Origin of the sequence: Helicobacter pylori (assembly GCF_006439795.1) — a bacterium.
Lineage (GTDB): Bacteria > Campylobacterota > Campylobacteria > Campylobacterales > Helicobacteraceae > Helicobacter > Helicobacter pylori_CR.
This window is the reverse complement of sequence record NZ_VEYL01000003.1, coordinates 57,672-115,342: the sequence shown is the minus strand read 5'-3', so window position 1 is coordinate 115,342 and position 57,671 is coordinate 57,672. Positions and strand designations below refer to the sequence as shown.

Sequence of the window (57,671 nt, the reverse complement as noted above, 5' to 3'; positions counted from 1 at the left end):
TTTGTCAAGGTGTCGTTGGGCTTCTTTTAAAGAGCATTTTAAAATATCGCGCACCAAAAACAAGGCTTTGGTGGGTTTTAAAATTTCAAATTCTTCTTCAACAAAAGGCACTACAACAAACTTTTAACAAACATTTTAGGCTCATTAGAACACTCATCTAATTCCACGCTAAAAAGCACGCTCACCTTTTCGCCCGCTTTCAAAAACCGCTCAGCATTAAAATAAATAGCCTCTTTAACGCATTCTTTATCCTTAAAACGCAGAATTTGGTGGCTTTCTTTAATGATTTTTTCTTCTATGACTTCTAAATTTTGCGCTTGGAATAAAGGCTTAGGGTTTTCTTGCCCATAAGGTTCGCCCGCTTCTATAATCTCTAAAAGCTCTCTGTCAATGTCTTTTAATTTGAGCGTTAAAGGGGGTTCTTTTTCATAAAAAGGCAAGACTTTAAAATCAAAATTTTCTAAAGTTTCAAAGAGCGAGACGATATTGTTTTTTCCAACGCTCAACCCGCAAGCTTGCCTATGCCCCCCATAGCCGAGCAACAAAGAAGAAACCCCATTCAAAGCGTCAATCAAATCAATATTTGGAGAGCTACGCCCGCTCCCTTTATACACCCCTTCTTTAAAGGTAAAAACCAGGCTTGGCTTTTGAGTGGCTTCCACTAATTTTGAAGCCACAATCCCAAGCACGCCCTCATGCCAATTATCCTTAAAAGCGACGATAATTTTTTCTCCAACCATCGCATGCTTAAAAGCCTCTTCAAAAACCTGCTGTTGGATCATTTTACGCTTCATATTGCATGCTTTCAAGCGTTCATACAAAGAATAGCCATCTTGAAAATTATTCGCGCTTAAAAAATCTAAAGCCATTTTCGCGTCTTGCATGCGTCCTGCGGAGTTGATTAAGGGGGCGATACTAAAAGAAATGTCGCTCGCTTTTAAAGAGCGTTTTCTAAAAACTTCTCTTTGGCACAAAAACCCCATTGCCCCTAAAGATTCTTTTTGCAAAAAATACAAGGCTTTAGAAACTAAAAAGCGGTTAAAAAAAGTCAAAGGCATCATGTCAGCAATAGTCGCCACGCCCGCTAAGCACAACAACTCACTAGAATGGCTTTTTTCTTTCCCTAAAAGCTGGTGGATGCCATAGCACAAATAAAACGCCACCAACGCCCCGCACACTTCCTTTTGGATAAAATCACAATCCGGTTGCTTGGGGTTGATCACCGCATAAGCGTCTGGGACTTCATCATTATTTAAGCAATGGTGATCGGTGATGATAAGGGTGTAGTTTTTTTCTTTGCAAAATCGCGCGGCTTCAAAGGCACTAATCCCGTTATCCACCGTGATGATTAAAGGGGCGTGGTGTTTTTCTAAAAATTTTTTAGAAATCCCATAGCCATCCATGAAGCGATTAGGGATTGCAATGCGGACATGCTTGTAGTTTAGGCTTTCAAAAAATTTTGCCATGATAGCAGAGCTAATCACGCCGTCAGCGTCATAATCGCCCACCACTAAAATTTCTGTGTTTGCACGCATGGCTTCTATGATTTTGAGCGCGGCTTTTTTCAAGTCTTTAAATAAAAAGGGGCTAGGAAACCCTTTTTCATTATAAGCGATAGAGACCACTCGCTCTTTGATTTGAGCTTTAAGCTTTTGTTTCATTGTTTAGATTAGGATTTATGAAGAGCGCTCTTAATGAAATCTAAAATAATAGGGTTAGGGCTTTGCAACCTGGAGGTGAATTCCGGATGGAATTGCACCCCCACAAAGAACGGGTGATATTCTAATTCAACCGCTTCAATCAAATAATTTGCCCCAAAACCCACCACTTTCAAGCCCTTATTTTCCCACTCTTGGCGGTATTTGGGGTTGATTTCATAACGATGGCGGTGTCTTTCTTTAATGCTAGGCTTTTTATAAGCTTTTTCTAACAAGCTATTTGGCAATATTTCGCATTCATATTCCCCTAATCGCATGGTGCCTCCTAAAGGCGAATTATAGGTGCGCACCTGTTTTTGGTGGTTTTGATCTATAAAATCTTCAATCAAATACACCACAGGGTGTTCGCAGCGTTGGTTAAACTCCGTAGAGTTAGCCCCTTTTAAACCCAAAACATTGCGGCAAAATTCAACGATCGCTAATTGCATGCCCAAACAAATCCCTAAAAAGGGGAGTTTTTCTAACCTTGCTCTTTGAATGGCACAAATTTTGCCCTCAATCCCCCTTTCTCCAAAGCCCCCAGGCACTAAAACCGCATCAACGCCCTCTAAATCAGTTTTTTCATTAAAATTCTCGCTATCTAGCCATTCAATATTGACTTGCGTATCCAAATGCGCGCCCGCATGGATTAAGGCTTCAATCAAGGATTTATAAGATTCTTTTAAACTTAAATACTTGCCTACAAAACCAATCCTAATTTTGTGTTTAGGAGCGATAATCTTTTCTACTAAAGTGTTCCAAGCCGCCATTTTGGGGTGTAGTTTATTCAAATTAAAGCGTCTGGCGATGGGGGTTAAAATGCCTTCTTGCAAGAAAAGAATGGGGCATGCGTAAATGCTTTTAGTGTCTGTGGCCACAATCACGCTGTCTTGCTCCACATCGCAACTCAAAGCGATTTTATTTTTCAATTCTTTATCCAAAGGCTTAGGCGATCGCGCCAAAATGATTTGAGGGGTTACGCCAAGGCGCCTTAATTCTTGGACGGAATGTTGCGTGGGTTTGGTTTTTAATTCGTTAGTGGTTTGGATATAAGGGATCAAGGTTACATGCACATTGATGACTTTCTCATTCCCTAATTCCAATTTAAGCTGGCGGATCGCTTCCAAATAAAACATGCCCTCCATATCGCCCACGGTTCCGCCCACTTCCACGATTAAAAAATCCAACCCCTTAGCCGCACTTTTAATGCGCCTTTTGATTTCATCGGTTACATGGGGGACGATTTGAATGGTTTTGCCTAAATATTCCCCTTTCCTTTCATTTTCTATCACGCTTGAAAAAATCTGCCCGGTAGTGAAATTATTCAACCTTGTTAAATTCCTGTTCAAAAAGCGTTCATAATGCCCTATGTCTAAATCCGTTTCAGCGCCATCGCTAGTTACAAACACTTCTCCATGCTCTAAAGGGCTCATGGTGCCTGGATCAATATTGATATAAGGGTCAATCTTCAAAATAGAAACCTGATAATTGCAATGCTGTAAAAGCGTAGCGATTGAAGAAGATGAAATCCCTTTCCCTAGAGAGCTTAACACGCCCCCTGTAACGAATATAAATTTGGCTCTATCCATAAGTTATTGCGTTCCTTTAATTTTTGCTTCTTAAATTGTAGTCTAAAAAGGGTTAAAAAGCTTTAAAAAAGGGCAAAAATTAAAGCGATTTCAAAAAAAAAAAAAAAAAAACAATTTCAGTTTCTTATTAACTAGGTTTGATTAAAATAAAAAGCTTTTATGTGCTTAAACTTCATTGTCTTAAAACTTTTAAGAGCAATTTTAAAGTTCGTTGGCGTATAATATAAGTTTTGAATTAACTACTAGTAAGGGTTTTAAATAATGGCTGAAAATTCTTTCAAAAATGTTTCTGCACAACCCAAAGCATTTTTCTTATTACCAGTTAAAACCCTGTTTCTTTTAGGGGGTATTTTTAGCGCGTTTTTTATCCTTATTGCTGGCTTGGTTTTTTTTGATTATGCTCATTTAATGGACAATGCCATTTTTAATTTCGTGCGTTCAACCCCCTTTAATTCTAGCCCTATTTTAACTCTAATCCTCCAAAGTATCGCTAAGTTAGGTTCTTCTCAGTTCGTGCTGCCTTTGAGCTTGTTGGTGGGGGTGTTTTTAAGCCTGTATCGCAGAAACTTAGCGCTTGGGGTGTGGTTTGTGTTAAGCGTGATCCTGTTTGAAGCCCTTTTAGAATCTTTAAAACACCTTTTTGCATATTCCATTCAGTGGCTTTCGCACAGCGCTAATTTCCCTAACGCTTCTGCGCTTTCTTTAACGCTATTTTATGGGTTGCTTGTTTTATTAATACCCCATTTGATCACGCATCAAACGCTTAAAAATATTCTTTTTTATAGCTTATTTGGTTTGATTTTTTTAATAGGGTTGGTGCTGATTGTTTTAGGGGTTTCTTTCAGTAGTGTTTTAGGAGGGTTTTGTTTAGGGGCGTTAGGGGCTTGTTTTTCCATAGGGATTTATTTGAGCGTGTTCCAAAAGATCTAAGCGAACGGCTTAAAAGAATGAAAATTTTATCAAGGTTTTAATATTGGATTTAAAGGTATTATTGCAACGGATTGTTGATTTTTTCATCAAACTCAATAAAAAGCAAAAAATCGCCCTGATCGCAGCGGGGGTTTTAATCACCGCCTTGCTTGTGTTTTTGTTGCTCTATCCTTTTAAAGAAAAAGACTACGCGCAAGGGGGCTATGGGGTTTTATTTGAAGGATTAGACTCTAGCGATAACGCTTTAATCTTACAGCATCTCCAGCAAAACCAAATCCCTTATAAAGTCTCAAAAGATGACACCATTCTTATCCCTAAAGATAAAGTGTATGAAGAAAGGATCACTCTGGCTTCTCAAGGGATCCCTAAAACGAGTAAAGTGGGCTTTGAAATCTTTGACACTAAAGACTTTGGAGCGACTGATTTTGATCAAAATATCAAACTCATTCGCGCCATTGAGGGGGAATTGTCGCGCACGATTGAAAGTTTAAACCCCATTCTTAAAGCCAATGTGCATATTGCAATCCCTAAAGACAGCGTGTTTGTGGCTAAAGAAGTCCCTCCTAGCGCTTCGGTGATGCTCAAACTCAAGCCTGACATGAAGCTTTCACCCACTCAAATTTTAGGGATTAAAAATTTAATCGCTGCAGCTGTGCCTAAACTCACGATAGAAAATGTGAAAATCGTGAATGAAAATGGTGAATCAATAGGCGAGGGCGATATACTAGAAAACTCCAAAGAATTAGCCCTAGAGCAATTGCATTACAAACAAAATTTTGAAAACATTTTAGAAAATAAGATTGTCAATATCTTAGCCCCTATTGTGGGGGGTAAAAACAAGGTGGTCGCAAGGGTCAATGCGGAGTTTGATTTCAGCCAAAAGAAAAGCACTAAAGAGACTTTTGATCCCAATAATGTTGTAAGGAGCGAGCAAAATTTAGAAGAAAAAAAAGAAGGCACTCCTAAAAAACAAGTCGGCGGCGTGCCTGGGGTTGTGAGCAATATCGGCCCTGTGCAAGGATTGAAAGACAATAAAGAGCCAGAAAAATACGAAAAGTCTCAAAACACGACCAATTATGAAGTGGGTAAAACCATTAGCGAGATTAAGGGCGAGTTTGGCACTTTAGTGCGTTTGAATGCGGCGGTTGTGGTGGATGGCAAGTATAAAATCGCACTTAAAGATGGGGCAAACACTTTAGAATACGAGCCTTTGAGCGATGAATCGCTTAAAAAAATCAACGCTCTAGTGAAACAGGCCATTGGCTATAACCAAAATAGAGGCGATGATGTGGCGGTGAGTAATTTTGAGTTTAACCCTATGGCGCCCATGATTGACAACGCCACTTTGAGCGAAAAAATCATGCACAAAACTCAAAAAATCTTAGGCTCATTCACGCCTTTAATCAAGTATGTTTTGGTGTTTATAGTGCTATTTATTTTCTATAAAAAAGTGATTGTGCCTTTCAGCGAACGCATGCTGGAAGTGGTGCCTGATGAAGATAAGGAAGTGAAATCCATGTTTGAAGAAATGGATGAAGAAGAAGATGAATTGAACAAACTCGGCGATTTGAGAAAAAAAGTAGAAGATCAATTAGGGCTTAATGCAACCTTTAGCGAAGAAGAAGTAAGATACGAAATTATCTTAGAAAAGATTAGAGGGACCCTTAAAGAGCGCCCTGATGAAATCGCTACGCTCTTTAAACTCCTGATCAAAGATGAAATCTCTTCAGACAGCGCGAAAGGTTAAAAAAGGTTAAAAATGGCAACCAAGCTTACCCCCAAACAAAAGGCTCAATTAGACGAACTTTCCATGAGTGAAAAAATCGCTATTTTACTCATTCAAGTGGGCGAAGACACCACAGGCGAGATTTTAAGGCATTTAGACATTGACTCCATTACAGAGATTTCTAAGCAAATCGTGCAATTAAACGGCACAGACAAGCAAATCGGCGCGGCGGTTTTAGAGGAATTTTTTGCGATTTTCCAATCTAACCAATACATCAATACCGGCGGTTTGGAATACGCTAGAGAGCTTTTAACCAGGACTTTAGGGAGCGAAGAAGCCAAAAAAGTGATGGACAAACTCACTAAAAGCTTGCAAACGCAAAAAAATTTCGCTTATTTAGGCAAAATCAAGCCCCAACAACTCGCTGATTTCATCATTAACGAACACCCTCAAACCATTGCCTTGATTTTAGCCCACATGGAAGCCCCTAATGCGGCTGAGACTTTGAGCTATTTCCCTGATGAAATGAAAGCCGAGATTTCTATTAGAATGGCGAATTTAGGCGAAATATCGCCCCAAGTGGTTAAAAGGGTTTCCACGGTGTTAGAAAACAAACTAGAATCGCTCACCAGCTATAAAATTGAAGTGGGCGGTTTGAGAGCGGTGGCTGAAATCTTTAACCGCCTAGGTCAAAAGAGCGCTAAAACCACGCTCGCTCGCATTGAAAGCGTGGATAACAAGCTCGCCGGCGCGATTAAAGAGATGATGTTCACTTTTGAAGACATAGCCAAACTAGACAATTTCGCCATCAGAGAGATTTTGAAAGTAGCGGATAAAAAAGACTTGTCTTTGGCGTTAAAAACTTCCACGAAAGATTTAACCGATAAATTTTTAAACAACATGAGCAGTAGGGCTGCAGAGCAATTTGTAGAAGAAATGCAATATTTAGGGGCGGTTAAAATCAAAGATGTGGATGTGGCCCAAAGAAAGATCATTGAAATCGTGCAGAGTTTGCAAGAAAAAGGCGTGATCCAAACCGGTGAAGAGGAAGATGTCATTGAATAGCCGTAAAAACTTGATCCAAAAAGACCATCTAAATAAGCATGACATTCAAAAATACGAATTTAAGAGCATGGCCAATTTACCCCCCAAAACTAATCCTAATGGCGCGTCTTTAGAAACGCCTAACCCACAAGAGCCTTTGGAAAAAAAAGCGATAGAAAACGATTTGATTGATTGCTTGTTGAAAAAAACCGATGAGCTTTCAAGCCATTTAGTGAAATTGCAAATGCAGTTTGAAAAAGCCCAAGAAGAGAGCAAAGCTTTGATTGAAAACGCTAAAAACGATGGCTATAAAATCGGCTTTAAAGAGGGCGAAGAAAAAATGCGTAACGAGCTCACTCACAGCGTGAATGAAGAAAAAAACCAGCTTTTGCATGCGATCACGGCTTTAGATGAAAAAATGAAAAAATCACAAGATCATTTAATGGCTTTAGAAAAGGAACTGAGCGCGATTGCGATAGATATAGCTAAAGAAGTGATCCTTAAAGAAGTGGAAGACAACAGCCAAAAAGTAGCCCTTGCTTTAGCTGAAGAACTTTTAAAAAACGTTTTAGACGCAACGGATATTCATTTAAAAGTCAATCCCTTGGATTACCCTTATTTAAACGAGCGTTTGCAAAACGCTTCCAAAATCAAATTAGAGAGCAATGAGGCTATTTCTAAAGGAGGCGTTATGATCACTAGCTCTAATGGGAGCCTTGATGGGAATTTAATGGAGCGCTTTAAAACGCTCAAAGAAAGCGTGTTGGAAAATTTTAAGGTGTGATTTTGCAAAATAAAACTTTTGATTTAAACCCTAATGATATTGCAGGCTTGGAGTTGGTGTGCCAAACGCTACGGAATCGTATTTTAGAAGTGGTGAGCGCTAATGGGGGGCATTTAAGCTCTTCTTTAGGGGCTGTGGAGCTGATTGTGGGCATGCATGCCTTATTTGATTGCCAAAAAAACCCTTTTATTTTTGACACTTCGCACCAAGCTTACGCTCACAAGCTCTTAACCGGGCGCTTTGAAAGCTTTAGCACTCTAAGGCAGTTTCAAGGTTTGAGCGGCTTTACTAAACCCAGCGAGAGCGCATACGATTATTTCATTGCCGGGCATAGCTCCACTTCGGTGTCTATAGGCGTGGGGGTGGCTAAAGCTTTTTGTTTGAAACAAGTGCTAGGCATGCCTATAGCTTTATTAGGCGATGGGAGCATTAGCGCAGGGATTTTTTATGAAGCCTTAAACGAACTGGGCGATAGGAAATACCCCATGATCATGATTTTGAACGATAATGAAATGAGTATCAGCACGCCTATTGGAGCCTTATCCAAAGCCCTTAGCCAGCTGATGAAAGGCCCGTTTTATCAGTCTTTCCGCTCTAAAGTCAAAAAAATCTTAAGCACCCTACCTGAAAGCGTGAATTACTTAGCGAGCCGTTTTGAAGAATCTTTCAAGCTCATCACCCCGGGCGTGTTTTTTGAAGAATTAGGCATTAACTATATAGGGCCTATTAACGGGCATGATTTGAGCGCGATTATTGAAACCTTAAAATTAGCCAAAGAGCTTAAAGAGCCGGTGCTAATCCATGCGCAAACCTTAAAAGGCAAAGGCTATAAAATCGCTGAAGGGCGCTATGAAAAATGGCATGGGGTGGGGCCTTTTGATTTGGATACCGGCTTGTCTAAAAAATCCAAAAGCGCGATTTTATCGCCCACTGAAGCGTATTCTAACACCCTTTTAGAATTAGCCAAGAAAGATGAAAAAATCGTAGGCGTAACTGCGGCGATGCCTAGCGGCACAGGATTAGACAAACTCATTGACGCTTACCCTTTGCGCTTTTTTGATGTCGCTATCGCTGAGCAACACGCTTTAACTTCCAGTAGTGCTATGGCTAAAGAGGGGTTTAAACCTTTTGTGAGTATTTATTCTACTTTTTTGCAGAGGGCTTATGACTCTATCGTGCATGACGCTTGTATTTCTAGCTTACCGATTAAATTAGCCATTGATAGGGCCGGGATTGTGGGCGAAGATGGCGAAACGCATCAAGGGCTTTTAGACGTGTCGTATTTGCGCTCTATCCCTAACATGGTCATTTTTGCCCCACGAGACAACGAGACTTTAAAAAACGCCGTGCATTTTGCCAACGAACACGATTCAAGCCCTTGCGCGTTCCGCTACCCTAGGGGGTCGTTTGCACTAAAAGAGGGGGTTTTTGAGCCTAGCGGTTTTGTTTTAGGGCGAAGCGAATTGTTGAAAAAAGAGGGCGAAATTTTACTCATAGGCTATGGTAATGGCGTGGGGCGGGCGCATTTAGTCCAACTGGCTTTAAAAGAAAAAAACATAGAGTGCGCGCTTTTGGATCTCAGGTTTTTAAAGCCCTTAGATCCAAATTTAAGCGCGATCATTGCCCCTTATCAAAAGCTCTATGTTTTTAGCGATAATTACAAGCTTGGGGGGGTGGCTAGCGCGATTTTAGAGTTTCTGAGCGAACAAAATATTTTAAAGCCTGTTAAAAGCTTTGAAATCATTGATGAATTTATCATGCATGGGAACACCGCTTTAGTGGAAAAATCCTTAGGCTTAGACACAGAGAGTTTGATTGACGCTATTTTAAAAGATTTAGGACAAGAGAGATGAAAGAAAAGACGCCAATGAAGAATATCCGCAATTTTTCCATTATCGCTCACATTGACCATGGTAAAAGCACTTTAGCGGATTGTCTGATCGCTGAATGCAACGCTATCAGCAACAGAGAAATGACGAGCCAAGTGATGGACACTATGGATATTGAAAAAGAAAGGGGCATTACAATTAAGGCTCAAAGCGTGCGTTTAAATTACACTTTTAAGGGGGAGGATTATGTTTTAAACCTCATTGACACCCCAGGGCATGTGGATTTTAGCTATGAAGTGTCTCGTTCTTTGTGTTCGTGCGAAGGGGCGTTATTGGTGGTGGATGCCACTCAAGGCGTGGAAGCGCAAACCATTGCAAACACTTATATCGCTTTAGATAACAATTTAGAGATTTTACCGGTGATCAATAAAATTGATTTGCCTAATGCGAATGTTTTAGAAGTCAAACATGATATAGAAGACACGATAGGGATTGATTGTTTTAACGCTAATGAAGTGAGCGCTAAAGCTAAGCTTGGCATTAAAGATTTGTTAGAAAAAATCATTACGACCATTCCTGCCCCTAGCGGTGATCCTAACGCTCCTTTAAAAGCGCTCATTTATGATTCATGGTTTGACAATTATTTAGGGGCGTTAGCGTTAGTGCGTATCATGGATGGGAGCATCAACACAGAACAAGAAATTTTAGTGATGGGGACGGGTAAAAAACATGGCGTTTTAGGGCTATACTACCCTAACCCTTTGAAAAAAATCCCCACCAAAAGTTTAGAATGCGGTGAGATTGGCATTGTGAGTTTAGGGCTAAAAAGCGTTACGGATATTGCGGTGGGTGATACGCTCACAGACGCTAAAAACCCTACCCCTAAACCCATTGAAGGCTTTATGCCGGCTAAACCCTTTGTTTTTGCGGGGCTTTACCCTATAGAAACGGACCGGTTTGAAGATTTAAGAGAAGCGTTATTGAAACTCCAGCTTAACGATTGCGCTTTAAATTTTGAGCCTGAAAGCTCTGTGGCGCTTGGTTTTGGCTTTAGGGTGGGCTTTTTAGGGTTATTGCACATGGAAGTGATCAAAGAAAGGCTGGAAAGGGAATTTGGCCTTAACCTCATCGCTACCGCTCCCACGGTGGTGTATGAAGTGCATTTGACGGATAATAGCATCAAATACGTCCAAAACCCTAGCGAATTGCCCCCTGAAAATTGTATCGCTTGCATCAAAGAGCCTTTTGTGAGGGCGACGATCATCACGCCGAGTGAATTTCTGGGTAATTTAATGCAGTTATTGAACAACAAAAGAGGCATTCAAGAAAAAATGGAATATTTGAATCAGTCTCGTGTCATGCTCACTTATTCCTTGCCGAGCAATGAAATTGTGATGGATTTTTATGACAAGCTCAAATCTTGCACGAAAGGGTATGCGAGCTTTGATTATGAGCCTATAGAAAACAGAGAGGCTCATTTGGTGAAGTTGGATGTGAGGGTGGCAGGCGATGTGGTGGATGCGCTTTCTATCATTATAGATAAAAACAAGGCGTATGAAAAGGGGCGCGCTTTAGTGGAAACGATGAAAGAGCTTATCCCAAGACAGCTTTTTGAAGTCGCTATCCAAGCGAGCGTAGGCAATAAAATCATCGCCAGGGAGACGATTAAATCTGTCGGTAAGAATGTAACGGCTAAGTGCTATGGGGGCGATATTACACGAAAAAGAAAACTTTTAGAAAAACAAAAAGAGGGCAAGAAGCGCATGAAAGCTATCGGTAAGGTGGAGCTTCCCCAAGAAGCGTTTTTAGCGATATTAAAGATCGATTAGGGCATTGCTAAGTCTATGGCAAAACATAGAAATTAAATTTTAAATCTCATAGGCTATACTTTGGCAAAATTTGATAATGACTTTATTAAAGAATTTGGTTTTTCTACTAAAAATGCTTTTTTTGAATATTGTGTCCAAATTGGCTTGGCTGACACGATTGGTGTTATCAAAAATCGCATGGATTTATTTGATTATTTTTTTCCTAACAAACGCAAAGGTTGGTGGCAAAAAGGCGGTGCCTATATCCATAGAAAATTATGGATTGATAGTTTGTTTAAAGATGAAGACGCTAAAGGTTTTAGCCATATTGTGAAATTGTTTTTACAAGAACAATATGGCATTCAACTAGACATTACCCCTAACGCTTACCTTAAAACTCGTTATAAAAGCATGCAAGAAACGGGTTTAGAAGCCGAATTGTATTTTTTAAACCACTATAAAAATATCAAAACATTTTCTAATGGGCATTTAAAAGACATGCGTCTTTTTGGCGATGGGTATGACTTCTATATTCAAACCAACAAGCAAGCGTTTTTAGTGGAAGTTAAGGGGATTAGAGAAAAGCAAGGGGCATTGAGATTGACCCAAAAAGAATACGATCAAGCGCAAGCGTATAACCATGATTATGTGCTTGTAGTGGTATTGAATTTGAGTGAAAAACCCTATCTTTTATCTATCGCTAACCCCTTAAAGCATTTAGAATTTAAGGCATGCGAGAGGAAGCAAAAAAGCATTTTAGAATACCACTTAATAGGGCAAATAAAATAACTTTGAATTTTACAGGGGGCTATAGGAGTGGAGTTCAAATTGATAGGAATGCCCCTAAACGCACTTACAAATACACCAAAAAAGATTGCGATTTGATTTTAGGGATAGACACTTGCACGAGCGAATGCTATATTATCCCTATTGAAGACACACAAGAATGGGGCAACACAAAGAGCTTGTCGCAACTCCAACACTATAAAGAGAATTGGCAGATTTTGATTGACTTGGCGTTGGAGTAAGAATATAAAACTACATTCACAAACAAGAAAAAAGATTTCTTTAGATATAGTGTTGGTTATGCCAAAAAGATAAAATCAAATTGGACTTAAAAAACAAAAGTTTTCGCTCACACACCGCCTATACCAGTGCTTTAAAGAATGACTTGCTCTTAAACCCTAGTTTAGTGGAAGCAGAAAGAAAATTTTTACAAGCTTTTAAAATGGCTCTATCTTAAAATGAACGCTGATAATCAAGTGGGTAATCAAAAAGCTTGATTGGGGCGATAAAAACATTAAGGGAATTAGAAACCAATGGGACACTCTCTAATCATTACGGAGACGGCACCAACTATAGCGTCTCAAACCTTAATGGGAATGATCCTGCCACAAACGAGTTTAAAACACAAGAACCACAACGAACCAAGCACTAAACAATATATAAAAAAAGAAAAAATAAACATGATAAACACATGCGTGCATGAAAATTTTTCACCAGTCAAAGAGACAAATCGTTTTTAAGCTTTTGTAGCGAGTTTGTTGATCGCTTCGGCGTTCATGTCGTCTTGATGGGTTTTTAGCACTTTGGAATACATGTCCAAAAAGCGGTTGATTTCAATCAAAGCGCTCATCTCGCGCACCGCATTGACATTGCTTTTTTCTAGCATGTATTGCCTTAACGCGCCAGAATCAGAGACTTGATGAACGCCTTCGCCCTGATAAGCATAAAGGTTTTGCCCGATTTTTTTAAGATTTTTAGGTTCGCTAAAACTCACTAAAGCTAACGAGCCTGCTTGAATTTGGGCTTCATTATCCCTAAAAGTGATTCCACCATTTTGATTGACTTCAATTTCAGCGTCAGGCATGAGCATGATCCCTCCTTTTTCGTTCAAGCCCGAACGAGAAAGCACCCTAAAGCCATTAAGAGTTACTAAAAAGCCGTCTTTATCCACGCTAAAATGCCCATCTCTGGTATAAGCGACGCCCTCATTAGTTTGTATCGCAAAATAGAGGTTAGGGCTTGTTAGGGCAAAATCTAGGGGGTTATGCGTTTCTTCAAACGCGCCAAGGCTTCTATCCGTATAGATTTCTGATAGAACAGGCACACGATTGAGATTGCGGTTTAAATACTTCGCGCTCGCTTTGGTTTGATCTTCTAAGGGCAGTTGCTCTCGGTATTGTTGGTAAAGCCTTAAAAAATCGCCTGTAATCGCATCGTCTCTTTTAAAGCCATTAGTGTTTAAATTAGCTAAATTATTAGAGGTTAAATCCAAGCGGTTAAATTGTGTCGCCATAGCCCCAGTGGCCGCATAATACCCATTTTGCATGCGAATAATCCTTTTAAAAGGAAAAATTATAGCAAAAATTAAATAAAAACAGATTCATTCCAAATAGGTTTTTTTAGGGAATATGATAACCATAACCATAAAGATAATAATACTCAACATGACATAGCCCACAAACCCCGCTTCAAAACCATGTTGTTTGAACTCTAACGCTACATAGCTGGCGCTCCCTCCAAAAAGCGCATTGGCGATCGCATAGGCCAAACCCACGCCAAGCGCTCGCACATGTTCAGGGAATAATTCCGCCTTAATGACCCCAGCAATGCAAGTGTAAAAACTCATGCTGCTCAATGCGAGTATTTCATAAAATAGGGCTTCATACACGCTAGTGGCATGCTTGATACCATAAAAGACAACAGGCGTTACAATAAGCCCTGTGATCGCAAAAACCATCAGCATTTGGGTGCGTTTGATTTTATCCGCAAGCATCCCGCATAAGGGCTGTAAGAAGATAAAATAAGAGAGCGCTAAAAGCATGATGAAACTGCTTTCTTTAGGGCTGAATGATGAGCTGTTGGTTAAAAAGATCTTTAAATACACCGTAAAAGTATAAAAACACAAACTCCCTCCCATAGTTAGCCCAAAGACTATCATTAAGGCTTTTTTATGGTGGAGCAATTCCTTTAAACTGCCTCTTTGGGTTTCTTCTTTAATAGTGTTTTTGGAAGTTGTTTTGCTATCCATGGTTTCTTCCATGATATTTCTTAAAAAGAGCGAGAGTAGGGCTAATATACCCCCTAAAGCGAATAAATAACGCCAAGCGAACGCGCTGATTTGCTCATGCGTGTAAATATTTTCAACGATAAAGAGTGAAAAAATAGCTAAGAGTTGCCCTCCCACTAAAGTTACATATTGGAAAGAGCCATAAAAACCTTTTTTGCCATTCTTGCCCAATTCAGAGAGGTAAGTAGCGACCACGCCATATTCTCCTCCCACGCTAAAGCCTTGTAAAAGCCTAGCTAATAATAAAAACAAGAACGCCCATTCCCCAACGATTTCTTTAGTGGGGAGCAACGCGAGCAAAAAAGAGCCTAGCGCCATGAGGATAATGGAATACACCATAGAAGTTTTACGCCCCTTTTTATCCCCCAATTTACCAAAAAACAAACTCCCCAAAGGGCGCATGAAAAACCCTAGCATAAAAACCAAAAAAGCTGAGATTAGCGCTAAAGTGGGGTCATTGGTGTGGGTAAATTCCTTAGCGAAATAAGGTGCTAAGAACGCATAAGCGTAAAAGTCATACCATTCCACTAAATTACCGGAACTAGCGGCTAAAAGGGATTTTAAGGGTTTTTTGGTGGCGGGTTGGGGGCTCATGGCTATCCTTGAACATGAAATTTTTAGGTAATTTTACTAGGAGTTAGGGAAACCACAGATAATATTTGATTAATAGATGAAAGGTTGGTATCGTTTGTATCATTGAGAAAAGTTTTTGTTTTTAATAAAGGATTGGTGGTAAAGCCTAAAAAATGCGCACAGGCATTTTTAAAATCAATCATAAAAAGCTTGCGAAAAGCAAGCGGTAACTTTTTAAAAATTAAAAATAATGTTTCTATTGCCAATATCCAATGAAAACAAAGCCTAAAAGTTTTGCAAAATCTCTCTGTTGCCTTTGGCGTTTCTTGGGGATAAAAAGCCTTGAGCTTCTAATTCGTCAGTAATGGTAGCGGCTTGGTTATAGCCGATTTTTAATTGGCGTTGTAAAAAACTCGTAGAAGTGATCTTTTTTTCTAAAATCACCGCTTTAGCCCTTTCTAGAATGTCATCGCCTTGATAATTAGGGGTGTCTAAAGGCATGCGCGATTCTTCTAACAAGAAATCTTTATCGTATTCCACTTCTTTTTGGGCTTTAATAAAATCCACGATTTTTTTGATTTCATCTTCAGTGGCAAAGGGGGCATGCAAGCGCACTAACCCGTTCGCTCCTGGGGGGGTAAAGAGCATATCGCCTCTTCCTAACAAGCTTTGCGCCCCATCGGTGTCTAAAATCACTTTAGAATCAATTTTAGTGCCTACCCTAAAACTCACCCTTGAAGGCAAGTTGGTTTTAATCAAGCCAGTTACGACATCCACGCTTGGGCGTTGGGTCGCTACAATGAGGTGTAAGCCGCTCGCGCGCCCCATTTGAGCGATCCTAGCGATAGGAAACTCCGCTTCTTTTCCCCCTGTCATCATCAAATCCGCTAATTCATCAATCACCACAATCAAATAGGGGAACGCTTCAACGCCGTTATTTGGGGCTTGTTCATTGTAAGAATCAATGGTTTTAACCTTGTATTCGCTCATTAAAGAATACCGGCGCTCCATTTCTTTAGCCACGATTTGCAAAGCCCCGATAGCTTTTTTAGGGTCGGTGATAATGGGCGTGAGTAAATGAGGGATGTCCGCATAAATGCTAAATTCTACCATCTTGGGATCTATCATCACTAATTTGAGTTGATCAGGAGGGTTTTTATAAAGTAAGGATAAAATCATCGCATTCACGCCCACGCTCTTACCGCTTCCTGTCGTGCCGGCGATGAGCAAGTGAGGGAGCTTTTTTAAATCCGTGATGAAAGGGTTACCCACAATGTCTTTGCCTAAAGCTAGAGTTAAGGGCGAGCTGGATTTTTGAAACAATTCGCTCTCTAAAATTTCTCTTAAATAAATGGTTTGGCTTTGGCTGTTAGGGATTTCAATACCAACGACATCTTTACCCTTGATAGGGGCTTGAATGCGGATGGATTCAGCGCATAAAGTCATCGCTAAATCATCGCTCAAACCTAAAATGCGGCTCACCTTAACATTAGGGGCTGGGCGGAATTCAAAAGTGGTTACAATAGGGCCTGAATAAGTGCGGATAATATCGCCATCAATTTTAAAGGTGTGCAGTTTGCTCAATAGATCCTGGATTTTTTGGTCAATTTCGTTTTCGTCTAAAGAAGTGCCCTTCAAACAAACCGCATTCAATAATTGCGTGTTGGGAAGCTCATAATCTTTGGGTTTTTGCACTTCGCCATAATCCAATCCGTCTAATATCTCTTTATTTTCGCTCAATTCTTTAACCATAACGGGTTTTTTAGTGCTTGTGGGGGTTATTATACTAAAGTTTGGAGCGTTTTGCGCCTCTTTTTCTTCTTCTTTGAGATTTTCTTTTATCGTTTCTTCTATCATTTCTTCTTGCGCGTTTTCTTGTGGGCTTTCTTCTTTTTTAGGGTGGTTGGGGGTTTTTTGGTTTTCTGTTTTGTTGTCATTTTCTATTATGGGTGCAAGTGTGGGCATGATAGGTTTGGGCGTGGTGGGCGTAAGAGTTTCTTTTGTGGGCGTGGGTTCTCTTTCTTTAGTTTCTTTTAAAGTGGGGTTAGTGGGGTTAGTCAAATCATTAAATCGGTTTTTTTTAGGGTAAATGGTGTAATGGGTAGTGGGGTGAGGGGAAATTTGAACCAAGCCTTCTTGCGGCTCTGAATCGTTTAAAGTCGTGTTATAGGGGGTAGGGATCGCTAGAAACGATTCTTCGTTAGGGGTTTTGTGGTTTTCATCAATGGGGTTTTCTTTGAGATTTTCTTTTTCTTTAGGGTTGTTGGTTTCTTTTTTTTGAAGATCTGATAAGGTGTTTTCAAAACCCTCTTTTTTCAGGCTAAAATTAGGGCTAAAGGCTTGTAAGCATTGTTTGTAAATCTCTTTTAAAAGGCTTTGTGTTTTGTTCATATAAGGATAAAAAACGCTTTTAGGGGGCAGTTTGAATAAAATCAAATAAGAAATAACTACCATAAGCATTATCAGCGCATAAAGCCCAAAGTCCCCTATAAAAGGGCGTAAAAACAAACACGCGCTGTTGCCGATTTCCCCTTGATTCAATAGGCTAGATTGCAAAAAGAGTAAAGATAAAATGCCTAATAGATGCCCTAAAGTTTTTTCTAAAACGATTTCTGTAAAAGGGTTTTTAGTCTTGTATAAAAGGAATAAAACCCACGCTAAATAGGGTAAGTTGATGAATGAAAGATACCCAAAATATTTTTTATTGAGTGCGGCAAACCACACCCCAAAACGCCCCACTAAACCGCTATTACCCAGCCATGAAGATAGGGTTAAAAACGCTAATAAAACCCCTATAATTAAAGCTAAATAAAGTTTTTTAGATTTCATCGGTTGCACATGTCTTTAAAAGAGCAATACTCACAATCTTTAACCTCTAAAGTTTTTTCAAAATCAATTTCTTGCTTGAGTTTGGGGATAAGAGAAAATTCCAAATGATCCATTTTAGCCTGTAAAATAAGCTCATCTTCTTCCACTAATTCGCCCTTTCTCAAATCATAAAAAAAGGCTTTTATAGGCTCTTTGTAGCCCAAATTTTTAAGAGCACACGCGTAGATAGCCATTTGATAATCGGTGCTGATTTGAGCGATTTCTATGGGGCTTAAGCCTTCTCTTTGTGTTTTACTCATGTTGTCTAATTTCAAATCGCTTTTGAATTTGTAATCCAATAAAATAATTTCATTGTCAGCCGTTTTGTCAATCCTGTCTATACGCCCTTTAAAAATAACGCCTTGAATGATCGTCTCAAAGCTTTTTTCAAGATCAAGAATGGTGATTTCTGCATTAAAGCGTTCTTTTTCTTTAACATAAAAAGCCTGGATTTTTTTGAGCGCTACAAGAGTGTCTAAACGCTCTTTAGGGGTAATGTTTTCTCTTGTTTTTAATAGCTGAATAAGCCTTTCTTCTAATGAATGGGGGGTTTTATCTTTTTCATAAGCTTCTTTTAAAAGTTCATGGAGCAAACTGCCCACAGCACTATTACTTTCATCTTTAGGGGTTTCTTTGAAGCGCTTCATGTAGTGGTAATAAAAACGGCGCTTGCAAGTTAAAAAAGCGTTTAATGAGCTAGCGCTAAAGCTAAAATCTTTAGGGATAGCGGCTTTGATTTCTTCTTCTTGGTAGTCTTTTAAAGGAGTTGATGCAAAAAGCGTGTAAGCGTCTTTGATAGGCACTATATTTAAATTTAATTCCAAAAGCATGTTAGAGGCTTTTGAGGTTTCGCTCTCTATATAAGAAAGCACCATTTCTTTAGAGTTTTTAAAGAGCTGGTAGTAATAGTGTTTTTGCAAATTTTTCTTATCCAATAAAGTGGGGAGGTTGAGCGATTTTCTTAAAGCAGAGTTCAAAAACAAATCGCAATCTTTAAGGCTTGGCACGCAAGTTTCATTAAAATCCACAATAACGATTTTATCAAATTGCATGCCCCTTGTCTCTAAAGTGTCCATGACTCGTATTTTGCCCCCACTAGAATCGTCTAAGCGGAAGTTGGCTTCAAATTCTTGCAAATACAAATGCAATAAATCTTTAAGGCTGTAGTTTTTAAGCGTGTCTTTTAAAAGATGATACTGGTGCATGATTTGAGAATGCACTTCTTTTAAGGGCACTTTTTCTTTAGAGCTTTGTTGCTCTAAAAGCGGGAGCGTAATATTTTCTAAATCCAATAACGCAGACTCACTTAAATTACAATCGCTTGTTTGTAAATCTTCTAAGATTTTGACAAGCTCTGTGTAATAATGGCTGTTTTTAGCTCCTAATCCCATCGCAAAATTCAAATTGTTGTTTTGGTCTAAGAGTTTTAAAAAAGGCAAAAAATCCGCATTGGGCGTGATGATCGCCATTTTATTAGGGTCGTTATCTTTTTGCAAATACTCTTCTATGGTTTGTAAAACTAAAGCGCTTTGTTTTAAATAACTAGAGTTGGCATAGAGCTTTGGTTCTATTTTTTGATCATTAAAAGTTTGAGAAAGGATCTTTTGGGTTTTAAAATCAATGGAATAATCGCAATCCGTTTCTAATTTGAGATTCAAAAATTCCAAGAATTTTTGGTTGTATTTGTCGCAAGATAGGTGTAAAGTGATAGGCACTAATTCGGCCACTTCTAATAGGCATTGTCTTTCAAAAACGCTCATAAAGCCGTCTAAATGCCATTCAATAGAGGAAAAATGCTCAAAAAATTCTTTTAAAATGGTGGGCTTTTCTTGCATGATTTTGTCATAAAAGCCTAATCCTTCTAGCTTTTTAATGTAGTGCTCATAAATCATTTCTAAGACTTCTAAATGCTTTTCATAGTCCAAGTAAATGTCTTTAGAAGAAAGTTCATTGAGCTTGATACAAGCAGAGCTCAACTCATCAAACAAATCAAACAAAAAAGAAGTGCTTTCCAAATACCCCAAAAAGCTGTTTTCAAAAAGCAAAAGTCCTTCAAGAATGGATTTTTTTTCTTTAGCGATAGCTTTAATGGTGTCTATCATTAAAATCTGGCGCGCGCTGTTAGGGATTTTCTTTTTATTAGGGATGTAAAAAGCCTGTTCAAAGAAACTCCCCATGCTCATTGCGTTAGGCAAAAACCCTTCGCCTTGCTCTAAATAGAAATGTTTTAAACGCCTGGTGGAGCTAAAAACAAACAAGGGGGCTTTTTCTAAAAAAAGTTTTTCTAAGTTCATGCGTTGAGTAACCTTTTAGCTTGAGTGGTAATGTTTTCAACGCTAAAGCCGAATTTTTCAAAGAGTTTATCGCCCTTTGCTGAACTCCCAAAAGAATCCATGCCAATGATTTTATCCGCAAAACGATACCACTCTATCGCACGGCTCGCTTCAATGACTAAGACTTTACCTTTAAAAAGTTCTTTAAGATAGCTTTCATCTTGCTCTATCAATAAATCAAAGCACGGTGCGCTCACCACTTGAGTGGGGATATTTTCTCGCTCTAAAATTTTAGCGCCCTCTAAAGCTAAAGACACTTCACTACCGCTCGCAACCAGCGTGATAATGGGATCTTTAGAGTGGTATTTAACATACGCGCCTTTTAAAACCTGCTCTTTAGAAATCTCATCAAGCACGGGTAAATTCTGGCGCGATAAAATAAGCCCGCTAGGAGCGTTCAAACTTAACGCTATTTGCATGCAAGCGGTGTTTTCAAAAGCGTCGCTAGGCCTGAAAGCATAGAAATTGGGCAAAGCGCGCAAATGGCTCAACTGCTCTATAGGCTGGTGCGTCGCCCCGTCTTCGCCCACGCCAATGCTGTCATGCGTAAAGATAAAAAGGGCTTTTAGTTTCATTAAAGCGCTCAAACGGATGCTGGGCATCAAATAATCGCTAAACACAAAAAAGGTCGCGCAAAAAGGCACAAACAAACCATACGCCGCTAAAGCGTTAGTGATAGCCCCCATGGCATGCTCTCTGATCCCAAAATGCAAGTTTTGCCCTAAAGGGAAATCGCCAGAGTGTTTTAATTGCGTGTTATTAGACGGGGCTAAATCTGCGCTCCCCCCCAAAAAGCCCTCGCATTCTTTAGCGATAGCGTTTAAAATCATGCCGTTACTCACTCTCGTGGCTAAAGATTCGCCTTTTTTAAAGGTGGGGTAATGGATGGCGCTAAAATCAAAATCCTTTAACGCATGGATTTTTTCTTTTGTTTTAGGGCTTAAGGATTTTTCCCATAAGGCTTCTAAACTGACGCCCCTAACTTTCACTTCTTCAAAATGCATTTTGTTTTTTGGGCTAATGATAAAGCTTTCATTAGGGTTGATTTGAGCGTTTTCTTTGGATTGTTTTAACACTTCTTTATTTAAAGGCGAGCCATGCGTTTTTTCACTCCCCTCTAAGCCAATAGCCCCCTTACCAATAATCGTATGAGCGATTAAAAGCGTGGGTTTGGTGGATTTTTTGGCTTCTTCTAAAGCGTTATGAATCGCTTGATAGTCATGCCCATCGCATTCTAGCACTTCCCAATTTTGTGCCACAAACCGCATCTTAACCTGTTCGCTAAAACTAATATTGATAGCGCCTTCAATGCTGATTTGGTTGCTGTCATAAATCACAATGAGATTGTTTAGGTTGAGATGCCCGGCTAAAGAAGCACTCTCATAACTAATGCCTTCTTGCAAATCCCCATCCCCACACAAGCAATAGACTTTATGAGAAATCGCTTCTTTATCCAAAAGGTTTTGAGCGTATTGACTCGCCATGCTAAAGCCCACAGCGTTAGCAAAACCTTGCCCCAAAGGGCCTGTGGTGATTTCAATGCCTTCGGTGTGGTGCAATTCGGGATGTCCTGGGGTTTTAGAGTGTAATTGCCTGAAACGCTTTAAATCTTCTAAACTCAAATCAAAGCCCCACAAATGCAACAAACTATACGCTAACGCGCTCGCATGCCCTCCGCTAAAAACCAACCTGTCCCTATTGAGCCATTTAGGGTTAGTGGGGTTTAGGTTTAAGTGCAAACTTAAAACCACCATCACATCGGCTAACCCCAAGCACACGCCCGGATGCCCGCTATTAGCCTTATCTATCATGTCCGCACACAAAAAGCGAAGCGCATTGGCCATGCTTTTTAATCGTTCTAAGTCAGCGTTACTCAATCGCATCAAATTTTTCCATTTTTAAGGTTTTTAAAAGCCATTTTAACACAAATTATCTCAAAATCTCTTTGGCTGTTAAGATGTCTTGTTGGATCTGATTTTTAAGCTCTTTTAACGAAGAAAAGCGCATGTTGTCTCGTATTTTTTGAACCAAACGCAAAGCGATTTCTTGGGGCGGGTTTTCTATGATGGTATCAAGGACATGGCATTCTATGGCGAAATGTTGATCCGTGCTTAAGCGGTTGCCTATAAAACTCACGCTTTTTTGATAAATTGGATCTTTTATTTTCACTAAACTCGCATACACCCCAAAACTAGGGAGGATAAAATCTTTAGTTTTGATGTTTAAAGTAGGCGCTAATTCTTTATGCCCTAAGCCTTGATCGCTAATGACTTCCCCACACACTTCATAAGGCCTGCCTAAGAGCTTGTTGGCTAAAGACAAGTCGCCATGACTTAGGGCTAGTTTGATGGTTTTAGAATGCACGCTAATCTCTTTTATTTTCACTTCAGGCACAATAATGGTTTTTTCAAAACGCTCTTTTAAAAATAAAGCGTCATTTTGTCTTCCATGCCCAAACCTGAAATCATAGCCCACGACCAGGCGTTCTAAATGGGGGAATTTCTTTTTTAAAAGATCTAAAAATTCTAAAGCGTTTAATCGCGAAATCTCTTCTAAATACACAAAAAATAAAGGCATGCCCACGAGTTTGGCGCGGTATTTTAGGGGGGTTAAATAGCCTTTAGTGTAATGTTTTTTTTCTATGATTAAAAGGGCTTTGGGATCTTTTAATTCTTTAAAAAGGGCTTGATGCCCTAGATGCAAGCCATCAAATTTACCGATAGCTAGGCTTTTAATTTTAGGCTCGCTTGAAATGGATAAAAAATTCAACATTCCCGTTTTTCCCTTTCACTAAGCTTTCTTGGATCTTTAAGATTTGAAAATCCTTTGTTTTTAAATGGTTTTTAAAGTTTTCTAAAGCGTTTAAAATGGCTTCTTTATCCATTACCACCCCCTTTTTATTGCGTTTTGCGGCTCTGCCCACTTCAAATTGCGGTTTGAAAAGCGCCAAAAATTCACCGCTTAAAGGCACAATCGCTTCTAAAATACAATATAAAGAAATAAAACTCACATCACAAAGCACTAAATCAATTTTTTCTGGCGTTTTAAACCCTCTAATATCGCATTCTTCGTAACATTCTATGCGTTGGTCGTTTTTCAAACTTTCATCTAATTGCATTTTCCCCACATCCACGCAAAGCACCTTTTTAGCCCCTTTTAAAAGAGCCACTTGACTAAAGCCCCCCTTGCTCGCTCCCACATCTAAAACCACCTTTCCCTTAAAATCCACGAAATGGGTTTCTAAAAAAAGCCCCTAATTTTTCCCCAGCCCTGCTAACGAATAGATTGGTAGTGACTAATTCAATTTGATCACCCTCTTTAACGATAAAAGAGGGTTTAGAGATCACTATTTTATTGACTAAAACCTGATTTTTTAAAACCAACGCTTTAGCTTTTTCTCTGCTATTTACTAAATGCTGGTTGAATAAGGCGTAATCTAAGCGCATTAAAATTGAGGTAAGGGGACTTGATAAGCGAAATTAAAAACAATCTTGCCTAAACTATAGGCATCAAGCTCTAGTTTGGCTTCTTGCACCGCTAAATAATCCAATTTGTTAAAAGCGAGCAAAAAAGCTCTGCTCCACCGGTTCGTGGTTTCTAAAATGCCATCAAATTCATCTTTTGTGATTTCTCGCACCCATAAAGGCTCTGAACCTGTAGGTTTTGTGCCAAAAAGTTCATAAGAAATATAGCCATCATCTATCCAGTCGTTATTTTGCGTGAAAATCTCCACTAAAAAATACTCATGGTCATAGTAAGTGCCGCTATCCACATCGTTTAAATGCGTAGCGATAGCCGTGATGATAGGCACATTATCTTGGGTGATTTCGCCTTTCCTGCTGGCTTGGATCTTTTTTTCTAAAACTAAGTCTAGCGTGTAAGTGTCTTCATTGAAATTACTCACACACCCTAAACAAAAGAATAAAAATACCAAAGGTATTGAGAGATTTTTCAAGCCCGTTCCTTGCTAAAACCCATGCCATTTTTAGCTAAAATAAAACCTATATTATAACTAAAAGGGGGTTTTATGCCAAAAAAATGCCGACACTTGCTCCAAACCAGCGATTTAAGCCTAGATGAAATCAAGCTTTTATTGAACAAAGCGAGCGTTTATGCGAACGATTTTAACGCCGTATCTTTAGAAACAAAAGAAAAAATGCACAATAAAATCATCGTGGCTTTATTTTTTGAAAATTCCACCCGAACGGTGTCTAGCTTTGAAATCGCAAGCCTAAGGTTGGGGGCAAAAATAGTGAAATTAAACATGCAAACAAGCTCCACTTCAAAGGGTGAAACTTTGATAGACACTTTTAAAAATATCCATGCCATGCAGCCTGACGCTATCATCACACGGCATGCTTTTTCAAGCGCGCCTTTTAAATTAGCCGAATTTTCCCAATGCCCCTTGATTAATGCAGGAAGCGGCACAAGCGCTCATCCTACCCAAGCGTTATTAGATTTGCTCACCCTTTATCAGCATTTTGGCAGTTTGGAAAATCTAAAAGGGAAGAAAATCGCTTTTATAGGCGATGTGAAAAATTCAAGAGTGGCTAATAGCAACATTAAATTGCTCCAAAGACTAGGGCTTGAGATCATGCTGTGCGCTCCAAGCTCCATGCTCCCTATCACTTCTTTAAAAACGACGCATAACATTGAAGAAGCGATAGCGTTTGCAGACATCTTAATGAGTTTGAGGACTCAAACCGAACGCCACAACGCGCCCATTTTTGCGAGCTTGAAAGATTACGGCAACGCTTATTGCATCACCCAACAACGCCTAAGCGCTCACGCTAAAAATAAAGAGATCATTATTTTACACCCAGGCCCGGTGCATAGGGATATTGATATAGAAAGTGCGGTGTTAGAAGATGAGCGATCCAAAGTTTTAGAGCAAGTCAAAAATGGCGTGGCAATGCGCATGGCGGTGTTGGAGTTTTTGCTATTAGATTGATCATCAAACTTAAAAAATGCTTTTGGTTGTAAAACGGCACAAAAATCCTACTTTGATTAAATTTTGATTTACTTTATCTCATTTTATGATGAAACTAAAAAAATTTCGTTATAATCTAAAATAGTTGAGTTAATTAAAAGGAAAAAAATGAAAAATAGCACGCCTTTAAAGAATCAAGTTTTTTGTGGGTTATATGTTTTAAGTTTGAGCGCTTCTTTGCAAGCGTTTGATTATAAAATTGAAGTTTTAGCGGAGTCCTTTTCTAAAGTTGGCTTTAATAAAAAAAAGATTGATATAGCTAGGGGGATTTATCCTACAGAAACTTTTGTAACCGCTGTAGGGCAAGGCAATGTTTATGCGGATTTTTTATCCAGAGGCCTTAAAGATCAAGGGCATGTTTTAGAGGGAAAAGTCGGCGGCACGCTAGGAGGGGTCGCTTATGATAGCACGAAATTCAATCAAGGCGGATCGGTTATTTATAACTACATCGGTTATTGGGATGGCTATTTAGGGGGTAAAAGAGCCTTGCTTGATGGCACGAGTATCCATGAGTGTGCGCTTGGATCTGATGGTAAGGTGGTTGATTCTATAGCGTGCGGGAACGCTAGGGCCAATAAAATCCGCCGTAATTACTTGATGAATAACGCTTTTTTAGAATACCGCTATAAAGATATTTTTGTGGCTAAAGGAGGGCGTTATCAATCTAATGCTCCTTATATGAGCGGTTACACGCAAGGCTTTGAAATCAGCACTAAAGTCAAAGATAAAAGCGAAGGGATCCATAAATTATGGTGGTTTAGCTCATGGGGTAGGGCGTTCGCTTATGGGCAATGGATTTATGATTTTTACTCTCCAAGAACCGTGATTAAAAACGGGCGCACTCTAAATTATGGTATCCATTTAGTGAACTACACTTATGAAAGGAAAGGGGTTAGCGTCAGCCCTTTTTTCCAATTTTCGCCCGGGACTTATTACAGCCCTGGGGTGGTTGTGGGCTATGATAGCAACCCTAATTTTAATGGCGTGGGCTTTAGATCCGAAACGAAAGCTTATATTTTGCTCCCTGTCCATGCCCCCTTAAAAAGGGATACTTATCGTTACGCTGTGAAAGCTGGCACTGCCGGGCAAAGCTTACTTATTAGGCAACGATTTGATTACAATGAATTTAATTTTGGGGGAGCGTTTTATAAAGTGTGGAAAAACGCAAACGCTTACATCGGCACGACAGGAAACCCTCTAGGCATTGATTTTTGGACCAATAGCGTTTATGATATAGGGCAAGCCTTAAGCCATGTGGTAACCGCTGATGCCGTCTCTGGTTGGGTTTTTGGTGGGGGCGTGCATAAAAAATGGCTGTGGGGGACTTTATGGCGTTGGACTAGCGGCACTTTAGCCAATGAAGCGAGCGCGGCTGTTAATGTGGGCTATAAGATCAGTAAGAGTTTGACGGCGAGCGTGAAATTAGAATATTTGGGCGTGATGACGCATGCAGGCTTTACGGTAGGGAGTTACAGGCCCACGCCCGGCTCTAAAGCGCTTTATTCAGACAGGAGCCATTTGATGACAACTCTTAGCGCTAAATTCTAATCAATCGCTTTAAGCTGTTTATTAAAGCGTTAAAAATCCCTTAATAAAAACACTATAATACGAGTTTAATCAAATCCAAAGGTTAAGCATTTGAAACTCTTTTTCAAGCGGTATTCTAAATATCTTAAAGAGCATTATAAAAGTTTTATAGTGGTTTTATTTTCTTCTTTAGTGGTGGCTTTAAGCACGGCTTGGGGGACTTATTTAGTCAAGCCTACTTTAGATGAAATTTTTATCAATAAAGACACTCACATGCTCAAAATCCTGCCTTTTTTAGTGATTTTGGCGTATTTGGGCAAGAGTGGGGGCATGTATTTAGGCACTTATTTCACTAACTTTATCGGGCTTGATATTGTCAAAAAAATACGCAACACTATGCTAGAAAGCCTTCTCAGAATGGAAATGGATTTTTTTAACAGGACTAAAAAGGGCGAATTGATCGCAAGGATTACCAATGATATAGGTTTGATTAGAGCGAGTTTGTCCAATTACCTTTCAGAGAGCATAAGAGAAGGATTAACGATTGTCGGGTTAGTGGGGGTGGTGATCTATCAAAGCCCTAAATTAGCGTTAGTGGGACTAGTGATCATGCCGCTAGCCGCCATTCCTATCAGCAGAATCATTCGTAAGGTTAAAAAACTCGCTAAATCCCATCAAGAGAGTAACGCTAAAATCACCGCTCGTTTGAGTGAAGTCTTTAACAATGTGGAAGCGATTAAAATCTCTAATGGCGAAAAGTTAGAGCATAAGGCTTTTGTGAAAGAAAATGAAGCGTTTTTTAAAATCGGTATCAAAAACATCGCCGTGGCTGAAATTTCTTCGCCTTTAATGGAGTTTTTAGGCTCAATCGCTATAGCGTTAGTGATTTATTTAGGGGGGAATGAAGTGATTAGGGGCCATATTAGCGTGGGGGCTTTTTTTTCTTTCATCACGGCCCTTTTTATGCTTTATACACCGATCAAACGCCTAACTAGGATTGTTTCTAATTTTCAAGAAGCCTTAGTCGCTAGCGATAGGATCCATGAGATTTTAGAAAGAGAGCCGGCTATTGTTGATGGGGAATTGACGCTAGATAACGCTATACACACCATAGAATTTAAAAAGGTATGGCTAGCTTATACGCTAGATGATCAAGAGCGTTATGTTTTAAGCGATATTAGTTTGAAATTCCAACAAAATGAAATCATCGCTTTAAAGGGCGAAAGCGGGAGCGGTAAAAGCTCATTAGTGAATCTGATCTTACGCCTTTATGAGCCAAGCCAGGGCGAAATTTTCATCAATGATCAAAAAATAGAGAGCATCACTCAAAAATCCTTAAGAGAAAAGATTAGCGTTGTCACTCAAAGGGTGTTTATTTTTAACGGGAGCGTGGCTGAAAATGTGGCGTATGGTTTAGAAATTGATGAGGTGAAAATCAAAGAATGCCTAAAAAAAGCTCAAGCCTTAGATTTTGTGGAAAAAATGCCTCATGGGATAGAGAGCGTTTTAGACGAATTTGGCGCTAATATTAGCGGCGGTCAACGCCAAAGGATCGCCATTGCAAGAGCTTTGTATAAAGACGCTCAAGTTTTAATCTTTGATGAAGCCACTTCCGCTTTAGACAATCACACAGAAGAGAGCGTTAAACAAAGCATTTTAGAATTGAAACAAAACCGCTTGATCATTCTCATCTCGCACAACCCAAGCACGCTTAAATTAGCCACTAAGCATGTGAAATTAGAGCATGGGCGTTTGATAGAATGCTAAGGGTTTTAAGCGTTAGTGTCGCTTTTATTTTACTGGGGTGTCAGTTTTTCAACAAAACGACTCTGCATTTAAAATATAAAGATTACCCCAAAAACAGCCCTTTAAAAACCGCTTCCACTTTAACCCCCCCTAAAATCTTTTTTAACGCTCATTTTGTGCCGCCCTTTTACCAAAAAGAATTTAAAAAAGCACTCACCCAACAAATCGCTTATTTTTTAAAAGATAAAAGCGTTTTTACCCTCAATGTTTCAGGCAATGTTTTTTTTTCTTTTGAAGAGAGTCCTAAAGATTTAAAAGCCATTAAAGAAAGGCTTAAAAAGACGATTGAGCCTAACGCTGACCCAAAATCCGTCATGCGTTTTTTAAACCTTCAAGCGAGCTTGATTTTAGAATGCGTCCCGCAAACCACTTGCCCGTTTGACACCCTTTTAATCCCCACCGCTTTCAGCGTGCCTGTTTATTACGCTAATCGTTTGGGCGATAACCCCTCTCTTTTTTCCCAAGAAGATAAAACCTATCATAACGCTTTAATCAAAGCCCTTAATAAGGCTTACTATTCTCTTATGGAGGGTTTAGAAAAGCGTTTGAACGCTATAGAAAATGCCGAGTGGCTTTAAGGCATGAAAAAGATTGTATTCTTTATTTTTGTCATTTTGTTTTCGGTAGGGATTTATTTAATTTGGCATGTTTTATTGGAAAAAGCTTTAGAATTGAAATTAGTAACCTCAGCTAATGATTTGCTTTTAAAATTGTTCGCGCTTCTTGGCGTTTTTTCAATATTGGTGCTTTTTCAAGGCGTTATCTCTTCGTATAAGAAGCGCCAACTCAAACGCATTTTGCAAAAAATAGACGCCATGAACGGCTTTGAATTTGAAGAATATTCCAAAATCTTTTTCACTTCAAAGGGTTTTGAAGTTACAATCACTCAAAAAAGCGGCGATTATGGAGCGGATTTGATTATAGAAAAAGACGGCGTCAAATGGGCGGTTCAAGCCAAACGCTACTCGCACAAAGTTTCGCCCAAAGCCATTCAAGAGGTGGTCTCTTCTAAAGCTTACTACGCTTGCGAAAAAGCTTGCGTGATCACCAACAGCTACTTCACGCAAGCCGCTCAAAAACTGGCTCAAGCTAACGGAGTGCTTTTGATTGATAGAGACGAATGGGTCAAATTTTTGGGTGGGAAAAACGAATCCAAATAGGATAATTTATATAATGCTTTTATTTTTATGATTTCTTATTTATTTCCTATTAAATTTTTTCGTAATCGCATGCGTTATAATATGAAAATTTAGCATCAATTTTTGTTTGGATAAAGGGGTTCAATGATTCAGTCTGTTCGCATTAAAAATTTTAAGACTTTTAAGGACACTCAAATTGATGGTTTTACCAAACTCAACATTATTACTGGTGGGAACAATGTGGGTAAATCTAATTTGTTAGAAGCGTTGTATTGTTTGGTGGGAAAATCCATGCACCCATGCGCTAATATAACGGAAGTTTATGACAATATACGCAAAGAGCCTTTAACAACAGAATCAAAAAACTTAATGTTTTATGGTTTAGACACCGAGAAAGAAATACAAATTGTTACAACTTTAGACAACAATCAGACCTTGGACTTGCAAATAAAATTCATAGCCAGTGAAAACCAAAAGGTAATAGAGTCGCAAATAATACCTACAGCAGAACAAACTCAAATGTCCTCTCAGCTCAATTTCACTCTTAAAAAAAATAATGAAGAAATCTATAACGATCACTTAAATATTGCTAAAATTCCCAATTTCCCACCAATTCCTAATCAGTCAGGCTACAATAGGCAATTTAAGAATTTTGAACCCAGTCAATTGCAAAAACTTTTACCCTTTAAAAGCGCTACCATAATACCTAGCGATGTTGCTTACAGGCAAGCTCATATGATTCAAGCGGTGAGTAAAATTTGCAGTAACAACCAATTAGAAGAAGAATTAAATAAACATCTTAATCAATTTGATAACAATATCCAATCTATTAGCTTTAACACCAACAACCAACTCAAATTAAAAGTGAAAAATATCAAAGAAAAAGTCCCACTATCTGTATTTGGCGATGGTTTGAAGAAATATTTGCATATTGTAAGTGCTTTTATGGCTGATAACGCAAAAACGATTTATATTGATGAAGTAGAAAATGGCTTGCATTTTTCTCGCATGAGATTATTGTTAAAAAATATTATTGATTTTATCAATAATAATAAAGATGGTAATTTGCAAGTGTTTATGACTACCCACAACCAAGAATTTATAGAAATTTTAGATCAAGTTATCAGAGAAAAGGATTTTGCGCATCAAACTAAGTTGTTTTGTCTTAAGCAAGACGATCAATATGTTATTCCAAGAACTTATTATGGAGAAAATTTAGAATATTATTTTGAAAATGAAGAGAATCTTTTTGGCTAAAGCATCATACTAAGATTAGGATCATTCAATGGCAGATAAAGAAATACTGATTTTTGTAGAAGGTCCAAGCGATAAGGTGTTTTTAGAAGCTTATCTGTATTTTCTAGAAGATATTCCAATTAAAAATTTTAAGGTGAAAGATGTAACAGGAAAAGATAACCTATCTAAACGATTGCTTGAAATTGAAAAATACGATAAAACACTTATCATTTTTGATGCCGATAAAGACTATGAGAGTAATAAAAAAGAGATTTTATCAAAAACACAACAAAAGATTACAGAAGAACAAATTTTTTTATTCCCTAACAATCAAGATGATGGCGATTTAGAAACCCTATTATTAGAAATTGCTAAACACGATGAATTTCTTAAATGTTTTGAAGGATACTTAGAATGCATTAAAAGTAAAGAACATTATAAACCGATTAAAAACATCAGCAAAAGTAAGTGGTATGCCTATTTAGAAGTGTTTGAACTACAAAATTTTTTCAAAGATAAGCGGAATAAAAATGACAAGAAGAATGAAGAAAAGATTATTATTGATGATAAAGGTAAAATAAGGAAAGAATATAAAGAAGAATATGAAAAACTAAAAGAAGTGATTGATTTTAACTCAAATTCTCTCATTCCCCTTAAAGATTTTCTAGGGCAATTCGCAAAATAATCAAAAAACAAAACTTAAGATTTTCTAATTTAACAAAATATATTACAATCATTCAAAAAATATTATTTTTACAAAAAGGTGCGTTGTGAAATTGTGGTTTCCTTATTTTTTAGCGATTGTGTTCTTGCATGCGTTAGGTTTGGCGTTGCTCTTTATGGCTAATAACGCTTCGTTTTATGCGGCGGCGTCTATGGCTTACATGCTAGGGGCAAAGCATGCGTTTGATGCGGATCACATCGCTTGCATAGACAACACCATTAGAAAGCTCACCCAACAAGGCAAAAACGCCTATGGTGTGGGGTTTTACTTTTCTATGGGGCATTCAAGCGTGGTGATTTTAATGACCATCATCAGCGCGTTTGCGATCGCTTGGGCTAAAGAGCACACGCCGATGCTAGAAGAAATAGGGGGGGTAGTGGGGACTTTAGTTTCTGGGCTTTTCTTGCTCATTATAGGGCTATTGAATGCGATTATTCTCTTGGATTTATTAAAAATATTTAAAAAATCGCATTCTAATGAAAGCCTGAGCCAGCAACAAAATGAAGAGATTGAACGGCTTTTAACGAGTAGGGGCTTACTCAATCGCTTTTTTAAGCCCTTGTTTAATTTCGTTTCCAAGTCGTGGCATATTTATCCTGTGGGTTTTCTTTTTGGGCTAGGCTTTGATACCGCTAGTGAAATCGCGCTTTTGGCCCTCTCTAGCAGCGCGATTAAAGTGAGTGTTGTGGGCATGCTCTCTTTACCCATTCTTTTTGCTGCTGGCATGAGTTTGTTTGACACTTTAGATGGGGCGTTCATGCTCAAGGCGTATGATTGGGCGTTCAAAACCCCTTTAAGAAAAATCTATTACAATATTTCTATTACAGCCTTAAGCGTGTTTATCGCGCTTTTTATCGGGTTGATTGAGCTTTTTCAAGTCGTTAGCGAGAAACTCCATTTAAAATTTGAAAACCGCCTTTTAAGCACCCTACAAAGCCTGGAATTTACAGACTTAGGCTATTACTTGGTGGGCTTATTCGTGATAGCGTTTTTAGGCTCATTCTTTTTATGGAAAATCAAGCTTTCTAAATTAGAGGGCTAGATTTTAAGCCCTCAAATCATCGCTTAACAAATCTTTAAGGCTTTTATTTGAAAAACTTGGCATAAAGGCTTTAGGGTTTGAAAGGCTTTCGCTCAAATAATTTAATAATTCCTTAATTTCGTTTAATTTTTCTTCCAAATAAGCTTGAAACCCGCCCACATTTTCCAATAAATTCAAAGGATTATCCACAATCATGGAAAAAACTTCATCGTTAATGGCAATGTTGAGCTGAGTGTCAAACAAAGGAGAGGCTAAAAACTGGCAATTTTCTACAATTTCTCGCAATTCCTGTTTAACGATAGAAGCTTGCAAAGCGTCTTTATCTTCTAAACCCATGCTCTTATTGAAAAGCTTTTTGCAAGCGATTTGCAAGACTTGTAACGCTCCAACGCTCTCGTTTATATTTTTCATGTCCCTACTGAATTTAGCGATTTGTTGGGATTTTTCTATCGCATTGGTTTTAAAATCGCTTGTTTCAACATCGCCCAAATGCTTTTGAAGAGTTTTTAAAATATCCATAAAAAACCTTTTAAATAGAATTGATCATTCACAAGCATTTTTCGTTCCTTTTTTATGGAAACTTTAAAAAACACCCTTAAAAAGGTTTTTAGGTATAATTAGCGATCTTTTAGTTTCAAATAGTAGAGAGATGGGATGAAAAAAATATGGCTTTTGGTGTGGGGCTTGTGTTCTTGGGTGTTTTTGCATGCGATAGAAACGATAGAAAAAGCCCCTACAAATGTAGAAGACAGAGACAAAGCCCCCCATTTGTTGCTTTTAGCAGGGATTCAAGGCGATGAGCCTGGGGGGTTTAATGCAACTAATTTGTTTTTAATGCACTATAGCGTTTTAAAAGGCTTGGTGGAAGTGGTTCCCGTATTGAATAAGCCTTCCATGTTAAGAAATCATAGGGGCTTGTATGGGGATATGAACCGCAAATTTGCCGCTTTAGACAAGAATGACCCTGAATACCCCACTATCCAGGAAATCAAATCCTTGATTGCAAAACCCAATATAGACGCTGTCTTGCACTTGCATGATGGCGGTGGGTATTACCGCCCTGTTTATATTGATGCGACGCTCAATCCTAAGCGTTGGGGGAATTGCTTTATTATTGATCAAGATGAGGTTAAAGGGGCGAAATTCCCTAACTTGCTTGCTTTTGCAAACAATACGATTGAGAGCATCAACGCCCATTTATTGCACCCCATTGAGGAGTATCATTTAAAAAACACGCGCACCGCACAAGGCGATACAGAAATGCAAAAAGCCCTAACTTTTTATGCGATCAATCAAAAAAAGAGCGCTTTTGCCAATGAAGCCAGCAAAGAGCTCCCTTTAGCGTCAAGGGTGTTTTACCATTTGCAAGCCATTGAGGGCTTACTCAATCAACTCAATATCCCTTTTAAGCGCGATTTTGAACTTAACCCTAACAGCGTGCATGCCCTAATCAATGATAAAAACTTGTGGGCAAAAATCAGCTCTTTGCCTAAAATGCCCCTTTTTAACTTGCGCCCTAAACTCAATCATTTCCCCTTACCCCACAACACTAAAATCCCGCAAATCCCCATAGAGAGCAACGCTTACATTGTAGGGCTAGTCAAAAATAAGCAAGAAGTGTTTTTAAAATACGGCAACAAGCTCATGACACGATTATCGCCCTTTTACATAGAGTTTGATCCTTCTTTAGAAGAAGTGAAAATGCAAATTGACAATGAGGATCAAATGGTTAAAATAGGGAGCGTGGTTGAAGTGAAAGAGAGTTTTTATATCCATGCTATGGACAATATCCGCGCGAATGTGATTGGCTTTAGCGTTTCTAATGAAAATAAGCCTAATGAAGCGGGTTATACGATTAGATTTAAAGATTTTCAAAAACGCTTTTCACTAGACAAGCAAGAAAGGATCTATCGCATAGAATTTTATAAAAACAACGCGTTTATCGGGATGATCTTAGTGAAATTTGTGTAGGAATGGATAAACCTTACCAAAAGATCTCAGAGCGTTTTAAGGCAACGCCTAATAAATATGATAGCCTCAAATAAAGGATAGTTATGCTAGACATTAGAAATCTTTACTTATCATTACCTGACTTAACGAAGAGGCTATGCAAAATAAGCAACAGACTTTACGCCATGCGTTCATCTTGTTCTTTTTTTAGCAAGGGAATATTGTGTTTTAGAAAGAATGCATGAGGTAATTCAAAAGGGCTTGGATGGCTTAATACAGCGATTAGACAATGACTTAAAAGATGGTAACTCTCGTATTCGTGTCCCTATTGAATGCATACAAGGCTTATGCCTTGTTGGCAACATGAAACCTGATGAGCTATGCATATTGTTTGTTAAAATCTCTGAACTTATTCGTTCGCAATGCAGAAGCAATCTATCTCGTAATTCCCTTTCTTTTATGGGTGGTGTGATTAGCGGCTTGAAAAAGCAGATTCGTTTGTATCAAAAATGGAAATGAGAAAAGGAAAATGCGATAATTTCTTTCTCTTATGGTTATGATAAATCACCATTGAAGGGCGTGAAAACACCCAAACAAAGCATTAAAAGATAACAACCCTTTTGAATGTTGCGGTTTTTAATCCGATACTTCTATATCACACACCTTTATTATATTACTTCTTGCCCCGCATCCAATAAAGCTTCCTTAATCAAATCCTGTGTCGCTGGAGCGTCAAACTCTACAACCACGCTCTTTTTTTCCACGCTCGCATCAATAAAGCTCACGCCTTCAATTTCGCCCACAAATTTTTCAATTTTATCCACGCAATGGTTACAAGTAATGCTTGGCACCTGAAAAGTTACTTTCATTCAATGATCCTTAATTTTAAAATTCCTTAGCCTTTGGGAGTTTAAAACCACACTCACAGAGCTTAAACTCATCGCTAAACCTGCAATCGCCGGGCTTAACATGATATTAGCCTTATAAAGAACCCCACAAGCTAAAGGGATAAACACGCTATTATAACAAAAAGCCCAAAACAAATTTTCTTTGATATTTTTAATGGTCGCTTGGCTTAATTTAATCGCGCTATAAACCGATTTAATATCGTTGTTAAAACTCACAATGTCCGCTGCTTGCACGCTCACATCGCTCCCTTTAGCCATCACCACCGCCACATCGCTCATAGCAAGACTAGGAGCGTCATTCAAGCCATCGCCCACCATCATAACGATCTGCCCTTTTTCCTTAAGCTCTTTGATCTTGTTGAGCTTGTCTTGTGGTTTGGCGTTGCTGATATAACCATCAATCCCTAATTCAAGCGCGCATTTTTTGACATTTTCCCTATTGTCCCCACTTAAAAGAAAAGTGTTAATGCCTAATTTTTTGATTTGAGCGATATGCTCTTTCACGCCTTTTTTGGGCAAATCTTCTAAAACAAACGCCCCTAAAAGCTCGTCTTCTTTTTCACTGATCGCTCTACCCACAAACACTAAAATCCCGTTTTCTTTGATTTCTAGCGTGTTAATAGGGTTAAAAAACTCGCTATTACCTACTTTAATGATTTTTTTAGCGCCTTGATAATCTACTTTAGCGCTAATGCCAAAACCCGTTTTCACTTTAACTTCGCTCATTTCTTTTAAGGGAGCGTTACGCTCTTTTGCGTATTCTACAATCCCTTTAGCAATGACATGTTCGCTGCTCTTTTCAATACTGCCCGCTAAACTCAATAGCTCTAATAGTTCTATGTTAGAATGAACGCTTTTAACGACAGGCTTGCCGTTAGTGAGCGTGCCGGTTTTATCAAAAACGATCGTATTGATTAGCCTTGCTTTTTCTAAACTTTTAGCGTCTTTAAAAAATAAGCCTAAAGAACTCGCTTTTTGATTCGCTACTAAAATACTCATAGGCGTAGCCAATCCTAAAGCGCAAGGGCAAGAAATCACTAAAACCGATACAAACACTTCTAAAGCGATTCCAAAATTCCACCAAAAATCGGGTTTAGGCGCGATGATGAGCCACACCACAAACGCTAAAATAGCGATAGCGATCACGCTTGGCACAAACACGCTTGAAACCTTATCCGCTAAGCGAGAAATCTCTGCCTTTGAGCTTTGAGCGTTATGGATCATTTCTATAATTTGAGTCAAGGTGCTGTTTTTGTTGTTTTGCGTGGCTTTCATTAAAAAACTCGTGTGGCTGTTGAGTGTCCCTGAAAAGACTTTATCGCCGACTTTTTTATAAACCGGCAACGCTTCACCGCTTAACATGCTCTCATCTAATTCCCCTTCGCCCTCTATGATTTCGCCATCCACCGCAATAGCGCTTCCAGGGAGGACTTTTAAAATATCCCCCACCACAATGCTATCCACTAAAACTTCAATCTGTTGGTTATTTTGCATTTTAAGGGCGGTTTTTGGGGTGTTTTTCATCAAGGCTTGCATAGCGTCTAAAGCTTTGTCTTTAGAAACATTTTCAATGCGTTTGCCCACCATCACAAACATTAAAATCACGCACACGCTTTCAAAATAATAATGCCCATAAGACCACTGATTTGTATAAACGAAATACAATTGCCACAGGCTTGAAATTAAAGCAGCGCTTGTGCCTATGGCGATAAGGCTGCTCATGTTGGGTTGTCTGTGCCACAAGGCTTTAAACCCCTGAATGTAAAAATCCCTCCCCAAATGCATGACAATGAGAGTGCCTATAAGCTGTAAGCAAGCGTTTAAAAAATTACTATGATTATTAATCGCAAGCAAGCTTTCAGGTAAAAGGCTAGGGCTAAGCATCGCTCCCATAGAAAGATACACCACAAAAAGCGTGAAAACAACCGCCAACGCTAATTTAACATTAGGGCTAAAAAATTCTTTTTTTTCTTCTGCTAGAGTTTTTTTAGGGCTATAGCCTAGCTTTTCAATGAGTTTAAAAATTTCGTCTAAATTGGTTTCATTTTCGTTAAATTCAATATTAGCGCTCTTATTTAAAAGGCTCACTTCTATTTTTTTCACAAAACTTTTACGCCCTAAAGAGCGTTCAATCCCACTAGAACACGCCGTGCAAGTCATTCCCTCTATGTAAAAAGATTCTTTCATGCGCTTTTATTTTTATTAAAAATAATTTTTACCATTAAAAAGAGCCACCGAATGATGCCATAAATCAAATACAACCCCATAAACACGCTTAAAGCCTCTAAAGGGCGCACAAACACTAACGATAAAAAAATCAACACCAAGATGAAAAGCTTGAGATTCCATTTGACTTTTTTAAAATTAGGGTAGCGGATATTGCTCACCATAAGCACCCCCAATAAGACAATAAAGCTTAAAAATAACTTTTCGGTATTTCCTTCTAAAAAATGGTATTTGTTATCCAATAACACGCAAAGCACCACCAATACCGCCGCCGCAGGGATAGGGATACCGATGAAAGAATAGGGGTCGCTTGTGTTGGTGCTGATATTGAATCGCGCCAATCGTATCGCTCCAAAAATCACAAACAATGCGCTCACCGCCATGCCTATGCGCCCAAAGTTATACCCCACATAAAAGTAAGTGATTAAACTTGGAGCCACCCCAAAAGCGACTACATCAGCTAGGGAGTCAAATTCAATACCAAACTTGCTAGTGGTGTTGGTAAGCCTTGCGACACGCCCATCAAGCCCGTCTAAAATAAGACTCGCTACCACTAACCAGCATGCCATGACAAATTGGTAACTGGAAGCGTAAAAAATACTCATCATGCCTAAAAAAATACTGCTAGCGGTAAAAAGATTGGGGAAAAGATAGAGAGGGTTAATAGGCATTAGAGATTCTTTTTAACTTGGCTTTTAGAATAGGAATAAAAACGATTTTAAAATCAATTATGGGAATAAAAATTTTACAAGTGCTAAAAAACTCACAAAAAAAGAGCGTCAGAGCAAACGCTTTATAACGCTGTTGATAAGCATGAATTTTTAGAAAACAAAATCTAAAAAAAAGCTTTAAACAAACAGAATGTTTATCATAAGGCTTTAAACCCTTATCAAAAATCTGTTTGTAAGCTCGCACTCTTAACTCGCTTGCTCTTCTAAAGGGATCAAACGGCTTTCTAAATTGTTGGCGGCTTCGTATTCGCTGATGATTTCACGCACTCTTTCGCCTGTAATGACTTCTTTGTCAAACAATTCTTTGACCATGATTTCAATCGCTTCTCTATAGTCGCTTAAGGTTTGTTTGACATGCTTATAGCGTTCTTCTAGTAGGTTTTTAATGAAAAGATCCATTTCTTCTGCGGTCTTTTCGCTAAATTCCCTACTGCTCCCATAACCACCTCCTAAAAAGGCGTTCCGCTGCTTTTCTAACACCATAAGCCCACTGACACTACTCATGCCGTAGTAACTCACCATGCCTTTAATAATATCAGTCGCTCTTTCTAAATCGTTGCTCGCACCGGTAGAAATTTCTTCCAAAAAGACATCTTCAGCCGCTCTCCCGCCTAAAAGCACATCAATTTCAGCGATGAGTTCGTGTTTTTGCATCAAGTATTTGTTTTCTTCAGGCGTGTTAAGGGTGTAACCTAAAGCCGCCATTCCCCTTGGAATGATAGAGACTTTATTCACCCTAGCACTCCCTTTAGTCATTTCAGAAATCACGGCATGCCCGCTTTCATGGTAGGCGACGATTTTCTTTTCCTTAGGACTGATGCGCCTACTTTTCTTTTCTAGCCCAGCAATCCCTCTTTCAACCGCTTCTTTTAAATGCTGTTGTTTGACTTCTTTTTGGTTGTTTCTTCCTGCTAAAAGCGCGGCTTCATTGATGATATTCGCTAAATCCGCTCCCGCAAGCCCTGCGGTGAGTTTGGCGACTTCTTGCAAATTCACATCATTAGCGAGTTTCACGCCTTTAATATGCACTTTTAAGATTTCTACCCTGCCATTAAAATCAGGCTTATCCACTAAAACCTGCCTGTCAAAGCGCCCTGGACGCATTAACGCCGGATCTAAGATTTCGGGGCGGTTCGTTGCGGCTAAGACAATCACAGGCGCGTTTTCGCTCCCAAAACCATCCATTTCGGCTAAGAGTTGGTTTAAGGTTTGCTCTCTCTCATCGTTCCCGCTCACCACGCCTCCAGCCGCTCGGCTTTTACCTATGGCATCAATTTCATCAATAAAAATGATGCTAGGGGCTTGTTTTTTAGCGGTTTCAAATAAATCCCTAACCCTGCTTGCCCCTAAGCCCACAAACATTTCAATAAAACTGCTCCCTCCCATAGAGAAAAACGGCACATGCGCTTCGCCGGCTACCGCTTTGGCTAAAAGGGTTTTACCGGTTCCTGGAGGCCCTACTAATAACACGCCTTTAGGGATTTTAGCCCCTAAATTGGCGTATCGTTCAGGGTATTTTAAGAAATCTACGATTTCTACCACTTCTTCTTTGGCTTCTTCATTGCCTGCCATGTCATTAAAACGCACATTGGGTTTTTCAGCGTTAATGAGTTTTTTCGCACTCCCCATGCCAAAAATACCCCCACCCATATTTTTTTGCATGCGGTTTGCCATAAACATCCATAGCCCTAAAATCACTAAAATAGGCATGAGCCACCCCAACATGTCCGTAAAAAAGTTAGACTCGCTAAAACCAGAATAATTGATTTTTTTCTCGTCTAACAAAGGCACTAAGGTCAAATCAGGCACTCGTTTAGCGATATAGATCACACGATTGTTGCCCTCTTTATGGCTAGCTTTGATCAAAGTTTGACCGATACTCACATTTTCCACTTCATTATTGCTGATGAGCTGTTTGATTTCATGGTAGCTCACATTTTTAGTGCTAGAAGCTAAGAAATTGTCCGAAAAACTGCCATCAGAATTGAAAGAGCGCAGAAAAAAAATGAGTAAAATCCCTCCAAGAACCGCAAGGATAATGGGACTTTGAAAAAAAGGTTTTTTAGGTTCGTTCGTTGGTTTCATTATAATCCTTAATTTATTGGTTGTTTTTTAAGCAATTTTAGAGCGACCCATTCGTTACGCTGCCGCTGTTCTAAAACCTCAAATCCATTATAATAGATCTGTAAAACAGAGTTTAAATGGGTTTCTAAAATCCCTGATAAAATAAGAGTGTGGTTACAAAGCCGCACAAATTCACTATACAAACTCTTAATCACATCAGCGACAAGGTTCGCCACAATAATATCAAAACGCCCTTTAATTTTTTGCGTAGAGCCATAAATGACTTTATCTTGTGCTAATAGGGGTATTTGATTCAAGCTAAAATTTTTTAGGGTTTCTTCAACGGCCAAACTATCCGTATCGCAAGCTACTAAAGCGCTAACGCCTTGTTTTTTTAAGGCGATGCTTAAAATCCCGCTCCCACAGCCAACATCTAAGGCGTTTTTGCGTTTTAAATCAAGGTTAGAGAGCAGTTCCAAACACATAGAAGTGCTTTCATGATGGCCTGATCCAAATGCCAAAGCCGGATCAATCATTATGCAATCATTTGTAACAACATGGCTTGGCTTTTGATGCCAGCTAGGGTGTATGTAAAATTTGGCACATTGCACCGGTAAAATAGCTTGTTTGTAGGCTTCTAGCCAGTCTTTTGAAGCCAGATTGCGTGAAAGGTAGAAAAAATCAAACTCACTTTGCAGGTTTTGTTTTAAGCTCAAACAAAACGCTTTTAATGCTGGAATGAGCGAGTCGTTCAAATCCTTTTCAGAGCGTAAAATAACGAAATTTTTGAGATACGGAGGTTTTTCTTTTAAATTTTCTTTCAAAGAATTATGAGTGGCGAAATAATGCCAATCAGATTGGCTTATAAATCCAATGCTCTCTTTATCGTCAAACGCTTTTAAATTTTCTAGGCTTGATTCTTCTAAGGCTAGATGCGTGGTGTCTAAAAGAAAGCTCTCAAAAAGCTCTCGTTCCTTAGGGAAGATAAAGAAAAACTCATAATACATTGGCTTTAACACTCAATCGTTTGTCCCTAAAACAACCTCTAATTTTTCTTTCAAAACTTGGGGGGTAAAAGGTTTCACAATGTAGTTATTCACTCCCGCTTTCAAAGCCGTAATGACCTCAGCCTTGCCGCCCTCTGTGGTGATCATAATAATAGGGATTTCTTTAAAGCGGCTATCGGATCGCACCTTTTTAACGAGATCCAACCCGTTCATTTCAGGCATGTTCCAATCTGTGATAAGCACCTTAGTGTCCGCATTAGCGTCCAGTTTCTCCCAAGCTTCCACCCCATGCTCAGCTTCTAAAACATCTTCATAGCCTAAGCGTGAAAGCGTGTTTTTAATAATTCTCCTCATAGTTGAGCTATCATCTACTACCAATAGTTTCAAAGCGCTTCTCCTTTTAAGATTGCATTTAAATTAGGCTCTTTTTAAACAGCCAAAGCGTCTCTAACGCCTTATAATAATAAATCGTTCCAAATAATAGCATGTTTTGATTAAAATGCCTTGACCGACAATAATCATTGGCTAAATGGAGCGTTCAATGAGCGTTCTTATTTGTAAAAAAATTCAGTTTGTTTGCTATGATAATAGCTTAAAAGTAATAAAATAACTCTTGAGTGCGATAAAGGGTCATTGGATGGTTTGAAAAAAGAAAGACAAGGATTTTACAAGTAAGTGTATTATTTAAGAATTTTAATACTGAGTATGAGTTTTTTAAATATTTTAAATGCTGAAAATTTGAGTTATATGTCTTCTTCTTATCAAATAGGCACGGTGTTTATGCGCCCTTTAAACACCAACAAGCTTTTACAAGGGGCTTCAATCCTTCAAGGCTATGAAGTGAATCCTAAAAACGATTGGGCTTATTCTAGGTATTATTTCTTTATAGATTATGGTAATGTGCTTTTTAATAATGACTCTACTTTGCAAGCGAACATGTTCACTTATGGGGTGGGAGGGGATTTTATGGTCGCCTACGCTAAAAACCCGATCAACCGCTGGGCTTTTTTCTTTGGCTTGCAACTGGCCGCTAACACATGGATACTCAACAATAAAGTCAAAGATTTGGTGGTGAATACTTGGGATTCATTAAAAGATTTCAATTTTCACAACACTTATTTCAGGGCTATCGGGAAATTTGGGGTGCAGTTTCGCACGATCGTTTTGTATCATAAGGTGGATGTAGAAATTGGCATGAAAATCTTTCTAACCCCTGAAAGGCGCAGTTTGTTTGAAAGGAGCTTTTTGTTTTTTGTTTCGCATTCGTGGCATTTTTAAATGGCGGAGAGAGAGGGATTCGAACCCTCGAAGGCTTGCACCTTACACGCGTTCCAGGCGTGCTCCTTCAACCACTCGGACATCTCCCCTTAGAAAGGGATTATTATAACTAAGATTTGTTTAAAAAGGGCTTATTTTAAAAGGAGTGAATCTTTAGAAATAACGCCATCTATTTGATTTTTAGCGCAAATTTCCCACAACTCTGTATCGTTTAAATCCATAGAAAACAAAATTTTGCTATCTAATAAGTAATTAGTGGCGTGTTGTTGGGCGAGTGTGGCTTGTTTAATATCCTTAAAAATACAATAGAGCGGTTTGAAAGCGTTGAATAAAAAAAAGGTGTCTGTTTCTATCTTGTGCGATAAAAAGATCACGCTAAAATGGACTCTATTTTCACAGCAATACTTGGCTAATTCCAAATTTTTTGGATTCGCTTCAAAACACACTATATCGTTATTGGTGCTAGAATGAACGCCATCGGTGTTTTTAATGAAAACAAAACGATCGCTAGGGATTAAAGGGTGTCCTAAAATAAGCATATTTATCCTTTATTATTCAAACAAGCTTCACTGCAATACGCCACCGCCCCGCTATAAATAGCGTCTTTGCTAGAGACATAAGTTTGGCATTTAGAGCATACAATCATGTGATCTTCTAATTCTTTAGGGGTTTGTTGCGCATAAGAGTGGTTGTCTTTGGGGTCGTCTTTGTGGGGTTTTTGCCTCAAAAACAAACGCCATAAAACCCACACAATAATGAGTAGGGGGATTAAAATTCTTAACATAAATTTTCCTTTGATTTGTAAAAATAAATACGCTTTTGATGCCTAAAGCATTCAGTGTCTTTACAAGCGATTTCATCTTTTAGCTGCTCGCCTTTATAGAATAAAAAATACCCCTTATCTTTTAGGAAGCGTTGGCTTTTTTCTATCAAAAAAGAAGAGCTAGCGACCGCTCTAGAAGTGATTAAATCCACTTGTAAAAGATTTTGATAATCTTCTAAACGCTTTTTAATGATTTCAATATTTTTTAAAGGCAAAACGCTTTTAAGGTAATTTAAAAAAGCCGCTCTTTTTATTCTTGGCTCTAAAAGAATGAATTGTGTTTCCGGTTTTTCAAGGGCTAAAGGGATAGCAGGAAGTCCCGCCCCGCTCCCAATATCCAAACAACTTTTAAAATCTTTGACAAATTCTAAGGGTTTTAGAGCGTCTGTGATCTGGGGTTCTAACTCGCTTAAATTTTTTGCGCCGCTCAAGTTGTGCGTTTGATTCCATTCTAAAAGGATGCGTGCATAATCTTGCAATAAGGGGTTCATAAAATCAGCATCCCATCGCCATAAGAATAAAAACGATACTTCTTTTCTATGGCTATTTTGTAGATTTCTTTGGTTTTTTCTAAGCCTATCATCGCGCTCACAAGCATTAAAAGGCTAGATTTTGGCAAATGGAAATTAGTGAGCAAATAATTAACATGCAAAATAGGATTGGCAAGATGCAAGAAAATATCGCATTCAAACGATTCTTGATTAGGGTTTTCTAAACGCTTAAAGTATTCCACGCTCCTTAAAGCGGTCGTGCCGATGCATAAAATTTCTTGGGATTCTTGCAAAATTTCTTGGCTCTTTTTAGGAATGCGTAAAACTTCTGTATGGATTTGATGCTCTCTAATATCTTTAGTTTCTACGCCAAGAAAAGTCCCAGCCCCCACATGCAAGGTTAAAAAAGCGTGCTTGAAACCTTTCAATAATTTTTCTAAGGTATTTTGAGAAAAATGCAATGACGCTGTAGGGGCAGCCACTGCGCCCATGTGTTTAGCGAACACGCTCTGGTATTCATGCGCATCCAAACTTTCATCCGCTCTTTTAATATAAGGGGGTAAGGGCATATGCCCGTATCGCTCTAAAAGTTTTAAGATATTTTCTTGATTTAAGGGGGTTTGATTGTCATAAAAAGCGATCAAACGCTGGCCGTTATGAAGCAATTCCAAAACTTCAGCGTAATAATGTGCATCAAAAAAGATCTTATCCCCCACTTTGATCTTGCCTTTGATTTGAGTTATAGCGGTATTATTTTTAAAAAAGCGGTGGAAAAACACTTCGGTCGTTTTTGATGGCAAAAAGGCATGCTTAGATCCAAAAAGCCTAGCCTTTATCACTTTAGTGTCGTTCAACACCACAAGGGTGTTTTTAGGGAAAAAATCTAAAACATGCTCAAAAGTGGTGTGCGTGATTGTTTGCGAACGCCTTTCATAGACGAGTAATTTAGCCTTTTCTTTGGGCAAAACGGGGTAGTTGGCGATCAATTCCTTAGGCAAATAATAATCATAGCTTTCTAAATCAAATTCTTTCAACTAATTCTCTTTGGTGTCATTTTCGTTATCTTTAGGAGCCGGATTGACCATTTTGGCGATTAAAATAGAAAGCCCATAAAGCCCCACTAAAGGTAACGCCATAAAGATTTGACTCACCACATCAGGAGGAGTGATAATGGCTGCTACAATAAAAATCACTACAATAGCGTATTTAAAATACGCTTTCAAGCTCGCATCGGTAATCAAGCCCACTTTAGCTAAAAAATACGCCAAAACAGGCAATTCAAACGCCACGCCAAAGCCTAAAATCAAGCGTGTGAAAAAGCTCACGTAACTGGACGCAGAAATATTAGCCGCAAACACATCGCTCCCAAAAGTGGCCAAGTATTCAATAATGAAAGGGAACACCACATAGTAAGAAAACGCCGCCCCAATTAAAAACATCCCGCTCCCAAAAAACACAAAAGGCAAAATCACTTTTTTTTCATTCTTATAAAGCCCTGGAGCGATAAAGAGCCACAATTGCCAAAAAATAATGGGCATGGAAATGACGATAGCGGCTGAAAAACTGATTTTAACCGCTACCATGACCCCTTCAATAGGGGAGAGCTGAATGAGCGTGCCTTTATAAGAATTTTTAACAAATTCAAAAATATTTTTCCAAAAATGAAAGCACCCCAAAAACGCCACTAAAATCGTTCCTACAGAAACCATCAAACGCTTTCTTAATTCCTGTAAATGCGGTTTTAAATCTTCAAACATGCTCTTTTTCTTTGTCGTGTTCTTTGGCGTTGTTATCGGTTGCTAATTGGACTTCTTTAGGGGATTCATCGCTTGAAACTTCTTTATTTAAGGCTTCTTCATTGGAAACTTCTTTATTGGAATGGTTAGGGGGTGTGTTGTTTTCTAAGCTTTGTTTGTAATCTTGCATCAAATCCTGAATGCTTTTAATCTCATTTTCTGCAGTTACTTTAGCGTCTTCTAATTCTTCAATCTTAACGCCTTTAAGACTCTCCACTTTATTTTCAAAGAGTTTTTGATACTCTAGGGTTTCTTTTTTGATTTCTTCAATATTGATTTCTTTATCTAAAGTGTCCTTAGCGTCATTGAGCGTTTTTTTAACCGCACGAAAAAATTTCACCATATCCACGACAGCTTGGGGGAATTTTTCTGGCCCTAAAAAAATAATCGCTACAACCAACACCACAAGGATTTCAAAAAAGCCCATGCCAAACATAATAATCTACTTTCACACCCTTTAAAATTTTATCGTTATTGTAGTGTAATTTTCTTTCTAAACAAGATTAAAATAAAGTTTGAGACTTTAAAGTGGGGATTTTTAAAAGCGCATGGGTTTTAGGCGTGGCGATTCTGCCTTTAGCGGTGCGCTCTAAATAACCATTAGCGAGTAAAAAAGGCTCAATCACATCTTCAATCGTGCCTTCATCTTCTCTCATAGACGCTGCAATCGTGTTCAAACCCACCGGCTTTCCTTGAGCGTTAGCCAACAAAGATAAATACGCCAAATCCGCTTCATCAAAGCCTAATTCATTCACGCCTAGTTCATTCAAAGCATGCAAAGTGATGTTTAAATCCATCAAGCTTGAATTTTTGACTAGCGCAAAATCGCGCACCCTTTTTAAAAGCCTTAAAGCGATCCTTGGCGTGCCTCTGCTCCTTTTAGCGATTTCATCAGCGCTTTCTTCTTTGATGTCTTGGTTGAGTTTAACGGCGGCTTTTTTGATGATGAGGGCTAGTTCGCTAGGGCTATAAAATTGCATCCTAAAACTCATGCCAAATCTGTCTCTTAAGGGGTTAGAAAGCATTCCGGCTCTGGTGGTAGCACCGATGAGGGTGAAAGGGGGTAAATCAATTTTAATGGTTTGAGCGGCTGGGCCTGAGCCTATGATAATATCCAGTCTAAAATCTTCCATAGCCGGGTATAAAACCTCTTCAATCGCTGGGCTGAGTCGGTGGATTTCATCAATAAAAAGAATGTCTTTAGCTTGCAAATTAGTCAAAATGGCGGCTAAATCACCGCTTTTTTCTATCATGGGAGCGGCGGTGATTTTGATATTGGTTTCCATTTCTTTAGCGATGATATGGCTGATTGAAGTTTTACCCAAACCGGGCGGGCCAAAAAAGAGCATGTGATCCAAACTTTCTTGGCGTTTTTTAGCCGCGCAAATAGAAATTTGCAAGTTGCTTTTAATCTTTTCTTGACCGATAAAATCTTCCCAAAGATTGGGGCGCAAACTCACTTCTTGAGAAGTTTCAAAATCCAAAGTTTCTAAATTGACTATCCGTTCTTTCATTTAATGATAACTTTCTAATTCGTTAGGGAAGTTTCCCTTTTTCACATCATCAGCGTATTGTTTGATAGCGTTTTGAATCAATTCTTTCCCCTTAAGGTATTCTCGCACAAATTTAGGCTTAAAGCTATCAAAAAAACCCAACATGTCGCTCCACACTAAAATCTGCCCGTCGCAATCCTTGCCGCTCCCTATGCCGATCGTGGGGATTTTGATTTTTTGCGTGATCGTTTGAGCGATAGGGGTGGTTATGCCCTCTAAAACCAATAAACCCACTCCGGCTTCTTCTAAACTCAAGGCGTCTTCTAAAAGCTTTTTTTGTTGCTCTTCATTTTTGCCCTTAATCTTATAGCCTCCATCAAGACGCACGAATTGGGGCATCAAGCCAATATGCCCTACCACAATAACACCCTCATTAGTGAGCGTTTTAACCAGTTTCGCTTTTTCTTTCCCCCCCTCTAGTTTGATCGCACTCGCTTGGGTTTCTTTATAAACCCTAATGGCGTTTTTTAGGGCTGTTTTTTCATCTTTATAGCTTCCAAAAGGCATGTCTGTGATGATAAAAGGAGTCTTAGCGCCCGCGCACACGGCTTTAGTGTGATAGAGCATCATTTTTACACTCGCGCTCAAAGTGTCGTTTTGATTGAAAAAACTCATATTCAAACTATCGCCCACTAAAATCACATCCACTAGCGGATCAAATATTTGAGCGAACAGCGCGTCATAAGCGGTGATAGCAATGATTTTTTCTTGATTTTTTTTAGCTTGGAGGTGGTTGAGAGTGATCTTTTTAATTGGGGCGGTTTGCATGCTCATTAAAAATCCTAAGTGTTAAATATAGTGGCATTGTAGCATGACTTTATTGGGGTGGGTAAAAATTTTACTCCATTTTAACCGGTCATTTTAATTATTTTAGTATAATTGAAAGAAACTTTTAACAAACAATTCAAGGGATTTAGCGATTTTGGGTCTTAAAAAACATGTTATTTTATGGTCTTTAATGGGGTTTTATACGGGATTGAGTGCGCTTGATTATGATACCCTAGACCCAAAATATTACAAATATATCAAGTATTATAAGGCTTATGAAGATAAAGAAGTTGAGGAATTGATCAGAGATTTAAAGAGAGCGAACGCTAAAAGCGGGCTTATTTTAGGGATCAATACCGGTTTTTTTTACAACCATGAAATCATGGTCAAAACCAATAGCTCTAGCATCACCGGGAATATTTTAAATTATTTGTTCGCTTATGGCTTGCGTTTTGGCTATCAAACCTTCAGGCCGTCGTTTTTTGCACGCTTGGTTAAGCCAAATATCATTGGCAGGCGCATTTATATTCAATATTATGGAGGAGCTCCTAAGAAAGCGGGCTTTGGGAGCGTGGGGTTTCAATCGGTCATGCTGAATGGGGATTTTTTGTTGGATTTTCCTTTGCCTTTTGTGGGGAAATACCTTTATATGGGGGGTTATATGGGTTTGGGTTTAGGGGTTGTAGCGCATGGGGTGAATTACACGGCGGAATGGGGGATGTCTTTTAACGCAGGCTTGGCTCTAACGGTATTAGAAAAAAACCGCATTGAATTTGAATTTAAAATCTTGAATAATTTCCCTTTTTTGCAATCTAATTCTTCAAAAGAGACTTGGTGGGGAGCTATAGCAAGCATTGGGTATCAATATGTGTTCTAAAAAAATAAGAAATCTCATTTTATGCTTTGGTTTTATGTTAAGCTTGCGCGCTGAAGAAAATACGGCTCAAGAGAACATGACTGAAGAAAATACCCCTAAAGACGCTCCCGTTCTTTTGGAAGAAAAACGCACCCAAACGCTGGAGTTTGAAGAAAACAAGGAAGCTAAAAAGAAGATTGATGAAAAAAGCCTGCTTGAAGAAATCCATAAGAAAAAACGCCAGCTTTACATGCTCAAAGGGGAATTGCATGAAAAAAATGAATCTCTCTTATTCCAGCAAATGGCTAAAAATAAAAGCGGTTTTTTTATAGGCGTGATTCTTGGCGATATAGGGGTTAGTGCTCATTCTTATGAGAAGTTTGAACCTTTAAGCAATATTCAAGCTTCTCCTTTGTTGTATGGCTTAAGGAGCGGGTATCAAAAGTATTTTGCTAACGGGATTAGCGCCTTACGCTTTTATGGGGAATATTTAGGGGGGGCGATGAAAGGGTTTAAAAGCGATTCTTTAGCCTCTTATCAAACCGCAAGCTTGAATATTGATCTATTGATGGATAAGCCTATTGACAAAGAAAAAAGGTTTGCGTTAGGGATATTTGGAGGCGTTGGAGTGGGGTGGAATGGGATGTATCAAAATTTAAAAGAGATTAAAGGGTATTCACAGCCTAACGCTTTTGGGTTGGTGTTAAATTTAGGGGTGAGCATGACGCTTAATCTCAAACACCGCTTTGAATTAGCCCTAAAAATGCCTCCCTTAAAAGAAACTTCGCAAACTTTTTTATATTATTTTAAAAGCACTAATATTTATTATATTAGTTACAACTATTTATTGTAAAGGCTAAAATGTTGAAATTTAAATATGGTTTGATTTATATCGCGCTCATACTGGGACTTCAAGCGACAGATTATGACAATTTAGAAGAAGAAAACCAACAATTAGACGAAAAAATAAACCATTTAAAGCAACAGCTCACCGAAAAAGGGGTTTCGCCCAAAGAGATGGATAAGGATAAGTTTGAAGAAGAATATTTAGAGCGAACTTACCCAAAGATTTCTTCAAAGAAAAGAAAAAAATTACTCAAATCTTTTTCCATAGCCGATGATAAGAGCGGGGTTTTTTTAGGGGGTGGGTATGCTTATGGGGGATTTAATCTTTCTTATCAAGGGGAAATGTTAGACAGATATGGCGCGAATGCCTCTAGTGCGTTTAAAAACAATATCAATATTAACGCTCCTGTTTCTATGATTAGCGCTAAATTCGGGTATCAAAAATACTTCGTGCCTTATTTTGGGACACGATTTTATGGGGATTTATTGCTTGGGGGAGGGGTGTTAAAAGAGGATGCAAGCAAGCAATCTGTAGGCTCGTTTATTTATGTTTTAGGGGCTGTCAATACCGATTTGTTGTTTGATATGCCTTTAGATTTTAAGACTAAAAAGCATTTTTTAGGCGTTTATGCGGGTTTTGGGATAGGGCTTATGCTTTATCAAGACAAGCCTAATCAAAACGGGAGGAATTTGGTAATGGGGGGCTATTCAAGCCCTAATTTTTTATGGAAATCTTTGATTGAAGTGGATTACACTTTTAATGTGGGCGTGAGTTTAACGCTTTATAGGAAACACCGCTTAGAAATTGGCACCAAATTACCGATTAGCTATTTGAGAATGGGAGTGGAAGAGGGAGCGATTTATCACAATAAAGAAGATGATGAACGATTGTTGATTTCGGCTAACAACCAGTTCAAGCGATCCAGTTTTTTATTAGTGAATTATGCGTTCATTTTTTAAGGCTTGATTTTGGAGTTGAGGTTTAAAATTTTAGCGTTAGTCGTTTTGATTTTAGGGGGTTATTTGATTTTTAACGCTTTAATCACAAAACCCAAAGCTTTAAGTTTTAGTTTGAATAGCGAAGAGGATGCGCTTGATGACAATAATGAAGCGCTTTTTTGGGATTTAAAAAAACCCATTAAGATTAAAATAGCAGCCCCAAAGGGCATCAAACGCTACGATTTAAAAGTAACCACGCAAGATAATTTGATTTTATATGAAAAAGAAAATCTGGTATTGGATAAACCCAAGTCTTTAGAAGTGCCTTTAATTAGGCCTGAAATCATGGGGTTAGAAGACAAGTGCCTTTTATATGAAATTCAAGCTAATGATTGGAGCTATGCTAATTTTTTCAATGGCAATAAGGCGTCTTTCAAACAAGAAGTGTGTATTGATACGATAAAACCCTCAATCACGATTTTATCTCGTTCCCCAAGCATCGCTTATGGGGGGAGCGCGGTAGTTGTCTTTGAAGCTTTGGATAAGAATTTGTCTCAAGCGTTTGTGCGCGTCAAAAAAAAGGATTTTAAAGCGTTCAGGCTTTTAGAATTCAAACAGCGTAATGTCTTTATCGCTCTAGTGCCTTGGTCTTATAAAAATAAGGATTTTAAGGCGTTCATTGTCGCTAAAGATAAAGCCTATAACTCTAATACCACCCCTTTATTGTTCAAACGAAAAACCCATCGTTTGAGAGAAAAGGATATAGACTTAAGCGCCTTAAAAGACAAGATTGCAAAGCAAGAAAAATTTCAAAATCATACTGAGCAAACTTTATTAGAAATGTTTTCCAACGCGCGCTTAAAAGATTTAGAAAAAATCCAAAAGATTGCTTTAGATCAAGGGGATTTTTATAAGGATTTTTCCCATTTTCAAGCGCTAAAACCCTTGAATGGGCCTTTTAAAATGGTAAGCAATTTTTTAGAAAATCGGCGGTTTTTAAAGGATAATCAGGTGTTGTTTAAATTCTTGCATTTAGGGGTGGATTTGATACCCAGCAAGGATTTATCTTTAGCGTTTGATTTATCTGTGAAGAGGGTTTTTAAGGGGGAGTTGGATTTTTATGGTAATAGTTTAATCAATTGCTATGGGTTAGGTTTGTGCGTTTTTTTAGCGCATTTAAAAGATGATGGAAGCGTGGGGAGTAGTGGTTTGAAATTAGGGAGCGGGTTGCATTTAGGGATGCTTTTGCAAGGGGTTTTTGTCCGGCCCAATGAATGGCTTAATGAGCAATGGATAAAAACCAATATCATCGCCCCCATAGAGCAAACCAAACGGCTTTTAATGAAAGGATAGTCATGTTAAAAACCAATCAAAAAAATGTGCATGCGTTTGAAATTGAAAAGCAAGAGCCTGAAGCGGTCATAGGATTTTTAGAAAAAAACCATGCCCTTTTGCAGTATTTTCTTATTATTTTTAAATATGATATTGAACCAGAAGTCAAAGCCATTTTGCACAAACACCAGCTTTTGTTTTTAGAAACGAATCGCGCTTTAAACGGGCGTCATATCAAAACCATGCCTTTAAAAGAAGAAACCAATCATTCAAAACCCAATCATTCTAAAACAGAACCTAAAACCACGATTTATGAGCGCCATATCAGGAGTGGGGAAGAGATTTATAGCACTAATCATCTTATTTTTTTGGGCAATATCCACAATGGAGCCAAGATTATTTCAGAAGGCTGTGTGTCGGTTTATGGGGTTTGCGAAGGGGCGATTGTGTGCTTTGGAGAGTGCTTGATTTTGAAAGAAGTTAGGAGCGCTCAAATCATTTTTCAAAATAAAATTTTATCTCTAAAAGAGATTGAGCGGCTTTTGGTAAATAAAAATATTAAAATAATCACTAAAAATGACGATATACTAGACATAAAGGAAGTATTATGAAACAAACAACCATTAACCACTCTGTGGAATTAGTAGGGATAGGCTTACATAAGGGCGTTCCTGTGAAGCTTGTTTTAGAGCCTTTAGGAGAAAATCAAGGCATTGTTTTTTACCGCTCTGATTTGGGCGTGAAGCTCCCCTTAAAACCTGAAAACATCGTGGATACTAAAATGGCAACCGTGTTGGGTAAGGATAATGCGAGGATTTCTACGATTGAGCATTTGCTTTCAGCTGTCCATGCGTATGGCATTGACAACCTTAAAATCTCTGTGGATAACGAAGAAATCCCTATCATGGATGGGAGTGCTTTGACTTATTGCATGCTTTTAGATGAAGCAGGGATTAAAGAATTAGACGCTCCTAAAAAGGTGATGGAAATCAAGCAAGTCGTTGAGGTTAGAGAGGGCGATAAATTTGTTAAAATTGAGCCAGACAGCCAGCTTTCTTTGAATTTTGCGATTGATTTTAACCATCCGGTTATCGCTAAGCAAGCCCACCATTTCGTTTTTAGTAAAACCGCTTACAAAGAGCAAGTCGCTAAAGCTCGTACCTTTGGGTTTTTGCAAGAAGTGAATTACTTGCGATCCATTGGTTTGGCTAAAGGGGGGAGCTTGAATAATTGTATCGTGCTGGACGAAAACAGCATTTTGAATAAAGAGGGCTTGAGGTGCGAAAAGGAATTCGTGTGCCACAAGATTTTAGACGCTATGGGGGATTTAATGGTCTTAGGCATGCCTGTGATGGGCAAATACACTTCTTTTTCAGGGAGTCATAAGCTCAATTCCATGTTGGTTAGAGCCATTTTAGCGGACGCTAAAAATTATGAAGTTTTGATCGCTACAGATCCAGCTAAAGAATTTGCGTTGCAAAAGGCTTTCGCTTAATCCTAATTAGGGTTTATTTTTTTGGAATTGGATTTAGCGCTTATCTCTTTAGGCGAGAGGGTTTTGCTTGGGGTGTATCAAAACAATTTTTTATGCACTTCTTACACTTCCAAATCAAAAACAAGTGAAGCTTTAGTGGAAGTTTTTTCGCAATTATTCAAAGATTTTAAAAACCCTACTTTACCGGCGATTAAAGGGGTTTATTACGCTAAAGGGCCAGGGAGTTTCACTAGCCTAAAGCTCACGCATGTTTTCTTACACACTTTGGCTTTAATCCATGACTTTGAACTCTATTCCACCACAGGCTTTGATTTTAACGACAACACGCCCATTTTGGCGTATGCCAATAAATACTTTGTTTCAAAAGAAACGGAAAGCTTGACCGATTTTAAAGATTTGAAAATTGCGCCAAAAGATTTCATGCTGCCCTCTTTTTTAGAGAAAGACAAATTCACCCAATTGAACACGCCGTTTTACATTTTGCCTCCTATTTAGTGTATAATGCTAGTTTTAAAAATGAAAGGGTATCAACAATAGGGGTTTAAAATTTGGTAGTGAGTGTTCCTGCAACAAGTGCGAATTTAGGCCCCGGTTTTGATTGCTTGGGTTTGAGCTTGAATTTACGCAATCGTTTTTTTATTGAGCCTAGCAGCTTCCATGCGGTGAAATTGGTTGGGGAGGGTGAAGGGATCCCTAAGTTTTTAACCAACAATATTTTCACTAAAGTGTTTTATGAGATTTTAAAAAAGCATGGGAATGACGGCTCGTTTAAATTTTTATTGCATAATAAAGTCCCTATTACAAGGGGCATGGGGTCTAGCTCAGCGATGATTGTGGGGGCTGTCGCTTCAGCGTTTGCGTTTTTAGGGTTTGCTTTTGATAGAGAAAACATTCTCAATACCGCTTTAATTTATGAAAACCACCCGGATAATATCACCCCGGCGGTGTTTGGGGGGTATAATGCAGCGTTTGTGGAAAAAAAGAAAGTGATAAGTTTAAAAACCAAAATTCCTTCTTTTTTAAAAGCGGTGATGGTGATCCCTAATAGGGCCATTTCTACCAAGCAATCGCGCCATCTCTTGCCCAAGCGTTACAGCGTGCAAGAAAGCGTGTTTAACCTTTCGCATGCGAGTTTGATGACGATGGCGATTGTGCAAGGGAAGTGGGACTTGTTGCGTTGTTGCTCTAAAGACAGGATGCATCAATATAAGCGCATGCAAACTTACCCCGTGTTGTTTGCGATCCAAAAGCTCGCTTTAGAAAATAACGCCTTAATGAGCACGCTTTCAGGGAGCGGTTCGTCGTTTTTTAACATGTGTTATGAAGAAGACGCCCCTAAATTAAAGCAGGTTTTGAGCAAGAAATTCCCTAAATTCAGGGTAGCGGTTTTAGATTTTGATAATGATGGAGTCCTTATTGAGAAAGACTGAAATTAAAATCCGCATGTGTGTGGCATGCAGAATGCGCCAACCTCAAAAGGATTTGTTGCGTTTGAAAAGCTTTGACAATCAAATCATGGAATTTGATGGCACAGGCCGTAGTTTTTATGTGTGTGAAAATTGTTTGAAAAATGGAGAAAAAAAGTTGTTGAAAGCGGTTTCAAAAATAAAGAATGCCCCAAAAGATACCAAAAACATCATTACTTGGATTAAGGAGAGAAGCATAGCATGAGCGAGATGGTTGATTTAAAAGAATTTTTAGCCGAGCTTGGTAAGACCCAAAAAGAGCTTAAAAATGTGATCGAGCAAGCCAAAGATATTGGTTTAGAGCTTAAGACAAATTCTAAAATGACCCCAGAGAAAGCAGGCAAGCTATACAAATACATTGTGGATGGCATTAAAGAACAAATACAAGCCAATCAACCCGCTAAAAATCTTAAACAAGACAATAAAGACGATTTGAAGATAGCCGCAACGCCTAAGCCGCTTGCTAAAAAGGCTTCTAAAACGCCTAAAAAAGAAGAAAAAAGCCAGCCAAAGCCCAAAAAAACTAAAGAAAAGAAAAAAGAAGCTCCCACGCCTATTGCTAAAAAGAAGGGAGGGATAGAGATTGTCAATACTTTTGAAAACCAAACGCCCCCTGTAGAAAACACCCCTAAAATGGTTAGCCACTCTCAAATAGAAAAAGCCAAGCAAAAGCTCCAAGAAATCCAAAAAAGCCGAGAAGCCCTAAACAAGCTCACCCAAAGCAACACTAACAACGCTAACAGCACCAATAACGCTAGCAACGCTAAAAAAGAAATCAGCGAAGTTAAAAAGCAAGAGCAAGAGATCAAACGCCATGAAAACATTAAAAGACGCACCGGTTTTAGGGTGATTAAACGCAACGATGAAACAGAAAATGAAAGTGAAAACAGCGTAACTGAAAGCAAAAAACCCACTCAAAGCGCGGCGGCTATTTTTGAAGACATTAAAAAAGAATGGCAAGAAAAAGACAAACAAGAGGCTAAAAAAGCCAAAAAACCCAGTAAGCCCAAAGCCACCCCCACAGCCAAAAACAACAAATCCCATAAGATTGATTTGAGCGATGCGAGGGATTTTAAGGGCAATGATATTTATGATGATGAAACCGATGAAATCTTGTTGTTTGATTTGCATGAACAAGATAATTTCAATAAGGAAGAAGAAGAAAAAGAAGTACGCCAAAATATCAACGACAGGGTGCGCGTCCAAAGAAAAAACCCTTGGATGAATGAAAGCGGGATCAAACGACAATCCAAAAAAAAGCGCGTATTCCGTAACGATAACAGCCAAAAAGTGATCCAAAGTGCAATTGCAATCCCTGAAGAAGTGCGCGTCTATGAATTCGCTCAAAAAGCGAATTTGAATCTGGCTGATGTGATTAAAACCCTCTTTAATTTAGGGCTTATGGTAACTAAAAACGACTTTTTGGATAAGGATAGCATAGAGATTTTAGCCGAAGAGTTTCATTTAGAAATTTCTGTTCAAAACACCTTAGAAGAATTTGAAGTAGAAGAAGTGTTAGAGGGCGTGAAAAAAGAGCGCCCGCCTGTGGTAACTATCATGGGGCATGTTGATCATGGTAAAACTTCGCTACTAGATAAAATCCGTGATAAAAGAGTCGCTCACACTGAAGCTGGGGGGATCACTCAGCACATTGGCGCTTACATGGTGGAAAAGAATAACAAATGGGTGTCTTTCATTGACACTCCAGGGCATGAAGCCTTTAGCCAGATGCGTAATCGTGGGGCTCAAGTTACAGATATTGCAGTGATTGTGATAGCGGCTGATGATGGCGTGAAGCAGCAAACGATTGAAGCTTTAGAGCATGCAAAGGCGGCTAATGTGCCTGTGATTTTTGCGATGAATAAAATGGATAAGCCTAATGTGAATCCGGACAAACTCAAAGCCGAATGCGCTGAGCTTGGTTATAACCCTGTGGATTGGGGCGGAGAGCATGAGTTTATCCCTGTTTCGGCTAAAACGGGCGATGGCATTGACAATCTATTAGAAACCATTCTTATCCAAGCGGATATTATGGAATTAAAAGCTATAGAAGAGGGTAGCGCTAGAGCGGTTGTTTTAGAAGGGAGCGTGGAAAAAGGGCGTGGGGCAGTAGCCACGGTGATTGTCCAAAGCGGGACTTTGAGCGTGGGGGATAGTTTTTTTGCTGAAACGGCGTTTGGTAAAGTAAGAACCATGACTGACGATCAAGGCAAGAGCATTCAAAGTTTAAAACCCTCTATGGTGGCTCTCATCACAGGCTTAAGCGAAGTGCCGCCTGCGGGATCTGTTTTAATAGGGGTAGAAAACGATTCCATCGCGCGTTTGCAAGCTCAAAAGAGGGCGACTTATTTACGCCAAAAAGCCTTGAGTAAAAGCACTAAAGTGTCTTTTGATGAGCTTTCAGAAATGGTCGCTAATAAGGAA

At 38.8% G+C, this 57,671-nt stretch carries 57 protein-coding genes, 1 tRNA gene and 1 pseudogene (2 of these 59 cut by a window edge); 30 read left to right on the top strand and 29 right to left on the bottom strand.

All coding sequences use genetic code 11. The annotated features are described in order from the left end of the window. The 3 genes in view from FIM66_RS02435 to pyrG are tightly spaced (at most 8 nt apart) and all read right to left on the bottom strand, a layout consistent with a single transcriptional unit that may run on beyond the window. A protein-coding gene (locus FIM66_RS02435) for an RluA family pseudouridine synthase (RefSeq protein ID WP_140547865.1) crosses the window boundary here: on the bottom strand, nucleotides 1-111 show its start. 771 nt of this gene lie to the left of the window's left edge; 111 of the gene's 882 nt are visible here — the first part of the coding sequence; its start codon is at nucleotides 109-111; the stop codon falls past the left edge of the window. Then, entirely contained in the window at nucleotides 111-1,661 is a 1,551-nt protein-coding gene (gene recJ / locus FIM66_RS02430; protein WP_140599899.1) for a single-stranded-DNA-specific exonuclease RecJ, read from the bottom strand. The genes FIM66_RS02435 and recJ overlap by 1 nt, the downstream gene beginning before the upstream one ends. A gap of 8 nt (nucleotides 1,662-1,669) precedes the next feature. After that, nucleotides 1,670-3,286: a glutamine hydrolyzing CTP synthase gene (pyrG, locus tag FIM66_RS02425; protein WP_140599898.1), complete on the bottom strand. Its 1,617-nt coding sequence runs from the start codon at nucleotides 3,284-3,286 to the stop codon at nucleotides 1,670-1,672. Nucleotides 3,287-3,547: 261 nt separating this feature from the next. Here pyrG and FIM66_RS02420 point away from each other — a divergent pair, with 261 nt between their 5' ends. From FIM66_RS02420 to FIM66_RS08125, 9 genes are all read left to right on the top strand, one after another. Beyond that, the gene (locus FIM66_RS02420) at nucleotides 3,548-4,216 is read left to right on the top strand and encodes a phosphatase PAP2 family protein (RefSeq protein WP_140599897.1); all 669 of its coding nucleotides are present in this window, start codon (nucleotides 3,548-3,550) and stop codon (nucleotides 4,214-4,216) included. Nucleotides 4,217-4,259: 43 nt separating this feature from the next. Further along, nucleotides 4,260-5,963: a flagellar basal-body MS-ring/collar protein FliF gene (gene fliF, locus FIM66_RS02415; RefSeq protein ID WP_140599896.1), complete on the top strand. Its 1,704-nt coding sequence runs from the start codon at nucleotides 4,260-4,262 to the stop codon at nucleotides 5,961-5,963. 12 nt (nucleotides 5,964-5,975) lie between these two features. Then, entirely contained in the window at nucleotides 5,976-7,007 is a 1,032-nt protein-coding gene (gene fliG, locus FIM66_RS02410; protein WP_077656576.1) for a flagellar motor switch protein FliG, read from the top strand. Continuing rightward, a complete protein-coding gene (gene fliH, locus FIM66_RS02405; RefSeq protein ID WP_000056261.1) occupies nucleotides 6,994-7,770 on the top strand; it encodes a flagellar assembly protein FliH in 777 nt (258 codons plus the stop codon). The genes fliG and fliH overlap by 14 nt, the downstream gene beginning before the upstream one ends. Nucleotides 7,771-7,772: 2 nt before the next feature. After that, nucleotides 7,773-9,623 (top strand): 1-deoxy-D-xylulose-5-phosphate synthase, encoded by a 1,851-nt coding sequence (gene dxs / locus FIM66_RS02400; RefSeq protein WP_194149240.1) that lies wholly within the window; start codon nucleotides 7,773-7,775, stop codon nucleotides 9,621-9,623. Beyond that, on the top strand, nucleotides 9,620-11,428 hold the full coding sequence (lepA, locus tag FIM66_RS02395) for a translation elongation factor 4 (RefSeq protein ID WP_140478363.1): 1,809 nt from the start codon (nucleotides 9,620-9,622) through the stop codon (nucleotides 11,426-11,428). Before dxs ends, lepA begins: the two co-directional genes overlap by 4 nt. 36 nt (nucleotides 11,429-11,464) lie before the next feature. Beyond that, complete coding sequence (locus FIM66_RS02390) at nucleotides 11,465-12,196, top strand: protein NO VEIN domain-containing protein (RefSeq protein ID WP_238700187.1); 732 nt, start codon at nucleotides 11,465-11,467, stop codon at nucleotides 12,194-12,196. A 2-nt stretch (nucleotides 12,197-12,198) separates the two neighbouring features. Beyond that, nucleotides 12,199-12,435, top strand: coding sequence for a hypothetical protein (locus FIM66_RS02385; RefSeq protein WP_120896271.1), 237 nt, complete (start codon nucleotides 12,199-12,201; stop codon nucleotides 12,433-12,435). 251 nt (nucleotides 12,436-12,686) lie between these two features. Further along, complete coding sequence (locus FIM66_RS08125; RefSeq protein ID WP_238699377.1) at nucleotides 12,687-12,845, top strand: hypothetical protein; 159 nt, start codon at nucleotides 12,687-12,689, stop codon at nucleotides 12,843-12,845. A gap of 84 nt (nucleotides 12,846-12,929) precedes the next feature. Here the strand turns inward: FIM66_RS08125 and FIM66_RS02380 are convergent, their stop codons facing one another. The 9 genes and pseudogenes from FIM66_RS02380 to FIM66_RS02345 all read right to left on the bottom strand — a co-directional run bounded on the left by FIM66_RS02380 (nucleotide 12,930) and on the right by FIM66_RS02345 (nucleotide 24,209). After that, nucleotides 12,930-13,739, bottom strand: a complete 810-nt coding sequence (locus FIM66_RS02380) for a flagellar hook-basal body protein (protein WP_120927107.1) — start codon at nucleotides 13,737-13,739, stop codon at nucleotides 12,930-12,932. A gap of 54 nt (nucleotides 13,740-13,793) precedes the next feature. Beyond that, nucleotides 13,794-15,074, bottom strand: a complete 1,281-nt coding sequence (locus FIM66_RS02375) for an MFS transporter (protein WP_140547871.1) — start codon at nucleotides 15,072-15,074, stop codon at nucleotides 13,794-13,796. Between the two features lie 23 nt (nucleotides 15,075-15,097). Further along, nucleotides 15,098-15,319, bottom strand: a complete 222-nt coding sequence (locus FIM66_RS08015; RefSeq protein ID WP_162971328.1) for a hypothetical protein — start codon at nucleotides 15,317-15,319, stop codon at nucleotides 15,098-15,100. A gap of 19 nt (nucleotides 15,320-15,338) precedes the next feature. Beyond that, nucleotides 15,339-17,882 (bottom strand): DNA translocase FtsK, encoded by a 2,544-nt coding sequence (locus FIM66_RS02370; RefSeq protein ID WP_194149239.1) that lies wholly within the window; start codon nucleotides 17,880-17,882, stop codon nucleotides 15,339-15,341. After that, nucleotides 17,879-20,215 carry an ATP-dependent deoxyribonuclease AddB gene (addB, locus tag FIM66_RS02365; RefSeq protein WP_140547873.1) on the bottom strand — a complete coding sequence of 779 codons (2,337 nt, stop codon included), beginning with the start codon at nucleotides 20,213-20,215 and terminating at the stop codon, nucleotides 17,879-17,881. Before addB ends, FIM66_RS02370 begins: the two co-directional genes overlap by 4 nt. Then, a complete protein-coding gene (gene tkt, locus FIM66_RS02360) occupies nucleotides 20,212-22,137 on the bottom strand; it encodes a transketolase (protein ID WP_140547874.1) in 1,926 nt (641 codons plus the stop codon). The genes addB and tkt overlap by 4 nt, the downstream gene beginning before the upstream one ends. A 46-nt stretch (nucleotides 22,138-22,183) precedes the next feature. Beyond that, nucleotides 22,184-23,026, bottom strand: coding sequence for a bifunctional riboflavin kinase/FAD synthetase (locus FIM66_RS02355; RefSeq protein WP_140547875.1), 843 nt, complete (start codon nucleotides 23,024-23,026; stop codon nucleotides 22,184-22,186). After that, a pseudogene (tlyA, locus tag FIM66_RS02350) lies at nucleotides 22,992-23,700 on the bottom strand (23S rRNA (cytidine-2'-O)-methyltransferase TlyA). The gene FIM66_RS02355 and the pseudogene tlyA overlap by 35 nt, the downstream one beginning before the upstream one ends. Continuing rightward, a complete protein-coding gene (locus FIM66_RS02345; RefSeq protein WP_140547877.1) occupies nucleotides 23,700-24,209 on the bottom strand; it encodes a hypothetical protein in 510 nt (169 codons plus the stop codon). The pseudogene tlyA and the gene FIM66_RS02345 overlap by 1 nt, the downstream one beginning before the upstream one ends. 72 nt (nucleotides 24,210-24,281) lie before the next feature. Between FIM66_RS02345 and pyrB the strand changes: the two genes are divergently transcribed. The 8 genes from pyrB (at nucleotide 24,282) to FIM66_RS02305 (ending at nucleotide 32,718) form a co-directional block, all read left to right on the top strand. Beyond that, the gene (gene pyrB / locus FIM66_RS02340; RefSeq protein ID WP_140547878.1) at nucleotides 24,282-25,205 is read left to right on the top strand and encodes an aspartate carbamoyltransferase; all 924 of its coding nucleotides are present in this window, start codon (nucleotides 24,282-24,284) and stop codon (nucleotides 25,203-25,205) included. Nucleotides 25,206-25,352: 147 nt separating this feature from the next. Beyond that, on the top strand, nucleotides 25,353-26,792 hold the full coding sequence (hofB, locus tag FIM66_RS02335) for an outer membrane beta-barrel protein HofB (protein ID WP_140547879.1): 1,440 nt from the start codon (nucleotides 25,353-25,355) through the stop codon (nucleotides 26,790-26,792). A gap of 90 nt (nucleotides 26,793-26,882) precedes the next feature. Continuing rightward, nucleotides 26,883-28,538, top strand: coding sequence for an ABC transporter ATP-binding protein (locus tag FIM66_RS02330; protein WP_140547880.1), 1,656 nt, complete (start codon nucleotides 26,883-26,885; stop codon nucleotides 28,536-28,538). After that, nucleotides 28,532-29,155, top strand: a complete 624-nt coding sequence (locus FIM66_RS02325; RefSeq protein ID WP_140599894.1) for a neuraminyllactose-binding hemagglutinin family protein — start codon at nucleotides 28,532-28,534, stop codon at nucleotides 29,153-29,155. Before FIM66_RS02330 ends, FIM66_RS02325 begins: the two co-directional genes overlap by 7 nt. A 3-nt stretch (nucleotides 29,156-29,158) precedes the next feature. Further along, nucleotides 29,159-29,737, top strand: a complete 579-nt coding sequence (locus FIM66_RS02320) for a restriction endonuclease (protein ID WP_140501295.1) — start codon at nucleotides 29,159-29,161, stop codon at nucleotides 29,735-29,737. Between the two features lie 123 nt (nucleotides 29,738-29,860). Further along, nucleotides 29,861-30,973, top strand: a complete 1,113-nt coding sequence (locus FIM66_RS02315) for an ATP/GTP phosphatase (RefSeq protein WP_140501297.1) — start codon at nucleotides 29,861-29,863, stop codon at nucleotides 30,971-30,973. A 28-nt stretch (nucleotides 30,974-31,001) separates the two neighbouring features. Continuing rightward, complete coding sequence (locus tag FIM66_RS02310) at nucleotides 31,002-31,637, top strand: DUF3226 domain-containing protein (protein WP_100965671.1); 636 nt, start codon at nucleotides 31,002-31,004, stop codon at nucleotides 31,635-31,637. Between the two features lie 85 nt (nucleotides 31,638-31,722). Then, on the top strand, nucleotides 31,723-32,718 hold the full coding sequence (locus FIM66_RS02305; RefSeq protein WP_140599893.1) for a HoxN/HupN/NixA family nickel/cobalt transporter: 996 nt from the start codon (nucleotides 31,723-31,725) through the stop codon (nucleotides 32,716-32,718). A gap of 3 nt (nucleotides 32,719-32,721) precedes the next feature. Here FIM66_RS02305 and FIM66_RS02300 read toward each other — a convergent pair whose 3' ends face one another. Continuing rightward, nucleotides 32,722-33,237, bottom strand: a complete 516-nt coding sequence (locus FIM66_RS02300) for a flagellar FLiS export co-chaperone (protein WP_140478338.1) — start codon at nucleotides 33,235-33,237, stop codon at nucleotides 32,722-32,724. A gap of 135 nt (nucleotides 33,238-33,372) precedes the next feature. Here FIM66_RS02300 and csd4 point away from each other — a divergent pair, with 135 nt between their 5' ends. After that, nucleotides 33,373-34,689 carry a DL-carboxypeptidase Csd4 gene (csd4, locus tag FIM66_RS02295; RefSeq protein WP_140568255.1) on the top strand — a complete coding sequence of 439 codons (1,317 nt, stop codon included), beginning with the start codon at nucleotides 33,373-33,375 and terminating at the stop codon, nucleotides 34,687-34,689. 216 nt (nucleotides 34,690-34,905) lie between these two features. Further along, on the top strand, nucleotides 34,906-35,187 hold the full coding sequence (locus FIM66_RS02290; protein ID WP_140478334.1) for a hypothetical protein: 282 nt from the start codon (nucleotides 34,906-34,908) through the stop codon (nucleotides 35,185-35,187). Between the two features lie 149 nt (nucleotides 35,188-35,336). Here FIM66_RS02290 and copP read toward each other — a convergent pair whose 3' ends face one another. From copP to FIM66_RS02255, 7 genes are read right to left on the bottom strand one after another with little or no spacing between them, the layout of a single operon-like run. Further along, nucleotides 35,337-35,537, bottom strand: coding sequence for a copper-binding metallochaperone CopP (copP, locus tag FIM66_RS02285; RefSeq protein ID WP_000869068.1), 201 nt, complete (start codon nucleotides 35,535-35,537; stop codon nucleotides 35,337-35,339). Next, nucleotides 35,538-37,763 carry a copper-translocating P-type ATPase CopA gene (gene copA / locus FIM66_RS02280; RefSeq protein WP_140478332.1) on the bottom strand — a complete coding sequence of 742 codons (2,226 nt, stop codon included), beginning with the start codon at nucleotides 37,761-37,763 and terminating at the stop codon, nucleotides 35,538-35,540. Further along, nucleotides 37,760-38,473 (bottom strand): CDP-diacylglycerol--serine O-phosphatidyltransferase, encoded by a 714-nt coding sequence (gene pssA, locus FIM66_RS02275; RefSeq protein WP_001122219.1) that lies wholly within the window; start codon nucleotides 38,471-38,473, stop codon nucleotides 37,760-37,762. The genes copA and pssA overlap by 4 nt, the downstream gene beginning before the upstream one ends. Beyond that, nucleotides 38,463-38,717 carry a hypothetical protein gene (locus FIM66_RS02270; RefSeq protein WP_120828356.1) on the bottom strand — a complete coding sequence of 85 codons (255 nt, stop codon included), beginning with the start codon at nucleotides 38,715-38,717 and terminating at the stop codon, nucleotides 38,463-38,465. The genes pssA and FIM66_RS02270 overlap by 11 nt, the downstream gene beginning before the upstream one ends. A 2-nt stretch (nucleotides 38,718-38,719) precedes the next feature. Next, nucleotides 38,720-40,618 (bottom strand): ATP-dependent zinc metalloprotease FtsH, encoded by a 1,899-nt coding sequence (gene ftsH / locus FIM66_RS02265; protein ID WP_120821990.1) that lies wholly within the window; start codon nucleotides 40,616-40,618, stop codon nucleotides 38,720-38,722. Between the two features lie 8 nt (nucleotides 40,619-40,626). Continuing rightward, nucleotides 40,627-41,616, bottom strand: a complete 990-nt coding sequence (prmA, locus tag FIM66_RS02260) for a 50S ribosomal protein L11 methyltransferase (protein ID WP_140599892.1) — start codon at nucleotides 41,614-41,616, stop codon at nucleotides 40,627-40,629. After that, nucleotides 41,617-41,991, bottom strand: a complete 375-nt coding sequence (locus FIM66_RS02255; protein WP_000772151.1) for a chemotaxis response regulator CheY — start codon at nucleotides 41,989-41,991, stop codon at nucleotides 41,617-41,619. It abuts the gene before it with no gap. A 318-nt stretch (nucleotides 41,992-42,309) separates the two neighbouring features. Here FIM66_RS02255 and FIM66_RS02250 point away from each other — a divergent pair, with 318 nt between their 5' ends. Beyond that, the gene (locus tag FIM66_RS02250) at nucleotides 42,310-42,882 is read left to right on the top strand and encodes an outer membrane protein (RefSeq protein WP_001879972.1); all 573 of its coding nucleotides are present in this window, start codon (nucleotides 42,310-42,312) and stop codon (nucleotides 42,880-42,882) included. A gap of 1 nt (nucleotide 42,883) precedes the next feature. On the opposite strand, the gene FIM66_RS02245 is transcribed toward FIM66_RS02250, so the two are convergent. From FIM66_RS02245 to panB, 9 genes are all read right to left on the bottom strand, one after another. Next, a tRNA-Ser gene (locus tag FIM66_RS02245) sits at nucleotides 42,884-42,971 on the bottom strand. Between the two features lie 42 nt (nucleotides 42,972-43,013). After that, nucleotides 43,014-43,421, bottom strand: coding sequence for a hypothetical protein (locus tag FIM66_RS02240; RefSeq protein WP_140547885.1), 408 nt, complete (start codon nucleotides 43,419-43,421; stop codon nucleotides 43,014-43,016). A gap of 2 nt (nucleotides 43,422-43,423) precedes the next feature. Next, nucleotides 43,424-43,666, bottom strand: a complete 243-nt coding sequence (locus tag FIM66_RS02235; protein ID WP_140547886.1) for a PP0621 family protein — start codon at nucleotides 43,664-43,666, stop codon at nucleotides 43,424-43,426. Then, a complete protein-coding gene (gene rsmG, locus FIM66_RS02230; RefSeq protein ID WP_140599891.1) occupies nucleotides 43,660-44,196 on the bottom strand; it encodes a 16S rRNA (guanine(527)-N(7))-methyltransferase RsmG in 537 nt (178 codons plus the stop codon). Before rsmG ends, FIM66_RS02235 begins: the two co-directional genes overlap by 7 nt. After that, entirely contained in the window at nucleotides 44,193-45,230 is a 1,038-nt protein-coding gene (gene queA, locus FIM66_RS02225; RefSeq protein WP_140547888.1) for a tRNA preQ1(34) S-adenosylmethionine ribosyltransferase-isomerase QueA, read from the bottom strand. Before queA ends, rsmG begins: the two co-directional genes overlap by 4 nt. After that, complete coding sequence (gene tatC / locus FIM66_RS02220; protein ID WP_000461199.1) at nucleotides 45,231-45,953, bottom strand: twin-arginine translocase subunit TatC; 723 nt, start codon at nucleotides 45,951-45,953, stop codon at nucleotides 45,231-45,233. After that, nucleotides 45,946-46,428: a Sec-independent protein translocase protein TatB gene (gene tatB / locus FIM66_RS02215; protein WP_140547889.1), complete on the bottom strand. Its 483-nt coding sequence runs from the start codon at nucleotides 46,426-46,428 to the stop codon at nucleotides 45,946-45,948. The genes tatC and tatB overlap by 8 nt, the downstream gene beginning before the upstream one ends. A 67-nt stretch (nucleotides 46,429-46,495) precedes the next feature. Beyond that, nucleotides 46,496-47,506, bottom strand: coding sequence for a Holliday junction branch migration DNA helicase RuvB (gene ruvB, locus FIM66_RS02210; protein WP_000664486.1), 1,011 nt, complete (start codon nucleotides 47,504-47,506; stop codon nucleotides 46,496-46,498). Further along, nucleotides 47,507-48,319: a 3-methyl-2-oxobutanoate hydroxymethyltransferase gene (gene panB, locus FIM66_RS02205; RefSeq protein WP_128036763.1), complete on the bottom strand. Its 813-nt coding sequence runs from the start codon at nucleotides 48,317-48,319 to the stop codon at nucleotides 47,507-47,509. It lies immediately after the preceding gene. Nucleotides 48,320-48,467: 148 nt separating this feature from the next. On the opposite strand from panB, the gene FIM66_RS02200 reads away from it, so the two are divergent. The 10 genes in view from FIM66_RS02200 to infB are tightly spaced (at most 53 nt apart) and all read left to right on the top strand, a layout consistent with a single transcriptional unit that may run on beyond the window. Further along, nucleotides 48,468-49,190 (top strand): hypothetical protein, encoded by a 723-nt coding sequence (locus tag FIM66_RS02200; RefSeq protein WP_100978180.1) that lies wholly within the window; start codon nucleotides 48,468-48,470, stop codon nucleotides 49,188-49,190. Then, nucleotides 49,180-50,022: an outer membrane beta-barrel protein gene (locus tag FIM66_RS02195; RefSeq protein WP_140547890.1), complete on the top strand. Its 843-nt coding sequence runs from the start codon at nucleotides 49,180-49,182 to the stop codon at nucleotides 50,020-50,022. The genes FIM66_RS02200 and FIM66_RS02195 overlap by 11 nt, the downstream gene beginning before the upstream one ends. Nucleotides 50,023-50,030: 8 nt before the next feature. After that, nucleotides 50,031-50,975 carry an outer membrane beta-barrel protein gene (locus FIM66_RS02190; protein WP_140547891.1) on the top strand — a complete coding sequence of 315 codons (945 nt, stop codon included), beginning with the start codon at nucleotides 50,031-50,033 and terminating at the stop codon, nucleotides 50,973-50,975. Between the two features lie 9 nt (nucleotides 50,976-50,984). Beyond that, nucleotides 50,985-52,307 carry a M23 family metallopeptidase gene (locus FIM66_RS02185; protein WP_194149238.1) on the top strand — a complete coding sequence of 441 codons (1,323 nt, stop codon included), beginning with the start codon at nucleotides 50,985-50,987 and terminating at the stop codon, nucleotides 52,305-52,307. A gap of 2 nt (nucleotides 52,308-52,309) precedes the next feature. Next, complete coding sequence (gene minC / locus FIM66_RS02180) at nucleotides 52,310-52,897, top strand: septum site-determining protein MinC (RefSeq protein ID WP_194149237.1); 588 nt, start codon at nucleotides 52,310-52,312, stop codon at nucleotides 52,895-52,897. After that, a complete protein-coding gene (gene lpxC / locus FIM66_RS02175) occupies nucleotides 52,894-53,781 on the top strand; it encodes a UDP-3-O-acyl-N-acetylglucosamine deacetylase (RefSeq protein ID WP_140599889.1) in 888 nt (295 codons plus the stop codon). The genes minC and lpxC overlap by 4 nt, the downstream gene beginning before the upstream one ends. A 21-nt stretch (nucleotides 53,782-53,802) precedes the next feature. Continuing rightward, entirely contained in the window at nucleotides 53,803-54,276 is a 474-nt protein-coding gene (locus FIM66_RS02170; protein ID WP_194149236.1) for a tRNA threonylcarbamoyladenosine biosynthesis protein TsaB, read from the top strand. A gap of 53 nt (nucleotides 54,277-54,329) precedes the next feature. Beyond that, nucleotides 54,330-55,211 carry a homoserine kinase gene (gene thrB / locus FIM66_RS02165; protein ID WP_000261704.1) on the top strand — a complete coding sequence of 294 codons (882 nt, stop codon included), beginning with the start codon at nucleotides 54,330-54,332 and terminating at the stop codon, nucleotides 55,209-55,211. After that, the gene (locus FIM66_RS02160) at nucleotides 55,198-55,452 is read left to right on the top strand and encodes a DUF448 domain-containing protein (RefSeq protein WP_194149235.1); all 255 of its coding nucleotides are present in this window, start codon (nucleotides 55,198-55,200) and stop codon (nucleotides 55,450-55,452) included. The genes thrB and FIM66_RS02160 overlap by 14 nt, the downstream gene beginning before the upstream one ends. After that, nucleotides 55,449-57,671: the 5' portion of a translation initiation factor IF-2 gene (gene infB, locus FIM66_RS02155; RefSeq protein WP_140599888.1), read on the top strand. 618 nt of this gene lie beyond the right edge of the window; 2,223 of the gene's 2,841 nt are visible here — the first part of the coding sequence; the start codon lies at nucleotides 55,449-55,451; its stop codon lies beyond the right edge, outside the window. Before FIM66_RS02160 ends, infB begins: the two co-directional genes overlap by 4 nt.

What these genes read in the sequence shown, in the direction of transcription:
- recJ (WP_140599899.1), bottom strand. Translation starts at nt 1,661, where the DNA reads ATGAAACAAAAGCTTAAAGCTCAAATCAAAGAGCGAGTGGTCTCTATC.
- pyrG (WP_140599898.1), bottom strand. Translation starts at nt 3,286, where the DNA reads ATGGATAGAGCCAAATTTATATTCGTTACAGGGGGCGTGTTAAGCTCT.
- FIM66_RS02420 (WP_140599897.1), top strand. Translation starts at nt 3,548, where the DNA reads ATGGCTGAAAATTCTTTCAAAAATGTTTCTGCACAACCCAAAGCATTT.
- fliG (WP_077656576.1), top strand. Translation starts at nt 5,976, where the DNA reads ATGGCAACCAAGCTTACCCCCAAACAAAAGGCTCAATTAGACGAACTT.
- fliH (WP_000056261.1), top strand. Translation starts at nt 6,994, where the DNA reads ATGTCATTGAATAGCCGTAAAAACTTGATCCAAAAAGACCATCTAAAT.
- lepA (WP_140478363.1), top strand. Translation starts at nt 9,620, where the DNA reads ATGAAAGAAAAGACGCCAATGAAGAATATCCGCAATTTTTCCATTATC.
- FIM66_RS02380 (WP_120927107.1), bottom strand. Translation starts at nt 13,739, where the DNA reads ATGCAAAATGGGTATTATGCGGCCACTGGGGCTATGGCGACACAATTT.
- FIM66_RS02375 (WP_140547871.1), bottom strand. Translation starts at nt 15,074, where the DNA reads ATGAGCCCCCAACCCGCCACCAAAAAACCCTTAAAATCCCTTTTAGCC.
- FIM66_RS02370 (WP_194149239.1), bottom strand. Translation starts at nt 17,882, where the DNA reads ATGAAATCTAAAAAACTTTATTTAGCTTTAATTATAGGGGTTTTATTA.
- addB (WP_140547873.1), bottom strand. Translation starts at nt 20,215, where the DNA reads ATGAACTTAGAAAAACTTTTTTTAGAAAAAGCCCCCTTGTTTGTTTTT.
- tkt (WP_140547874.1), bottom strand. Translation starts at nt 22,137, where the DNA reads ATGCGATTGAGTAACGCTGACTTAGAACGATTAAAAAGCATGGCCAAT.
- FIM66_RS02355 (WP_140547875.1), bottom strand. Translation starts at nt 23,026, where the DNA reads ATGTTGAATTTTTTATCCATTTCAAGCGAGCCTAAAATTAAAAGCCTA.
- pyrB (WP_140547878.1), top strand. Translation starts at nt 24,282, where the DNA reads ATGCCAAAAAAATGCCGACACTTGCTCCAAACCAGCGATTTAAGCCTA.
- hofB (WP_140547879.1), top strand. Translation starts at nt 25,353, where the DNA reads ATGAAAAATAGCACGCCTTTAAAGAATCAAGTTTTTTGTGGGTTATAT.
- FIM66_RS02325 (WP_140599894.1), top strand. Translation starts at nt 28,532, where the DNA reads ATGCTAAGGGTTTTAAGCGTTAGTGTCGCTTTTATTTTACTGGGGTGT.
- FIM66_RS02320 (WP_140501295.1), top strand. Translation starts at nt 29,159, where the DNA reads ATGAAAAAGATTGTATTCTTTATTTTTGTCATTTTGTTTTCGGTAGGG.
- FIM66_RS02315 (WP_140501297.1), top strand. Translation starts at nt 29,861, where the DNA reads ATGATTCAGTCTGTTCGCATTAAAAATTTTAAGACTTTTAAGGACACT.
- FIM66_RS02310 (WP_100965671.1), top strand. Translation starts at nt 31,002, where the DNA reads ATGGCAGATAAAGAAATACTGATTTTTGTAGAAGGTCCAAGCGATAAG.
- FIM66_RS02300 (WP_140478338.1), bottom strand. Translation starts at nt 33,237, where the DNA reads ATGGATATTTTAAAAACTCTTCAAAAGCATTTGGGCGATGTTGAAACA.
- csd4 (WP_140568255.1), top strand. Translation starts at nt 33,373, where the DNA reads ATGAAAAAAATATGGCTTTTGGTGTGGGGCTTGTGTTCTTGGGTGTTT.
- FIM66_RS02290 (WP_140478334.1), top strand. Translation starts at nt 34,906, where the DNA reads ATGCATGAGGTAATTCAAAAGGGCTTGGATGGCTTAATACAGCGATTA.
- copP (WP_000869068.1), bottom strand. Translation starts at nt 35,537, where the DNA reads ATGAAAGTAACTTTTCAGGTGCCAAGCATTACTTGTAACCATTGCGTG.
- copA (WP_140478332.1), bottom strand. Translation starts at nt 37,763, where the DNA reads ATGAAAGAATCTTTTTACATAGAGGGAATGACTTGCACGGCGTGTTCT.
- pssA (WP_001122219.1), bottom strand. Translation starts at nt 38,473, where the DNA reads ATGCCTATTAACCCTCTCTATCTTTTCCCCAATCTTTTTACCGCTAGC.
- ftsH (WP_120821990.1), bottom strand. Translation starts at nt 40,618, where the DNA reads ATGAAACCAACGAACGAACCTAAAAAACCTTTTTTTCAAAGTCCCATT.
- FIM66_RS02250 (WP_001879972.1), top strand. Translation starts at nt 42,310, where the DNA reads ATGAGTTTTTTAAATATTTTAAATGCTGAAAATTTGAGTTATATGTCT.
- FIM66_RS02240 (WP_140547885.1), bottom strand. Translation starts at nt 43,421, where the DNA reads ATGCTTATTTTAGGACACCCTTTAATCCCTAGCGATCGTTTTGTTTTC.
- FIM66_RS02235 (WP_140547886.1), bottom strand. Translation starts at nt 43,666, where the DNA reads ATGTTAAGAATTTTAATCCCCCTACTCATTATTGTGTGGGTTTTATGG.
- rsmG (WP_140599891.1), bottom strand. Translation starts at nt 44,196, where the DNA reads ATGAACCCCTTATTGCAAGATTATGCACGCATCCTTTTAGAATGGAAT.
- tatC (WP_000461199.1), bottom strand. Translation starts at nt 45,953, where the DNA reads ATGTTTGAAGATTTAAAACCGCATTTACAGGAATTAAGAAAGCGTTTG.
- tatB (WP_140547889.1), bottom strand. Translation starts at nt 46,428, where the DNA reads ATGTTTGGCATGGGCTTTTTTGAAATCCTTGTGGTGTTGGTTGTAGCG.
- ruvB (WP_000664486.1), bottom strand. Translation starts at nt 47,506, where the DNA reads ATGAAAGAACGGATAGTCAATTTAGAAACTTTGGATTTTGAAACTTCT.
- panB (WP_128036763.1), bottom strand. Translation starts at nt 48,319, where the DNA reads ATGAGCATGCAAACCGCCCCAATTAAAAAGATCACTCTCAACCACCTC.
- FIM66_RS02195 (WP_140547890.1), top strand. Translation starts at nt 49,180, where the DNA reads ATGTGTTCTAAAAAAATAAGAAATCTCATTTTATGCTTTGGTTTTATG.
- FIM66_RS02190 (WP_140547891.1), top strand. Translation starts at nt 50,031, where the DNA reads ATGTTGAAATTTAAATATGGTTTGATTTATATCGCGCTCATACTGGGA.
- minC (WP_194149237.1), top strand. Translation starts at nt 52,310, where the DNA reads ATGTTAAAAACCAATCAAAAAAATGTGCATGCGTTTGAAATTGAAAAG.
- lpxC (WP_140599889.1), top strand. Translation starts at nt 52,894, where the DNA reads ATGAAACAAACAACCATTAACCACTCTGTGGAATTAGTAGGGATAGGC.